Genomic DNA, 55903 nt, shown 5'->3' on the forward strand with positions numbered 1-55903 from the left:
ACGCAGACGACATCGTCCTCGTCGGCCCAGCAGGCCATGAGTTTGTCGATATCGCCATTTTGTAAGGCATCGTAAAAAGCGGCTTCGGTGTCGTCGGCGCTGCCACCCACGGTGGCCGCTTGGAGTTTGGCTTTGGGCATGGCGTGCAAGGCATTGAGGGTGCTTTGATTTTGCCCTGCTTTGGCGGGCACTCCAGGCATCTGTGCTAAGGTGAAACGCGTATGGGCCAGACGCCCGGACTTACCTAGGAACCCTTATGAAACGCTGGTTACCCGCTCTTTTGCTTGCATTGGCGCTCAGCGGCTGCGGCTACAACGACTTTCAACGGTTGGACGAGCAAAGCAAGGCCGCCTGGAGCGAGGTGCTGAACCAGTACCAGCGCCGCGCCGACCTGGTACCGAACATCGTGGCCACGGTGAAGGGCGAAGCCGCCTTCGAGCAAGACACCCTGACCAAGGTGGTCGAGGCTCGCGCCAAGGCCACGGCCATCCAGGTCACGCCCGAAACCCTGAACAACCCCGAGGCCTTCGCCAAGTTCCAGGCCGCCCAGGGCGAGCTGGGCAGCGCCCTGAGCCGGCTGATGGTGACGGTGGAGAAGTATCCCGACCTGAAGGCCAACAAGGGCTTCAGCGACCTGCGCGTGCAGCTTGAGGGCACAGAGAACCGCATCACCGTGGCGCGCAACCGCTTCATCGGCACCGTGCAGGAGTACAACGTGCTGGCGCGCAGCTTCCCCAGCAACCTGACGGCCAAGGTATTTGGCTACCAGCCCAAGCCCAGCTTCACGGTGCAGAACGAAGCCACCATCAGTGCCCCGCCGGTAGTGGACTTCAAGAAGTAAAACTCCATGCTGCTGCGCCTGTGTGTTGCGTGTTGGCTGACCCTGTTAACCCTGGTCAGCCACGGCCAAAGCGTGCTGCCCGTACCGGCGCTGACAGGCCACGTGATCGACACCACGGCGACCCTCAGCGCAGCGCAGCAACAGTCGCTGGAAGCCAAGCTGGCTGCATTCGAGGCCAGCGCCGGTGCGCAGGTGGTTGTGCTGCTGGTGCCGACCACCCAGCCCGAGGACATCGCCAGCTACGCCAACCGGGTCGGCAACGCCTGGAAGATTGGCCGCAAGGACGTGGGCGATGGGCTGATCCTGCTGGTCGCCAAGAACGACCGCAAGCTGCGCATCGAAGTCGCCAAGACGCTGGAAGGCGCGGTCCCCGACCTGGCGGCCAAGAACATCATGGACGAAGCCATCACGCCGCGCTTCAAGCAAGGCGACTTTGCCGGCGGCCTGGATGCGGGTGTGGAGCAGATCATGGCGCGCATCAAGGGCGAGGCGCTGCCCGCGCCCAGCGCCCCACCCACGGGCGGCAGCGGCAGCGACAACTTTGATTGGACCGAGCTGCTGGTGTTTGCGGTGTTTGCCCTGCCCATAGGTGCGGCGATGGCGCGCAGCGTGTTCGGCCCCAAGTTCGGCTCGCTGGTGGCCGGCGCGGCGGTTGCTGGCCTGGCCTGGTTCGTCACCACCAGCCTGTTGATCGCCGGCGTGGCCGGGGTCGCAGCCTTGCTGTTTACCCTGGTATCGCGCTTCACCCCGAGCTCCCTGGGGCGCGGCTCCAGCTGGGGTGGATCGGGTGGCGGCTTTGGCTCTAGTGGACGGAGCGGCGGTGGCGGCGGCTTCAGCTCGGGTGGTGGCGGTAATTTTGGCGGCGGTGGCGCCTCGGGGAACTGGTAATGGCGCTCTGGCACACCGTGTTACGGATTCTGCGACACAGCAGCCTGGGCGCTGCCGATGTGCGCCGCGCCGTTCCGCCGGACCTGCTGGAGCGTCTGGGCCACAGGGTTAGCGCCAGCGAGCAAAGGCATACCGGTGAAATCCGCATCTACATCGAAGCCGGCCTACCGCTCAGCTACCTGTGGCGCAAGGCCGCTGTACGCGAGCGCGCCGTCATGCTGTTTGGCAAACTAGGGGTCTGGGACACCGAGCACAACAACGGCGTGCTGATCTACCTGCTGTTGGCCGAACGGTCCATCGAACTGGTAGCCGACCGCGGCCTGAACCAACGCATCTCCACGCAGGAATGGCAGGCCATGGTCGAGCACCTGGGCACCGCCTTGCATGCGGGGCGTTACGAGGAAGGCCTGACCCAGGCACTGGAAGAAGTATCGGCGGCGCTGGTACAGCATTTCCCGTTGCAGGCTGGCCTGCTGCGACGCAATGAGCTGCCGGACCTGCCGCTGCTGGACTCCGCCGGCTAAGGTCCGGTTATTTGCCCCAAAGAAAAAGCCGCTCAAAAGCGGCTTTTTCGTGTGCGCGGACAGCGATCAGCGGTTGCGGCGGAATTTGCGCAGGGCCGAAATCTGGGCGGCCATGATGGCCAGCTCGGATTGGGCTTTGGCAATATCCAGTTCGCCTTTGGCATTGCGCAGAGCTTCTTCGGCAGCCGCCTTGGCAGCATTGGCCTTTTCTTCGTCCAGGTCCTTGCCGCGGATCGCCGTGTCAGACAACACGGTCACGCAGTTCGGCTGGATTTCCAGCACGCCACCAGCGACGAAGATGAACTCTTCGGTGCCGTCGGCCTTTTCGATGCGCACCGAACCCGGCTTGATACGGGTGATCAAGGGGGTATGGCGCGGATAAATGCCCAGTTCGCCAGATTCACCGGGCAAAGCCACGAAGCGGGCTTCGCCGGAGAAAATGGATTCTTCGGCACTGACAACATTCACGTGAATGGTCGACATACGTTTCCTTTGGGGTCCAGCGTGGTGAAAAAAGCTAAGGCGCAGGCAGGGCCTGCGCTGTCAGGTGGTTAAACCTTCTTAGCCTTTTCGATGGCTTCGTCGATGGAGCCGACCATGTAGAACGCTTGTTCTGGCATGTGGTCGCATTCGCCGTTGACGATCATCTTGAAACCACGGATGGTTTCCGACAATGGCACGTACTTGCCGGGCGAACCGGTAAACACTTCGGCCACGTGGAAGGGCTGGCTCAGGAAACGCTGGATCTTGCGCGCACGGGCCACGGCCAGCTTGTCTTCAGGAGCCAAGTCGTCCATACCCATGATGGCGATGATGTCGCGCAGTTCGCGGTAGCGCTGCAGCGTGCCTTGCACGGCACGGGCCGTGTTGTAGTGGTCTTCGCCGACCACCAGCGGGTCCAGCTGGCGGCTGGTGGAGTCCAGTGGATCGACCGCAGGGTAGATACCCAGCGAAGCGATGTCACGGCTCAACACCACGGTGGAGTCCAAGTGGGCGAAGGTCGTTGCAGGCGATGGATCGGTCAAGTCATCCGCTGGCACGTACACGGCCTGGATGGAAGTGATCGAGCCCACCTTGGTCGAGGTAATACGCTCTTGCAGACGGCCCATTTCCTCGGCCAGGGTAGGCTGGTAGCCCACGGCGGAAGGCATACGGCCCAGCAGTGCGGACACTTCGGTACCGGCCAGGGTGTAGCGGTAGATGTTGTCCACGAAGAACAGCACGTCGCGGCCTTCGTCACGGAAGGATTCCGCAATGGTCAGACCGGTCAAAGCCACGCGCAGACGGTTGCCTGGGGGTTCGTTCATCTGACCGTAGACCATGGCCACTTTGGACTCAGGCAGGTTCTCGAGGTTCACCACGCCGGAATCGGCCATCTCGTGGTAGAAGTCGTTCCCTTCACGGGTACGCTCACCCACACCGGCGAACACGGACAAACCGCTGTGCGCCTTGGCGATGTTGTTGATCAACTCCATCATGTTCACGGTCTTGCCCACACCGGCACCACCGAACAGACCGACCTTACCGCCCTTGGCGAACGGGCAGATCAAGTCAATCACCTTGATGCCGGTTTCCAGCAATTCTTGCGAAGGGCTGAGTTCGTCGTAAGCCGGAGCCTTGCGGTGGATGGTGGCAGTCAGTTCCTGGCTCACCGGACCACGTTCGTCGATGGGCGCGCCCAACACGTCCATGATGCGGCCCAGGGTAGCCTTGCCCACAGGCACGGTGATACCGGCGCCGGTGTTATAGACCACCAAACCGCGACGCAGGCCGTCGGAAGAACCCAGCGCGATCGTACGGACAATGCCGTCACCCAGCTGCTGTTGCACTTCCAAGGTCAGCGCGGAGCCTTCCATTTTCAGTGCATCGTAAATGCGGGGCATATGGTTGCGCGGGAACTCCACGTCCACCACGGCGCCAATACACTGAACAATTTTCCCCTCGACGCGGGAGGTCACTTCTGCATTTTCTTGAGCCATGTTTGCTCCAATAGATTGAATCTTTAAATCGAACGATGACAGACTGGAACGGGAAACGGCTTAAACAGCCGCAGCACCCGCCACAATTTCCGACAGCTCTTTGGTAATTGCAGCTTGGCGGGTCTTGTTGTAGACCAACTTCAACTCGGCAATCACGCTACCTGCGTTATCCGTTGCAGCCTTCATGGCCACCATGCGTGCTGCATGTTCCGAAGCCATGTTTTCAGCGACAGCCTGGTAGGCCAGCGCTTCGACATAACGCACCAAGAGGTCGTCAATCACCGACTGCGCATCCGGTTCGTAGATGTAGTCCCAAGCATGCGCACCCGCAGCCTTGGTTTCCGCCTGCATCTTGGCGGCCGACAAAGGCAGCAACTGCTCAATCACCGGCTCTTGGCGCATGGTGCTGACAAACTTGTTGTAGACCAGATGTACGGCACTGATTTCGCCTTTTTCGTAGGCGTCCAGCAATACCTTCAACGGTCCGATCAGCTTGTCCAGATGCGGCTTGTCGCCCAAATGGGTGACATGCGACACCACCTTGGCACCGATACGCGTCAGGAAGCCCAGGCCCTTGCCACCGATGGCCACAGCTTGAGCGTCATTGCCTGCAGCCTGCGACTCGCGCAGCTTGATGGTCAGGGCGCGAAATAGATTGGTGTTCAAACCACCGCACAAACCTTTATCGGTCGTGATGACCACAAAACCTTCGGCTTTGGCGCCGTTGGTTTGCATAAAGGCGTGCACGTACTCCGGATTCGCCTGACCCAGGTTTGCAGCGATGTCACGAATCTTCTCGCTGTACGGACGCGCTGCGCGCATCCGCTCCTGCGCTTTACGCATCTTGGAAACAGAGATCATCTCCATCGCCTTGGTGATCTTCTTGGTGTTTTCCACCGATTTGATCTTGCTGCGTAGTTCCTTGCCTGATGCCATGGGTGGCTCCTAGTTTGGAATTAAGCGAACGTCTTTTTGAACGCAGCCACAGCGGCGAGCAATTCAGCCTCGGCTTCCTTGTCCAGCGCCTTGGAGGCTTCGATCTTTGACAGCAAAGCAGCGTGCTTGTCCTTGAGGTAGGCGTGCAAGCCATGCTCAAACGACAATACCTTCTTGACCGCGATATCGTCCATGAAGCCCTTGTTCACTGCGAACAGCGTGGCGCCCATCAAGGAGATGGACAGCGGGCTGTACTGGGCTTGCTTGAGCAACTCGGTCACGCGGGCACCGCGGTCCAATTGCTTGCGGGTGGATTCGTCCAGATCAGAAGCAAACTGGGCGAAGGCCGCCAATTCACGGTACTGCGCCAAGTCGGTACGGATACCGCCGGACTGGCCCTTGATGATCTTGGTTTGCGCTGCGCTACCCACGCGAGACACCGAGATACCGGCGTTGATCGCAGGACGGATGCCGGCGTTGAACAACGAGGTTTCCAGGAAGATCTGGCCGTCGGTAATCGAGATCACGTTGGTCGGCACGAAGGCAGACACGTCACCGGCTTGCGTTTCAATGATGGGCAGAGCCGTCAAAGAACCGGTCTTGCCCTTGACTTCACCCTTGGTGAAGGCTTCAACGTAATCGGCGTTCACGCGGGCGGCACGTTCCAGCAAGCGGCTGTGCAGATAGAACACGTCGCCAGGGTAAGCTTCGCGGCCTGGTGGACGGCGCAGCAGCAAGGACACTTGGCGGTAAGCAACGGCTTGCTTGGACAAGTCGTCGTACACGATCAGGGCGTCTTGGCCGCGGTCGCGGAAGTATTCGCCCATGGTGCAGCCAGAGTAGGCGCTGACGTACTGCATGGCAGCCGATTCAGAAGCCGAAGCCGCCACCACGATGGTGTATTCCATTGCGCCAGCTTGTTCCAAAGCGCGCACTACGTTCTTGATCGACGAGGCCTTTTGGCCAATCGCGACGTAAACGCAGGACATGTTCTGTCCCTTTTGGTTGATGATGGCGTCGATCGCCACAGCGGTCTTACCCGTCTGGCGGTCGCCAATGATCAGCTCGCGCTGGCCACGGCCCACAGGCACCATGGAGTCAATCGACTTCAGGCCGGTTTGCATGGGCTGGTCCACCGATTTACGAGCGATCACGCCCGGTGCGACCTTTTCGATCACGTCGGTCAACTTGGCGTTGATCGGACCCTTGCCGTCGATAGGCTGGCCCAGGGCGTTCACCACGCGGCCGAGCAGCTCGGGGCCGACCGGCACTTCCAGAATACGACCCGTGCACTTCACGATGTCGCCTTCGGAGATGTGTTCGTATTCACCCAAGATCACGGAACCGACGGAGTCGCGTTCCAGATTCAGGGCCAGGCCGTAGGTGGGTTGCCCGTCGCTGCCGGCGGGGAATTCCAGCATTTCGCCCTGCATCACATCGGAGAGGCCGTGGATGCGGCAGATGCCGTCGGTCACGGACACTACGGTGCCTTGGTTGCGAATATCAACGCTGGCTGTCAAGCCTTCGATGCGGCTCTTGATCAGTTCAGAAATTTCTGCGGGATTGAGTTGCATGACTCTTTCCTTCTCTTTCTTTGGTTAGCAAACAACCGGAGCCACGGGCTCTGGCCGAAAACGCTGGCTGCGACCTTAGGCGGTCAGAGCCAATTTCATATGTTCCAGGCGGGCTTTGATCGAGGTATCCAAAACCTCGTCACCCACCACGACGCGAATTCCGCCAATCAACTCAGGCTGCAAAGCCACCGTGAGATTGAGCTTGCGTCCAAAACGCTTTTCCAGGGCTGACAGTACATTTGCCAGCGCAGCGGCGTCCATCTCGAAAGCACTGAAAACAGTGGCATCCGAAGAGCCGCTCCGCGCGTTTTTCAACGTGCGGAACTGTGTGGCGATCTCGGGCAGGGCGTTCAAACGTCCATTTTCAATAGCCATGCGCAAAAAGTTTTTTGCGGCATCGGGCAAGGCCGACTTGGCCACACCCGCGATCACGTCAAACACCTGGCCGACCTCTACCTTGGGGTTGTCGGCAAACTGCAGCAACTGGGGGTTGGCAGCAATTGCAGCCAATTCATCCAGCCATACGGCAGTGCCATCCAAGTCAGAGGAAGTCGCCTTGAACAGCGCCTCGGCGTAGGGACGGGCAATGGTTGCTATTTCAGCCATGGTCGTTCTACTGCTCAGAGTTCAGTTTGGAGTCGGTTCAACAAGTCCGCATGGACACCGGCATTGACTTCCTTGCGGAGAATCTGCTCGGCACCCTTCACAGCCAATGCTGCCACTTGCTCACGCAGGGCTTCACGGGCTTTCACGGTTTGCTGCTCGGCTTCGGCACGGGCTGCTGCCACGATCTTGTTGGCTTCTTCCACCGCGCGGGCTTTCGCCTCTTCGACGATGGCCTGGGCACGGCGATCGGCATCAGCCAAGCGCGACGCGGTCTCGGTGCGCGACTTGGCCAGTTCGTCTTCCACACGCTTGTTGGCGTTGGTCAACTCAGACTTGGCTTTATCGGCGGCAGCAAGGCCGTCAGAGATTTTCTGCGCCCGCTCGTCCAATGCTTTGGTGATCGGAGGCCACACGAATTTCATCGTGAACCACACCAGGATCGCAAAGACAACGGCCTGCAGAAACAGGGTTGAATTAATGTTCACGGCTTAATTCCTTTCGGTCGTGAAAGGGATGCCAACAATTAAATTGCGAAAGGCTTGGCGAAAGCGAACAGCAGGGCGATAGCCACACCGATCAGGAAAGCCGCGTCGATCAGACCGGCCAAGATGAACATCTTGGTTTGCAGTTCGTTCATCAGTTCAGGCTGGCGTGCCGACGATTCGAGGAACTTGCCGCCCATCAAAGCGATACCGATGGAGGCACCCAGGGCGCCCAAGCCAACGATCAAACCACAAGCCAGAGCGACGAGACCGAGAATGTTTTCCATGATTGTTCCTAAAAAGTACAGGTAAAAGAAAAAAGAAAAGCGAAAACGAACCTTAACGCGGTGTTAATGCGCTTCGTGAGACTGGCCCACGTAAATCAGCGTCAACATCATGAAGATGAAGGCCTGCAAGGTGATCACCAGGATGTGGAAGATGCTCCACGCCGCACCGGCAATCACATGCCCAACACCTAGCCAGAACATGCCCTCAGCGGGGTTGAACTGCCAGGCCCACGTGCCGCCCATCAAGGCGATCAACATGAAAACCAATTCACCAGCAAACATATTGCCGAACAAACGCATGCCGTGAGAAACCGTCTTTGCCAGGTACTCAATCAGCTGCATCAGGAAGTTGATCGGATACAAAAACCAGTGGTCGCCAAAAGGTGCAGCAACCAACTCATGCGCCCAGCCGCCCAAGCCCTTGATCTTGATGTTGTACACCAGGCAGACAAACAGCACGCTGACCGACAAACCCAGGGTGGTCGACAGATCGGCGGTAGGGACCACACGCATGTAGGCATGGTGCGGGTCACCGCCGGTGGATGCATAGAAATGCTCCCACACCTTAGGCAAGATATCGACCGGCAGCATGTCCATGCCGTTCATCAAGAAGATCCAGACAAACACGGTCAAAGCCAGCGGAGCGACTAGCTTGCGGCTCTTGGCATTGTGGATCACGCCCTTGGCCTGGCTATCGACCATTTCGGTCAAAATTTCGACTGCTGCCTGGAAGCGGCCAGGAACACCTGACGTGGCTTTGCGCGCAGCACGCCACAGAAAGAAGCAGCCCACAATGCCCAAAATCACCGAGTACAAAACGGAATCGAGATTAAAGAGGCTGAAATCCACAATGCTGGTTTGCTTGACGCTCTCGAACGAGAAGTCTTTTTGCAAATGTTGCAAATGGTGGACGATGTAATCGCCCGCCTTCGGACCCGTTGTAGCAGCGTGTTCAGCAGCGTTTTCAGTCGACATATTTGAAATCCATCAATCCTGTTAAGCCGTACGTTGGCGCTTGGGGCGAAATAACAGCGCCACCCAAACCACCTTCATTGTCACTACGAAGCCAGCCAACAAGGCTAGCCAATTCAAACCAGAAACCAACCGTGGCGCCGCAAACAACATGGCGACCGTGACGGCGATCTTGACCAACTCCCACACAAAGAACCCCACCATCGCCGCGCCTGGCACGGTCCGTGCAAGTCTTCCTGTGACCCCTTGCGCAAACAAGGCTGCAGGCACCACGACCGACAGCACACCGTATGCAGCAGACCAACCGTTGGCCGCTTTACCGGTCAGCAGCCAGGCCGCCAATGCAACCACGCTACCCACCAAGGCCTGCCCCAGCAGTACCCACCACAAAGACAAGGGAGGATTCCGCTGTCGCCACAACTGCGCTTCTGCAGCAGTCAAGGGCTTGAAATCTGCGTCCTCTACCTTATCTTCATCACGGACATCAAAGTCTGGGACCATTTTCAACTTGTTTTATGACACCCGGGCGCGACTCTGAGCTATTTAGCAAAGCCTACTATTATACGTAGAAACCCCTTAAATTAGCCACCAAAATCTGCATGCGTTCCGTTGGATCGGGCTGCCAGCCTGGTTTTGCGGTGCGCGCCGCGTGCCGTAATGTAAAGCACGACGGCAGACTCTACCCCCAGTCGCTGCATGCGCACCCCAAAAATCGCCGCCCTATTCCGTATGCACACCGGCTGGAACGCGCTAGGACTGGCCCTCAGCCTCGCCGGTTGCCAAGCACCGACCTTGCCTTCCTCCCCCATGCAGCACCACACGCCAACCGGCTTCAAAAACAACTACACCGACGCCATTCCAGGCACTCTGTCCGACCTGCTGCGCTGGAAATCGAACGCCTGGCGCCACAACCTGCCGCCGCCACCACAGACGCCCACGCCCGTGGTCACCCCCGACCTGGCCGCCATCCACGCCAATGCGCGCGCCGGTGCGGCCATGCAGCCGGCCATCACCTGGATCGGCCACGCCAGCATGCTGGTGCAGGCCAGCGGGCTGAACGTGCTGACCGATCCGGTGTTCAGCGAACGCGCCTCGCCGGTGCAATTCATGGGGCCGCAACAGGCCCAGCCGCCGGGCGTGGCCATGGTCGATCTACCACCTATTGATGTGGTGGTGGTCTCGCACAACCACTATGACCATTTGGATACGAATGCAGTGCTGGCGCTGAACCAGCGTGCGCAAGGCGCTACGCTTTTTATAGTTCCCTTGGGTTTGAAAGCCTGGTTTGCCGACCAGGGCATCACCAACGTGGTGGAGCTCGACTGGTGGCAGCAGCACACGGTGCAGGGCGTGGAATTCCACCTCACGCCCGTGCAGCACTGGTCGGCCCGCGGCCTGGGCGACCGCTTCCAGACGCTGTGGGGCGGCTGGGCCGTTTTCGGTGCCGACTTCCACTGGTACTTCAGCGGAGACACTGGCTACAGCCAGGATTTCAAGGACACCCGCGCACATTTCAAAGACCGCAGCCCCGAGGGTTTTGACCTGGCTTTGATCGCCGTCGGCGCCTACGAGCCGCGTTGGTTCATGCAAAATCAGCATATCAATCCGGCCGAGGCGGTGCAGATCCACCGCGACCTGCATGCCCAGCGCAGCGTGGGCGTGCATTGGGGCACGTTCAACCTCACCGACGAGCCGCTCGACCAGTCGCCCAAAGACCTGGCCGCCGCCCGCCTGGACCAGGGCGTGGCGGAAGACGCGTTCTTTCTGCTCAAAATTGGCGAAACCCGGCGCCTGCCAGCCCGCGCCAGCAGTTCAAAATAAGGCCTCTACTCCCCGCCCCCCACCATGCACACCTTGCCCGACTTCCCCTGCTACCTCAACGGCGCCTACACCCCTTTGTGCGACGCCAAAATCAGCGTCATGGACCGCGGCTTCATCTTCGGCGACGGCGTGTACGAAGTGGTGCCGGTCTACGCCGGCCGCCTGTTCCGCTTCGAGCAGCACATGGCGCGGCTCGACCGCAGCCTGCGCGAACTGCGCATCCCGAACCCCCTCACACAAACCGAGTGGCGCGAGATTGCTACTAAATTGGTAGCTAGCCACGCAGCCAGTACCGGCACCAGCGGCCCGCACGGCATACAAGGCAACCACCTGGTCTACATCCAGATCAGCCGCGGCGTGGCAATGCGCGACCACGCCATGCCGCAGGACATCACGCCCACCGTGTTCGCCATGGCCAACAAGATGAACCTGCCCTCGGCCGCCCAGCGCAGCCAGGGCGTGGCCTGCGTCACGGCCGACGACTTCCGCTGGGAGAAGGCCCACATCAAGGCCACCAGCCTGCTGGGCGCGGTGTTTGCGCGGCAGATCGGCGTCGATGCGGGTGCGGTCGAGACCGTGATGTTCCGCCACGGCTTCCTCAGCGAGGCCGCCTCCAGCAACGTCTGGCTGGTAAAGAACGGCACCCTGGTCGGCGTACCCAAAGACAACCTGGTGCTCGAAGGCATACGCTTCGGCCTGATGGAAGAAATCTGCCGCGCCCAGGGCATTCCGTTCGAGCTGCGCCGCATCAGCCGCGAAGAGGTGCTCAACGCAGATGAATTGCTGCTGTCCAGCGCCACCAAGGAAGTGCTGGCCATCACCACGCTGGACGGCCAACCGGTTGCAAACGGCCAACCCGGCCCGATCTACGCCAAACTGTATGCGGGCTATACCGCTGCCACCCAAGCCGCCTAACCAGCACATTCGCACCATGACCACACCTACCACCGAAGCCACCGATCCCGTCGACCCGCGCAAAGATTCGCTCATCGAATACCCCTCGCAGTTCCCCATCAAGGTGATGGGCGCGCAGGCCGACGGTTTTGTGCACGCCATCACCAGCATCGCCAAGCAGTTCGACCCCGGCTATGACGCGGCCACGGTCGAGCTGCGCGAAAGCAAGGGCGGCAAATACCTGGGCATCACCATCACCGTCACCGCCACCAGCCGCGAACAGCTCGACGAGCTGTACCGCACGCTGAGCACCCACCCGATGGTGAAGATGGTCTTGTGACGGCGCCGCTGTCCGCCCAGCTGCTGGGCCGCGTGGACTACCTGCCCACCGTAGCCGCCATGCAGGATTTCACCGCCCAGCGTACACCGGATGCACCGGACCAGCTATGGATTTGCGAGCACCCACCGGTCTTCACCCAGGGCCTGGCGGGCAAGCCCGAGCATCTGCTGCTGCCCGGCGAGATCCCGGTGGTGCAGACCAATCGCGGTGGCCAGGTCACTTACCACGGCCCCGGCCAGGTGGTGGCGTACCCGCTGCTGGACCTGAAGCGCGCCGGTTATTTCGTCAAGGAATACGTCTACCGGCTGGAAGAAGCCGCCATCCAGACCCTGGTGCATTTCGGCGTTACCGGCCTGCGCGTACCCGGCGCGCCGGGGATTTATGTGCGCCTGCAAGACCCGTTCAGCCACGCGCGGCTGGAGGCCGGTTTTACCTCCAAGGAGCTGGAAACCAGCCCCACCTACCTGGGCAAAATTGCCGCGCTGGGCATCAAGGTCAGCCGGCATTGCAGCTACCACGGCGTGGCGCTGAATGTGGCCATGGACCTCGAACCGTTTGGCCGCATCAACCCCTGCGGCTATGCCGGCCTGCAGACCGTCGACCTGGCGCATCTGGGCGTAAACGTGGCCTGGACCGAAGCCGCGCAGGTGTTTGCCCACAAGCTGGAAAAGTACCTGGCCTAGCCTGTGCCGGGCCCCATCCGCACCAAAGCGGGCAAAAAATACACTTCGGCGTCGCAATCCAGCTAGTGCCTGTTTGCCATCGGTCCAAGATGGTGCACCTTCGTGCCCATTCTGGCGCAGAGGTCTGCGTCCAATGACAAACAAGGAGACAAACCCAATGTCAAGCAACCGAGGTGTCGTGTACCTGGGGCAAAGCCAGGTCGAAGTGCAAGCTATCCCCTTCCCCAAACTCGTCAACCCGCTGGGCCAGTCGGCCGAGCACGGGGTGATCCTGAAAGTGCTGTCCACCAATATCTGCGGCTCCGACCAGCACATGGTGCGCGGCCGCACCACCGCGCTGGCGGGCCTGGTGCTGGGCCACGAGATCACCGGCGAAGTGCTGGAAGTCGGCCGCGATGTCGAAACCCTCAAAAAAGGCGACCTGGTGTCCGTGCCTTTCAACGTGGCCTGCGGCCGCTGCCGCACCTGCAAGGAACAGCACACCGGCGTCTGCCTGAGCGTGAACCCCTCGCGCGCCGGCGGCGCCTACGGCTATGTGGACATGGGCGGCTGGATCGGCGGCCAGGCCGAGTACGTGATGGTGCCGTATGCCGACTTCAACCTGCTGAAGTTCCCCGACCGCGACCGCGCGATGGAAAAGATCCGCGACCTCACCTGTTTGTCCGACATCCTGCCCACCGGCTACCACGGCGCGGTGACAGCCGGCGTAGGCCCGGGCAGCACGGTCTACGTAGCCGGTGCCGGCCCGGTCGGCCTGGCGGCCGCCGCCTCGGCGCGCCTGCTGGGTGCGGCGGTGGTGATTGTGGGTGACGTGAACCCGGCCCGCCTGGTGCATGCGCGCAAGGTCGGTTTTGAGACGGTCGACCTGTCGCTGGACGTGAGCCTGGCCGACCAGATCGCCGCCATCCTCGGCACACCGGAAGTCGACAGCGCCATCGACGCCGTCGGCTTCGAAGCCCGCGGCCACGGCCATGCGGGATCGCAGGGCGAGGCACCCGCCACCGTGCTGAATTCGCTGATGGAAATCACCCGCGCCGCCGGCAAAATCGGCATCCCCGGCCTGTACGTGACGGACGATCCGGGTGGTGTCGACAAGGCCGCCAAGAGCGGCGCCCTGAGCCTGCGCTTCGGCCTGGGCTGGGCCAAGTCGCACAGCTTCCACACCGGCCAGACCCCGGTGATGAAGTACAACCGGGCGCTAATGCAGGCGATTCTGTGGGACCGCATCCACATCGCCGACATCGTCGGTGTGCAGGTGATCTCGCTGGACGAAGCCCCCAGCGGCTACGCCGAGTTCGACGCCGGCGTGCCGAAGAAGTTTGTCATCGACCCGCACCGCCAGCTGGCCAAAGCGGCGTAGGACAAGAGCCGCCGCTATGCATTAAATAGCTGCTAGCGCTTATGGAATAAGCGCTAGCAGCCTAAAAAGCATAAAACCACCGCACAGACTCCCCTTCCAAAAACACCGCAGAACTGGCTTTGCCAGGCTGCTGGTGTTGCCCCCTGCAAGGGGGTTGGCGAAAACACGAAGTGTGCAGCCTGGGGGTGTTCCTTAATCTCCAAACTCGTCGCCCAACTCGCGGGCGCGGTGTTTGGCGGCGTGCAGGGCGCGCATAAAGGTGTTCTTCAGCCCGTCCTGGTCCATCGAGGTGATGGCCGCATAGGTGGTGCCGCCCTTGGACGTGACGCGCTGGCGCAGGATCTCCGGTGGCTCGTTGGAGGCGCGGGCCAGAGCCGATGCGCCGACAAAAGTGCCCACCGCCAGCCTATGCGCCTGGTCGCGCGACAAGCCCATGTCGGCGCCCGCCTGGGTCATGGCCTCGATCAGGTAGAACACATAGGCCGGGCCCGAGCCCGACAGGGCGGTCACCGCATCCAGCTGCTCTTCCACCCCCACCCACAGGCTTTCGCCGGTGGCGGCCAGCACCTTTTCGATGACCCTGCGGTCGGCATCCGACACGGCGGGCCGGGCGAACAGCGCGGTCATGCCCTTGCCGATCAGCGCCGGGGTGTTGGGCATGGCGCGCACCACGCGTTCGGTGTCCAGCCACTTGGCAATGCTGTCGCTGCGGATGCCCGCGGCCACGCTCAGATGCAGGGCGGTCTTGGTGTGGAAGCGGGTTTGCAGCGCCGCATCCTTGAACATCTGCGGCTTGACCGCCCAGACCACGGTACGCGCCTGGGCCAGCACCGGGCCGGGCATTTCATGGGCCTGGATGGCGAAATCGGCCAGCAGCTTGGCGCGCGCCTCGGCCCAGGGCTCGATCACCAGGATGTGGCTGGCCGGCACGCCCTTCTTGACCAGTCCACCGATGATGGCGCTGGCCATATTGCCGCCACCGATAAAGGCAATCTGGTCGTGTGCAGCGGTGTTGCCGCGGCTGCCGGCATTGGGTTGCCCGCCCGATTGGGACGAGGGGCCGAATTGCGAAGAACTGATGGGTGCAGGCCGGGAGGGTGCCATGGGAATTCCAGAAATACGAGGGGTCGCGGACGTGGAGACCGGGTGCTTACTTGCCGTTGATGCCGAGCAATTCGACTTCGAACTGCAGCGTGGCATTGGCCGGGATCACGCCGCCGGCACCGCGCTCGCCATAGGCAATCGCCGGTGGGCAGGTGAGCTTGGCCTTGCCACCGACCTTCATTTTCTGCACGCCTTCGGTCCAGCATTTGATGACGCCGCTCAGCGGGAACTCGATGGGTTCATTGCGCTTGTACGAGCTGTCGAATTCCTTGCCGTCCAGGAAGGTCCCACGGTAATGCACCTTGACCTTGTCGCTCGCGGTGGGGCTGGCGCCGGTGCCGTCTTTCAGCGAACGGTAGACCAGGCCGCTGGGGGTGACGAGGGCACCGGCCTCTTTGGCGGCCGCGGCGGCGTCAGTGGTTTGGGCCCAGCTGGCAGTGGTCAGGCTGGCGGCCAGCAGGCAGAAAGCGGCGGAGGTCAGAGCAAATTTCACGGAAAACCTTGGGTGTTGGAACAGATACCATCCATTATTGCGGTTTCTCGGCAGCGCTTCCCCCCAGCTTCATTAGAAATGGGGATGGCGCAGTAAATGCATGCACCGCGAGCTACATTTTTAATAGCACATTAGGGGGCTTGATGTCCACCCAAACCATAAGGAACCCGCATGCCCGCATTCCAGTTCGATCTCTTGGTGGTGGGTGGCGGCAGCGGCGGCGTACGGGCTGCGCGCATGGCCGCGCAGCGCGGCGTGCGTGTGGCGCTGGCCGAGGTGGGCGCACTGGGTGGCACCTGCGTCAACGTGGGCTGCATCCCCAAGAAGCTCTACAGCTACGCCGCGCATTACGCCGAAGCCTTTGAAGAAGCCGCCGGCTATGGCTGGCAGGTGGGCCACCCCCGCCTCGACTGGAACCTGCTGAAGAAAAACCGCGCCACCGAGATCACCCGCCTCAACGGCATCTACCAGCAACTGCTGGTGGGCGCAGGCGTGCAGCTCATCCCCGGCTGGGCCACGCTGCTGGACGCGCATACGGTGCAGGTGGGTGAGCAGCGCTACAGCGCCGAGCACATCCTGGTGGCCACCGGCGGCACGCCCAGCCTGCCGTCTATCCCTGGCGCCGAGCATGCGGTGGTGTCGGATGCGATGTTCGACCTGGAGCCGTTCCCGCAGCGGCTGCTGGTGGTGGGCGGCGGCTATATCGCCTGCGAATTTGCCTCCATCTTCAACGGCCTGGGCGCCCAGGTGAGCCAGGTGTACCGCGGCCAGCAGCTGCTGCGCGGCTTTGACGACGATGTGCGCAACTTCCTGGCGCAAGAGGTGCGCAAGACCGGTGTGGACCTGCGGCTGGAAACCGACGTGGCCAGCATCCTGCGCACCGCCGCCGGCCTGGAGGTGCGGCTGGCGAATGGCGACACCTTGACCGTCGACCAGGTGCTGTACGCCATCGGCCGGGTGCCGAATGTGCAGGGCATGGGCCTGGAGACGCTGGGCATCGCCCAGGGCAAGGACGGCGCGATCGAGGTGGACAGCCACTACCAGACCTCGGTGCCCTCGGTCTACGCGCTTGGCGACGTGACCGCGCGGCTGCAGCTCACGCCGGTGGCGCTGGGCGAAGCCATGGCCCTGGTCGACCATTTGTTTGCCCCCAAGGCCGGCAAGGCGGCGCGCAGCATGGACTACGCACTCATCCCCACGGCCGTATTCACCCATCCCAACATCGGCACCGTCGGCCTGACGGAAGCCGCGGCGCGCCAGCAGTTTGGCCCGGTCAGCATCTACCGCAGCGAGTTCAAATCGCTGAAGCACACGCTCAGCGGCAGCAGCGAACGCACCTTGATGAAGCTGGTGGTCGACGACGCGAGCGACCGCGTGGTCGGCCTGCACATGGTGGGCGCCGACGCCGGCGAAATAGTGCAAGGCTTTGCCGTCGCCATGAAGGCCGGCGCCACCAAGGCGGTGTTCGACAGCACCATCGGCATCCACCCGACCATGGCCGAAGAATTCGTCACCATGCGCGACCCCGTCCCCCTATCTCGCTGAGCTTGTTGCGTTGCACAATAGACCCATGCCCTATCTGCCTGCCTTTATCGCCCCCGCCCGCTTCACCGACCCGGTTGCCGCCCTGGCGCAGGTCCAGCTGATTTACGACCAGCAGATCGACCACCTGCGCTCCGCCATGCAGCGCTTTGTGGCGGGTGAAACCCTGCCCGGCCATGTGCGCGCCTGCTATCCGTTCGTGCGACTGCACACGGAAACCGTGGCCCGCGCCGCCAGCGCCCTGGTCGAAAGCGCGCACCTCAGCTATGGCTTCGTGGCCGGCCCCGGCCGCTTCGAGACCACGCTGACCCGGCCGGATCTGTACCACAGCTACTACCTCGAACAGTTCCGCCTGCTGCTGCAAAACCACCAAGTCGAACTGGAAATCGGCACCAGCACACTGCCAATACCCGTGCATTTCTCGTTCGCCGAGCACGACCACGTCGAAGGCCATATGGACGCCAGCCGCCGCATGCTGATGCGCGACGTGTTCGACTTGCCCGACCTGGCCGCCATGGACGACGGCATCGCCAACGGCACCTACGAACCGAACCCCGGCGACCCGCTGCCGCTGTCGCTGTTCACCGCGCCCCGGGTCGACTATTCGCTGCACCGCATGCGCCACTACACCGGCACCGGGCCCGAGCATTTCCAGAACTTCGTGCTGTTCACCAACTACCAGTTCTACATCGATGAATTCGTGCGCATGGGCCATGCGGCCATGGCCGACCCGAACAGCGAGTACTGCGCGTTTGTCGAACCCGGCAACGTCATCACCCGCCGGGTCGGCCTGCCCGCCGAAGCGGTGGACGCGCTGGGCGCCGTGCCGCCGCGCCTGCCGCAAATGCCCGGCTACCACCTGGTGCGCTCCGACAACGCCGGCATCACCATGGTGAACATCGGCGTCGGTCCGGCGAATGCCAAGAACATCACCGACCACATCGCTGTGCTGCGCCCGCATGCCTGGATCATGGTCGGCCATTGCGCGGGCCTGCGCAACAGCCAGCAGCTGGGCGACTACGTGCTGGCCCACGGCTATGTGCGCGAAGACCATGTGCTGGACGAAGAACTGCCGCTGTGGGTGCCGATCCCGGCGCTGGCCGAAATCCAGCAGGCGCTGGAACAGGCCGTGGCCGACGTCACCCAGGTGCAAGGCGTGGCGCTGAAGAACATCATGCGCACCGGCACCGTGGCCAGCACCGACAACCGCAACTGGGAGCTGCTGCCGAACAACCAGCCGCAGCGCCGCTTCAGCCAGAGCCGCGCGGTGGCACTGGACATGGAGTCCGCCACCATCGCCGCCAATGGCTTCCGCTTCCGCGTGCCCTACGGCACCTTGCTCTGCGTCAGCGACAAGCCTTTGCACGGCGAGATCAAGCTGCCCGGCATGGCCAACCATTTCTACCGCGAACGGGTGGACCAGCATCTGCGCATCGGCATCCGCGCCATCGAGCTGCTGCGCGCCCAGGGCCTGACGCAGCTGCACAGCCGCAAGCTGCGCAGCTTTGCCGAAGTCGCCTTCCAGTAACCGCACACCTGTTCTCCGATGCAGCTCGATATTCCCACCCTGCTGGTGATCGCCACCGCGAACCTGTTCATAGTGTCGATCGCCTTGCTGACCATGGTCGGCAGCCAAGCCAGTGCCGCCACCCGTTGCGCCCAGCTGGGGGTGGTGGCCCTGGTGCTGGGCGGCGTGGCCAGCATCGCCGCGGGCTATGCCTGGGCGCCGGTGCTGGCGCCGCTGGCCGTGGCGCTGTTCGGCCTGTGCCAATGGCTGCTGCACCGGGCGCTGGGCAGCTGGCTCGGCCACCGCAGCCGGCCGGACAAATACCGCAAGCGGCCGATCCGCCGCAGCCCGCAGGACTGGCTGGACTACCGCTGGTGCGCACGCTGCCTGCTGGTACTGCTGGTGGCCGCGCCGCTGGGCTATGTGCTGGGCTTTGCCAGCCCAGACTTCCAGCTCGGCTGGTCGCATCTGTGCCTGGCGGCCATGCTGCTGCTGGTAGCACGGGCCACGCTGTTCCCGCTGCGCCACGTGGGCCGGGCCTGGCGCTGGTGGCTGTGCGCCTGCCTGGTCGGCACCGCGGGTCTGATGCTGGTGCGGGCGGTGGTCGGTATCTGGGGCTCGGAAGCCGCGCAGCAAAGCATCAACCTGACCATGGCGGTGACGCTGAACCTGGGCACCATCGTCTCGGTAGTCGCCTTGCTGGCCGCGTGGCGCGACGAGGCCAAGGCCAGGCTGCACAACCTGGCCATGACCGACGGCCTGACCGGCCTGCTGAACCGGCGCGGCTGGATGGAGCGGGCCGAGGGCATGTTTGCCAACGCCCAGCGCTACCAGCAGCCACTGACGCTGATGATGCTGGACCTGGACCACTTCAAGCGCATCAACGACACCCACGGCCATGAGGTCGGCGACAAGGCGCTCAAGCTGTTTGCCCGCCTGCTGCGCGAAAGCCGCCGCACCGGCGACCTGGTGGGCCGCCTGGGCGGCGAAGAGTTCTGCATCGTGCTGGCCAATACCCACCGCTCGGCCAGCATAGGCTTCGACCAGCGGCTGCGCGCCATGCTGCAGGAAGTGGGCGAGAAAGAACTGGGTTTCCACATGAACTTCAGCGCCGGCGTGGCGGTGCTGCGCGACGGCGACGGCACCCTGGCCGGCCTGCTGGCGCGCGCCGATACCGCGCTGTACTCGGCCAAGCACGAAGGCCGTGGCCGCATGGTGCAGTCCGACGGCGGGCTCGGGCAAACTGTTATCTAGAGCACCCCCAGGCTCCACACTGCGTGTTTCCGCCAACCCCCTTGCAGGGGGCGATACCTGCGGCCCGGCGGAGCCGGTTCCGCGGTATCTCTGGAATGGGAAGCCGCCCGTTTTCAGCGGCTGTCGGTGCTGCTTACTCCGTTTTCATCAAACCATGCAGCTGCGCATACTGCAGCAGCATGATGGTCTTGCCGTCGCAGATACGGCCATCGGCCACCATCTCCAATGCGGTGGCCAGGGGTAGCTCCAGCACTTCGATGTCCTCGCCCTCGTGGTGCTCGCCGCCACCATCCGACACCTTGTCGGCCGCGCTGTATTCGCCGACGAAGAAGAACACCCGCTCGGTCACCGAGCCCGGGCTCATATAGGCCTCGAACACCTTGCGCACATCGCGCAGGCGAAAGCCGGTTTCCTCCTCGGTCTCACGGCGGATGCAGGTGGCGGGGTCGTCCTGGTCCAGCAGGCCGGCGCAGGTTTCGATCAGCATACCGTCGGGGTTGCCGTTCACAAAAGTAGGGAAGCGGAATTGCCGGGTCAGCACCACCGTGCCCTGGCCCGGGTGGTAAAGCAGGATGGTCGCGCCATTGCCGCGGTCGTAGGTTTCGCGGCTCTGGCGCTGCCAGCTGCCGTCGCGGCGGCGCAGCTCGAAGGTGTTTTTCTTCAGCAGGTACCAGTCGTCCGACAGGACTTTTTGTTCGACGATGCGGATGTCATTGGCGTGCATGCGGGCTCCCGGGGTAATGGCAGGCAGTCTAGCGCAAACATGCATATTCGTGCAACTTCAATGATAATCATGCAAATCTAAACGGAAACCGCCATGCTGACCCAGCAACGCAAACAACTGATACTCGACACCCTGCGCCGCGACGGCCGCATCGTCGCCGCCGATCTGAGCAGCAGCCTGGGCCTGTCGGAAGACACCATACGCCGCGACCTGCGGGCGCTGGCCGCACGCGGTCTGCTGCAGCGGGTGCACGGCGGCGCCCTGCCCGCCTCGCCGGCGGTGGCCAACTTTGCCGCCCGCAGCCAGCTGCAGATGGCCGGCAAGCAGGCGATTGCCGCCGCCGCCGCCGCCATGGTGCAGCCTGGCCAGGTGCTGTTCATCGACGGTGGCACCACCTGCCAGCAGCTGGCGCTGCGCCTGCCGCACAGCCTGCAGGCCACGGTGGTGACGCACAGCCCGACCATCGCGCTGGCCCTGGTGGAGCATCCACTGGTCGAGGTGCAATTGATCGGCGGGCGGCTGTTCAAGCACTCGGTGGTGGCGGTGGGCGCGGCAGCCATCGAGGCGATCCGCCAGGTACGCGCCGACCTGTATTTCATGGGCGTCACCGGCATCAGCGCCACGGCCGGACTCAGCACCGGCGACATGGAAGAAGCCCATGTGAAGCGTGCACTGATGGCCCAGGCGGCAGAGACCTGGGTGCTGGCCTCGGCCGAGAAGCTGCACGCCGCCTCGCCCTATGTGATCGCCGCCTGCAATGCCGCCACCGGCCTGGTGGTCGAGCCCGGCACCAGCGACCAGCAGGTGGCGGCGCTGACGGCGCTGGGCCTGGCGCTGGTGCGAGCCTAGTACCCGCTCTTCTTGGCCGGCGCTTCCTGGCCCAGCAGCGCAGCTTTCAGTGCGTAATCCGCCGGGCTGTCGCCGACCCAGATGTTCAGCACCATGCCAAAGAACTCAGCGTCGCCCACCGGCGTGCCCTGGGGCTGGCCGGCGATGAAGAACAAGGTGCCCTGGCCGGGGATGAACTGCATCGCAAAGCTGTCGCCCGCGGCCAGCTTGCTGCGGCCGGAGAAGATTTCGATCAGCCGGTTCGCCGAGGTGGTGTGCTTGAGCACCAGCTCTTTCGGCGAATTGGCCGACAAACCTTTGATGAAGGCCAGGCCCAGATCGGTGCCAGAGACTTCGCGCAGCGCAGTAAAGCTCAGCAGCTTGGGCCCGGGCAGGGCCCGCAGCTCCTCGGGGCTGGACACCTTGCGCGGCGTGTACAAGGCCATGTCGTAGACCTTGAACACCGCACGGTAGCGGGTGCCGGCGCCGTTCAGCTGCAGCGGCGTGCCCAAGACCTGGGCATCGGCGGCAAACGGGGTGCTGGACGCATTGGCCGCGGCGGCCCACACAGGCTGGCACAGCAGCGGGGCGGCCAGCATGGCGGCACGGATCAGGCGGTTCATCGGTCGGTCTCCTGCAAAGCTTTTATGCACAGCACTTTACCGCGTTTGCTTTACATACCGGCTACATTGGTTTGAAGCTTTTCAGGGCTCTGGCGCATATGCAATATGCAGGAACAGCTACCAAATAAATAGCAAAATCCGATTCACGGCGCAACGCCTGGCAAAGCCGGCCGCGCATCCAGTTCGGCGCGCATGCGCGGCAGGTGCTGCGGGTAGTGGCGCTGCATGAAATCCACCAGGCCTTCGCGCACATCGCAGCGCAGCCGCCACAGCAGGTCGGCGTTGGCCGAGGTCACCTCCAGCCGGATCTGCACGCCGTGGGCGGCGGTGTCGGTCACGTCCAGCTTGCAGTGGCGGCCGTCCCAGGCCGGCGAACCCTGGCAGATGCGCAGGGCTTCGGCGCGCAGCGGGTCCATGGCCATGGCGTAGTCCACCCACAGGAACACCGTGCCTATCATTTCGGGGTTGCGCCGGGTCCAGTTCTGGAACGGGTTTTCGATGAACCACTGCAGCGGAATGATCAGCCGCCGCTGGTCCCAGACGCGCAGCACCACATAGGTGCCGGTGATCTCCTCGACCCGGCCCCACTCGCCCTGCACGATCAGCACGTCGTCGATACGCAGCGGCTGGCCCAGCGCGATCTGCAGGCCGGCCAGCAGATTGCCCAGCACCGGCCGCGCGGCGATACCCACGACCAGGCCGACCACGCCGGCCGAGGCCAGCAGGCTGGCACCGAACTGCCGGGCCTCGGGAAAAGTCATCAGCACCGCCGCCAGCCCGGTCACCAGAATGCCGAACACCAGGGTGTTGGCCAGCACCTTGGCCTGGGTGTGGACGCGGCGGGCGTTCAGGTTGTCTTCGACCTGCAGCGGGTGCAGGGCGATCAGGCCTTGGGTGGCGCCATGCACCACGCGCAGGCCCAGCCAGGTCAGGCTGGTCAGCAGCAACAGCACATTCACATGGCGCACGCCGGCGACCAGCGGAAAGTCGTGCGGCGCAATCTGCCATACGGCCTGCAGCGCGATCAGCGGCAGCACCACCCGGGTTGGCGCATGGCAGGCCTGGGCGATGGCCGAAGCCAGCGGCATGCTGCGCGTGACCCTCCGCACCAGCAGCGCCCCCACCGCATGCGCCACCAGGGCCAGCACGATGGCCAGGCCGGCGGCCAGCAAAATACGTAACGCCGAGTCGTCGGCCCAAGCGATGAGCTGGTTCACGGAACGCGCTTAGACGGCGCGCGGCTTGACCAGCGCGGCCGCCTGCTTGGCGTGGCTGCGGGCGACTTCCACGTCGGCGTCAAAGGCCAGGGCCACGCCCATGCGGCGCTTGACGAAGCTCTCGGGCTTGCCGAACAGGCGGATGTCGGTGTTCGGCACGCGCAGCGCCTCGGCCACGCCGTCGAAGACGATGCCCTGGGCATCGACGCCGCCGTAGATCACCGCGCTGGCGCCCGGGCTCTTGAGCGCAGTGTTCACCGGCAGGCCCAGGATGGCGCGCGCATGCAGCTCGAACTCGTTCTGCCACTGGGTGCACAGCGTGACCATGCCGGTGTCGTGCGGGCGCGGGCTGACCTCGCTGAACCACACTTCATTGCCCTTGACGAACAGCTCGACGCCGAATAGGCCCTGGCCACCCAGGTTGTCGGTCACGGCCTTGGCGATTTCGCGCGAGCGCTGGATGGCCGGCAGCGGCATGGGGTGCGGCTGCCAGCTTTCCACGTAGTCGCCGCTGACCTGGATGTGGCCAATCGGGTCGCAGAAATGGGTTTCCACCTTGCCGTCGGCGCCCAGGGCGCGCACGGTGAGCTGGGTGATCTCGTAGTCGAAGTCGATGAAGCCTTCGACAATGACGCGGCCGTGGCTGACCCGGCCGCCGGCCATCGCGTAGTCCCAGGCGGTTTGCACATCGGCCGGGCCACTGATCTTGCTCTGGCCCTTGCCCGAGCTGCTCATCACCGGCTTGACGATGCAGGGGTAGCCGATCTGGCTGTCGATGGCGGCCTGCAGCTCGGCCAGCGAGTCGCAGAACACATAGGGGCTGGTGGGCAGGCCCAGGACTTCGGCGGCCAGGCGGCGTATGCCTTCGCGGTCCATGGTCAGGCGGGCGGCGCGGGCGGTGGGGATCACGCGCACCGTGCCGGCGGCTTCCAGCTCTTCGAGCATGGGGGTGGCGATGGCTTCGATCTCGGGCACCACCAGGTCGGGGCGCTCGGCCTCGATCAAGGCCTTGAGCTGCAGCGGGTCGCTCATGGTGATGGTGCGCGCATGGTGGGCCACCTGCTGGCCCGGGGCATTCGCATAACGGTCGACGGCAATGGTTTCCACGCCCAGGCGCTGCAGCGCGATCAGCACTTCCTTGCCCAGCTCGCCGGAGCCGAGCAGCATGACCTTGGTTGCGTGGGGGGAGAGGGGGGTGCCTAGAGTAGTCATGGAAGCGTGTGCATTACGGACGGGTTGACCCATACGGGCCGGAACCCGGGAATTTACCGCATGTAGCCCCGTCGCAGGGGCCGTACTGGCCTAGGTAAAAACATCCTGTTACCCTGAGCCGCCCCGTGGCCCAATCGATCCTCATTTTCGAACTCCGCCCATGCCATACCGCTACGCCGCCGTCCTGACCGCCCTGCTCTGCGCCCTGGGCCTGCCCGCCACCGCCCAAATCCTGGTGGGCCAGACCGCGGGCTTCACCGGCTCGGTGGCGGTCGGCGTCAAGGAAACCACCGACGGCGCCAAGCTGTACTTCGACATGGTCAACGCCAAGGGCGGCGTGGCCGGGCAGAAGATCGAGCTGCTGTCGCTGGACGACAAGTTCGACCCGGCGCTGTCGGCAGAGAACACGCGCATCCTGATCACCGAGAAAAACGTGGTCGCCATGTTCCTGACCCGCGGCACGCCGAATACCGAAGCCGTCATTCCGCTGCTGGACAAATACGGCGTGCCCCTGGTCGGCCCGTCCACCGGCGCCATGGTGCTGCACCAGCCGGTGCGCAAGCATGTGTTCAACGTGCGCGCCACCTACCAGCGCGAGGCCGAGAAAGCCATGGCCCACCTGGCCAGCACGGGCATCAGCAAGATCGCCGTGGTCTACACCGACGACAGCTTTGGCGCGGACGGGCTGGCCGGCGCCCAGAAGGGTTTGCAGCATGCCAAGCTGACCCCGGTGGTGCTGGAAAAATTTGACCGCGCCAAGCCCGATTTCTCGCATATTGCGCCGGCGGTCGTGCAGTCCGGGGCGCAGGCCGTGCTGCTGGTGGCGTCCAGCGCCGCCGCGGTCGAAGGCATCAAGGCGCTCAAGGCCGCTGGCAGCAACGCCCAGTTCCTCACGCTGTCCAACAACGCGTCCGCCGGCTTTATTGCGGGGCTGGGCAGCCATGCCAGCGGCGTGGTGGTGACCCAGGTGTTCCCGCGCTCGTTCAACTATGCGTTCATCCGGGAATTTGCCGACCTGGCGCGGGCCAAGGGCCTGGACGATTCCAGCCCGTCCATGGTCGAAGGCTTTGCCGCCGCCAAGGTGCTGGTGGCGGCCCTGCAGCGCGCCGGCCCCAAACCCACGCGCGAACGCATCCAGGCGGCGCTGGAAAACCAGGGCAAGCTCGACATCGGCGGGCTGGAAGTCAGCTACAGCCCCAGCGACCACAGCGGCCTGGACTTTGCCGACCTGGCCATCATCAGCGCCGAAGGCAAGTTCCGGCGCTGACAGCTAAAAATACAGAAATCGCTATTTAATCAATAGCGTCTTGCGCTGATGAAACCTGCGCCAGCGGCCTTTTTTGAATGTAAAAATCACCGCAATAAGCATAGCAGTCAGCGCTTGCGCACCCGGCGCTGCGAGCTGCGCGCATGCGGCAGCCAGCCATGCCAGTGCCAGCGCGCCATCATCAGCAGGCCGCGCACCCATTCGTCGGCCGCGTAGGCGATGAAGATGCCCGGCAGGCCCAGGCTGCGGCCCAGCACATAAGACCCCAAGCCCAGCACCAGCACGAACGAGCCTATGCTGGCAGCCACCGGGTAGATCACGTCGCCCGTAGCGCGCAGCGCGCCGGTGACGATCAGGTTGAAGACCCGCCCGGTCTCCAGCGCCACCGCGATCCACAGCAGGGTTTGCGCGGCCTGGATCACATGCGGGTCCTTGGTGAACACGCGCATCAGCCAGGGTGCGGCCAGCGCCGCCGCCAGCGCCAGCCCTCCCGATGCCATCAGCCCGTTGCGCACGCCCTTGCGCACCAGCGCCCGGGCCTGGCTGAACTGGCCGCCGCCGACCAGCCGGCCCACCATGATCTCGCAGGCCCAGCCGATCGCCAGGCTCACCAGCAACACATAGCGCAGCAACTGCAAGGTGTAGGCATGGGTGGCCAGCGCCACCACGCCCAGCCGCGCCGCGCCAGCCAGCGACACCATGAAGGCCGCGCGGTAGCCGAGCTCGGCGCTGGCGCCCGGCACGCCTATGCGCAGCACCGGCGCCAGCACCCGCGGCTGCAGCACCCACCAGTGGCGGGCCGTGGGCACCAGGTCCATGCGCTTGCGCCACAACACCAGGTGCAAGGCCAGGCCCAGCGCCCGGCTGACCAGCAGCGCCACCGCAAAGCCGTACAGGCCCAGCCCGTCCCACGGGCCCACGCCCAGCATCAGCGGCACGGCCAGCGCCAGGTGGGTGCTGTGCATCACCACCATCACCTTCAGCGAGTCGCGCGCATGCAGATGGGCACGCAGAATCGCCGCCATGGTCAGGTTGTAGCCGTCGAGCAGCGCGGCCGGCGCCAGCAGCTGCAGATAGGGGCTGGCCAGCGGCAGGATTTCGTCGGGTGCGTTCAGCACGTCCAGGATCAGGTCGTTGCCCAGCACCAGGATGGACACCACGAACAGCCCGGCCCAGGTGCAAGCCCCCAGGCCCGACAGCGCGGTGCGCCGCACCAGCTCGACCTGCTGGCCACCCAGCAGCTGGGTGATCACCACCCCCATGCCGATGGCCAGCACCCGGAACACCACGTACAGCGACTCCAGCACCTGGTTGGCCAGGCCCAGGCTGCCGGCCGCGCCGTCCGAGGTATGCGATGCCAGCCACAGGCCGGCGATGACGACGGTGTAACCCAGTAAGAACTCCCCAAAGATGGGGCCGGCGACGGCGTTCAGCCGGGGGCGTTCAGGCAGGTGCATGGGATGTGGCGGGCGTTGCGGCAGCGGGATGGCAGCGGAGAATAGGCAATTGCGGTAACGCTACCATTCTTCCAAAGAAATCAGCCGCGTGCCGCATCCTCGCGCAACATATCTGTGGCTTTTTCCGCCAACATGGTGACGGCGGCCGTCGTATTGCCGCTGACGATGCGCGGCATGATGGACGCGTCGACCACCCGCAGGCCGGCCACGCCATGCACCCGCAGCCGCGCGTCCACCACATCCAGCGGCCCCGGCCCCATGCGGCAGCTGCCCACCGGGTGGTAGACGGTATCGGCATGCTCGCGGAGGTAGAACTCCAGCGCCAGATCGCCCTGGGCTGCGGCCGAAGCGGCCAGCTCGCGCCCGCCCAGCGCCGCCAGGGCCGGCTGGGCGCAGATGCGGCGCACCAGCTGGAAGCCGCGCAGCAGCCGCTCCATGTCGGCGCGCTCGCCCAGGAAGTTCGGGTCGATCAGCGGCGCGGCCAGCGGGTCCTTGCTGTCCAGGGTGACGCTGCCGCGGCTTTCCGGGCGCAGCACGCAGACGTGGACCGAATAGCCGTGGCCCCAGGGGGTCTTGCGGCCGTGGTCGACCAGCTTGGCCGGCACAAAGTGCAGCTGCAGGTCGGGCAGCGGCTCGCCGGGCTGGCTTTTGATGAAGCCGCCGGCCTCGGCCAGGTTGCTGGTCAGCATTCCGCGGCGGTGTTTACGCCAATCGACCACGCCCTGGGCGATATGCGCGAGCCCGGTGGGCGACAGCCCCCAGAGTTCCTTGGCGCGCGGCACGTGTACCGCATGCACCACGTCCACATGGTCGTGCAGGTGCAGGCCCACGCCCGGCAGGTGGTGCACGGTGGCGATGCCATTGGCCAGCAGCTGCGCGTGGTCGCCGATGCCGGACAGCATCAGCAGCTGCGGCGACTGCAGCGCGCCCGCGCTCAGCAGCACCTCGCCCTGGCAGCGCAGCTGCTTGAGCAGGCCGTCCTGTATGAATTCCACGCCCACAGCACGCCGGCCCTGGGTCAGGATGCGGCTGGTCTGGGCGCCGGTAAAGACCTGCAGGTTCGGCCGGTCCAAGTGCGGCGTGAGGTAGGCCTTGGCGGCGCTGCAGCGTTCGCCGTCCTTTTGCATCACCTGGTACAGGCCTACGCCCTCCTGCGTGGCGCCGTTGAAATCGCTATTCGCTGGAAAGCCGGCCTGCAGCGCCGCCTGCACAAAGGCCGGGCTGTAGCGGTTGGGGCTTTGCAGATCAGTGACCTGCAGCGGGCCGTCCGCGCCATGCCAGGCGTCGGCCCCGCGCGTGTTGTGCTCGGCCCGGCGGAAGTACGGCAACACATCGGCAAAAGCCCAGCCGGGGTTGCCCTCGGCGGCCCAGTGGTCGTAGTCGGCGGGCTGGCCGCGGGTGTAGATCATGGCGTTGACCGAGGTCGACCCGCCCAGCACCTTGCCGCGTGGCTGGAAGCCGCTGCGCCCGTTCAGCCCCGGCTGCGGCACGGTGCCGAAGCGCCAGTGCGTGCGGCCGTACTTGGCCAGCAGCGCAATGCCGGCTGGGCATTGCACCAGCGGGCTGTGGTCGCTGCCGCCGGCTTCCAGCAGGGCCACGTGGACCGCCGGGTCCTCGCTGAGCCGCCCGGCCAGTACGCAGCCGGCGGCCCCGGCGCCGATGATGATGTAGTCAAACATGGTGTGAATCTGGTCGGCGGATAAGCCGCTTTATGATGAATGTTGCATTGCAATCCATTTTTTACCCGGAGTCCGCTATGAGCATTTTGACAATCAACACCGTCGGCATTGTCGGCGCTGGCATCATGGGCAACGGCATCGCGCAAACCTGTGCGGCGGCCGGCCTGCATGTGGTGATGGTGGACATCTCGGACGAGGCCGTGGCCAAGGGCCTGGCGACCATCGCCGGCAGCCTGGACCGGATGATCAAGAAGGACAAGATCACCGCCGCCGACAAGTCCGCCATCCTGGCACGCATCCGCGGCTCTACCCAGTACGAGGACTTCAAGGCCGTGCAGCTGGTGATCGAAGCCGCCACCGAGAACTATGCGCTGAAGGTGAAGATCGTGCAGCAGCTCGACGCCCTGCTGGCGCCCGAGGTGCTGATCGCCTCCAACACCTCGTCGATCTCCATCACCAAGCTGGCCGCCGTGACCCAGCGCCCGGACCGCTGTATCGGCATGCATTTCTTCAACCCGGTGCCGCTGATGGCGCTGGTGGAAATCATCCGCGGCCTGCAGACCAGCGACGCCACCCACGAGGCAGTGCACGCCATGGCCATTGCCCTGGGCAAGACGCCGATCACGGTGAAGAACGGCCCGGGCTTTGTGGTCAACCGCATCCTAATGCCCATGGTCAACGAGGCGCTGTTCGTGCTGGCCGAGGGCGTGGCCACGCCCGAAGACATCGACGCCGGCATGACCCTGGGCTGCAACCAGCCGCTGGGTCCGCTGGCGCTGGCCGACATGATCGGCCTGGACGTCTGCCTGGCGGTGATGGAGGTGTTTTTGAACGAGTTTGGCGACAGCAAGTACCGCCCCTGCCCGCTGCTGAAAGAGCTGGTGGCCGCCGGCCGGCTCGGCCGCAAGACCGGCCAGGGCGTTTACACATACTAGTCTGGGGTAACGCATTTCGGTACGTTTCTATTTAACTTGCACACAATTTAATTGCGCGATATAATTCATCCCATGGCCAAGTCCACCCTCACCCCAGAACAAGCCCAGCTGCTCGACAACCAGCTGTGCTTTGCGCTGTATTCCACCTCGCTGGCCATGACCAAGCTGTACAAGCCGCTGCTGGAAGAGCTGGGCCTGACCTACCCGCAGTACCTGGTGATGCTGGTGCTGTGGGAGCACGACGGCCTGATGGTGTCGGCGCTGGGCGAACGCCTGTTCCTGGATTCCGGCACCTTGACACCGCTGCTCAAGCGCATGGAAGCCGCAGGCTGGCTGAGCCGCCAGCGCGATGCCCAGGACGAGCGCCGCGTCACCATCCGCCTGACATCTGCCGGGCGTAAGCTGCAGGCCCAGGCCACCCAGATTCCGGGCTGCATCCTCGATGCATCCCAATGCGCCCTGCCCGAATTGATTTCACTCACGCAGCAAGTACAGGCCCTGCGCGAGCGACTGACGAGTCCCCGAGCCTGACACCCTTTTTTGTAAACCCCAAGGAACCACCATGCCTACCAAACTCGACAAAGTGCTCTACACCGCCCACGCCCACACCACCGGCGGCCGCGAAGGCCAATCCGCCAGCGACGACGGCAAGCTCAGCGTCACCCTGGCACCTCCCAAGGAACTGGGCGGCAACGGCAACGGCACCAACCCCGAGCAATTGTTCGCTGCTGGTTATTCCGCCTGCTTCATGGGCGCCATGAAACACGTGGCCGGCCTGAAGAAGATCACCGTGCCCGCCGATGCATCCATCGACGCCAGCGTAGACATCGGCCCGATCCCCGCCGGTTTCGGTATCGCCGCCCAGCTGAAGATCAGCCTGCCCGGCCTGGACCGCGCTGTGGCCCAGGATCTGGTGGACGCCGCCCACGGCGTGTGCCCCTACTCCAACGCCACCCGCGGCAACATCGAAGTCACGCTGACCCTGGTCTGACCTGGGCTCACCCCCAGGCTTGCCCACTGCGTGTGGCAGCGCCAACCCCCTTGCAGGGGGCGAACCCGACGGCCCGGCAAAGCCGGTTCCGTGGGTTCCTGCGAAGGGACTGGCTGCGCTCGCCTAAAACCAGTGCTGTTACCGTTTGAAAGGCCCGCGCCATAACCATGGCGCGGGCCTTGTGCTTTGGAGCGGTGACAATCAAAGCATGTCCACCCCTACTGTTTCCTCCAACGCTGCCCATCCCTACGAGACGCTCACACCCGACGTGGTGATGGACGCACTGGCCAGCGTCGACCTGTTTGGCGACGGCCGGCTGATGGCGCTGAGCTCGTACGAGAACCGGGTCTACCAGGTGCACCTGGAAGACGGCAGCGCCGTGGTGGCCAAGTTCTACCGGCCCGGCCGCTGGAGCGAGGCGCAGATTCTGGAAGAGCACAGCTTTGCCGCCGAGCTGATGGCCGCCGAGATCCCCGCCGTCGGCCCGCTGGTGCTGGACGGCCGCACCCTGCACCCGTTTGCCGGCTTCCAGTTCAGCGTCAGCCCGCGCCGCGGCGGCCGCCCGCCCGAGCTGGACGACTTCGAGGTGCTCGAATGGATAGGCCGCTTCCTGGCGCGCATCCACACCGTGGGCGCCAAAAAGGCCTTTGTGCACCGCCCGGCGCTGGACCTGGAAAGCTTCGGCATCCATTCGCGTGACTGGCTGCTGAAGCACGAAATGGTGCCGCTGGACGTGCAGGGCGCCTGGACCAAGGCCTGCGGCGATGCTCTTGATTTAATAGCTGCCAGCGCACTTCCCAGCAGCGCTGCAAGCCTAAAAGACTCTCAAACCAAAACCCTCAGGCTGCACGGCGACTGCCACCCCGGCAACATCCTCTGGACGCCCACCGACGGCCCGAACGGCGGCCCGCACTTCGTCGACCTGGACGATGCCCGCACCGGCCCGGCGGTGCAAGACCTGTGGATGCTGCTCAGCGGCGACCGGGCCCAGCGCACCGGCCAGCTCAGCGGCCTGGTCGACGGCTACGAGCAGTTCCGCAGCTTCGACCGCCGCGAGCTGGCGCTGATCGAGCCGCTGCGCACCCTGCGCCTGGTCCACTACAGCGCCTGGCTCGCCCGGCGCTGGAGCGACCCGACCTTCCCCATCAACTTCCCCTGGTTCGGCAGCAGCGACTACTGGGTCGGCCAGGTGAACATGCTCACCGAGCAGATCGAAGCCATGCAGGAAGAGCCGCTCTACGTATGAATGCAGTGCCGACCCGCACCGGCATCGCCTGGCCGCCGACCTGGAGCGAGGCCTTGCTGCTGGGCGAATACCTGTCCTACCGCGTCGGCGCCTACCTGCTGCTCAACGTCGTGGAAGACCCGGCCTGGCTGGCCTGGGCGTTCTGCTGAAGCCCTATTCACATCCTCTGATGAGGGGATGCGCGGGCCGGGAAGTATGTGTACAACCGGGCCTTCCTGAAACACCCACCGCAAGGAGTCCGCATGCCCTACCAACGTTCTTCGGCCCCAGACTGGCTGGCGCTAGAGCAGCACCGGGTGGCGGCACGGCGCAGCGCACTGGGCAGCGGGCTGACGAAAACCGTGGACGGCCAGGCGCAGCCGCTGCTCACCGGCCTGGCGCTGTCGGGCGGTGGCATACGCAGCGCCACACTGTCGCTGGGTACGCTGCAAGCGCTGGCCCGCGGCCATGCGCTGGACCAGTTCGACTACCTCTCCACCGTATCCGGCGGCGGTTATACCGGCAGCTTTCTGTGCAGCCTGTTCATCCCGGAAAAAGTCCGCCAGGGCAACGCCGCCGCGCCGTCTGACGCCGAGCTGCAGCAGGCCGCGCGCACGGCCCAGGAGAAGCTGCAGGCCACCGAGCAGCGCAGCAACGCCCACGCCTCGCCGGCCAGCAAGCCGATCAGCTGGCTGCGCAACAGCGGCCGCTACCTGGCGCCCAACGGCGGCGGTGATGTGTGGTTTGGTTTCACCACCTGGCTGCGCAATCTGCTGGCAGTGCACTATGTGCTGGGCGTCACCCTGGTCTGCGCGCTGGCCTTGCTGGGGCTGCTGAACCAGGGCATGAAGGCTTATCTGCCATTCGCGGTACCGGCCTCCTTGTCTGCGGGTGCGCTCTATGGTCTGCTGGCGCAAGGGATTGCGGCGGTTGCGGTGTTGCCGCTCGGGGTGGCCTACTGGCTCACCGAGATGCCCAAGGGCAAACAAGGCGGGTGGCTGTCCGGTGTGTGCACCTTCACCGCCTTGCTTGGCTTGCTGCTAGGGCCGGTGCTCTGGCTGGCCGCAAACTGTCTGGGCCGGCTGGCCACAGCCGACTGGCAGATTTCGGCGATGCGCGTACTGGCCGGGGTGCTGCTGCTCGCCAGCGCCTGGTATCTGGCGACCTGGAGCTGGACCTGGTCGGAAGACCGCCAAGGCCGGCCCGCCGCCTGGATGCAGGTCACACGCACCCGCCTGACCCGCTATCTGTCGCGGGCTCTCGGCGCCACCGCAGCGCTGTTGGTCTTGAGCCTGGTGCTGGCAGCGTGCGAATGGCTGTTGCAAAAGCTGAGCAGCGTGCATGGCGTGGTGGGCGGCAGCGTGCTCACTGCACTGCTCGGCCTGTGGAAACTGCTGCCCAGCAGCAAAAGCCTGCCGCTGAACAAACCGCTGGCCCTGCAATGGCTGCCCCTGCTGGGCGCCGTACTGCTGGGTACGCTGCTGGTGCTGGGCTGGGGCACGGTTGCAGCCTGGTTGATCGGTACCAGCACGCCACTGCCGGCGCTGCTGGTCTTGCTGCTACTGGCCTGGATCACCGGCGAATGCTTCCAGTTCCTGAACCTCTCGACCATCCAGAACCTGTACACCGCGCGCATCGTGCGGGCCTACCTGGGTGCCACCAATATCGCCCGCGACAAGGCCGAGCACCAAGACATGACCGAGCCGCACGCCACCGACGACATGGCGCTGGACCAGTACCACGGCCGCTGCGACAGCGCAGGGTCGGTCCAGCTGCATTCGCTGGCGCCGCTGCACCTGATCAACGTCACCATCAACGAAACCGTGGCCTCGCAGGGCTCGCTGGTGAACCAAGACCGCAAAGGCCTGTCGCTGGCGGTGACGCCCGATGGCTTCATGGTGGACGGCGCGTTCTCCGCACGCCCGCGCGACCCGCAGCAAAAGCACCCGTTTTTTGAAAAACTCTCGATCGGCCGCTGGATCGGCATCTCGGGCGCCGCCTTCACCCCCGGCCTGGGCCGCGGCACCCGGCCCGAGCTGGCCATGCTGATGGTGCTGGCCAATGTGCGGCTGGGCTACTGGTGGCAGGTGAAACTGACGCCCAAAAGCAAGCGCACCCGGGCCCGCACCGGCCACACCGCCCGGCGCTGGCCGTTTGCGACCCAGCTGCATTTGCTGCGCGAGATGCGCGGCAACTTCTTCGGCACGAATGACAGCCACTGGTATCTGTCCGACGGTGGCCATTTCGAGAACACCGGGGTCTACGAACTGCTGCGCCGGCGCCTGGATTTCATCCTGGCGCTGGACAACGGGGCCGACGCCAGCTACCAGTTCGAAGACGTGGCCAATCTGATGCGCCTGGCCGCGGTGGACATGGGCGCGCAATTCACCCCGATTCCGCCAGAGACCGTGGCACAGCGACTGCAAGGTACGCCCCAGGCCGATCTGGCCAGCTTGCTCGGCAACCCCACCGGCTTTCCCCGCGACGAGGGCAAGGGCCAGCATTTCCTGTTGGCCTACCAGGTCAGCCTGCCGGCCACGGACGCATTCGCGGCCCACACCACCGTGCTGCTGTGGGTCAAGCCGCGGGTCACTGAAAAGGCCAGTCTGGACCTACGCCAATACCAGGCTACCCACACGCCGTTTCCCCAGGAGCCGACGGCCGACCAGTTCTTTGACGACCAGCAGTGGGAAAGCTACCGCCAGCTCGGCCAGCATGCGGGCCAGACCCTGCTAGAAGGCGGCGTGGGCCTGCCCGGGCTGGTGCAGGCCTTGGGCAAGAGCGCCACACCACCGCTATTTATTTAATAGCTGCTGGTGCACACAGTATCTGCGCCGGAAGCCTAAAACCCTATACACATTCGAAACGGGAGGGGTGCGGAAACATCTGCTGCAGCGCCTCGCGGACCCGGGCCAGGCGCGGGTCGTGCGGGTGGGCGTCGTCGGTGGTGTCGTTGATGCAAAAGCAATCCACCTGGCCGCGCGCCGCCACCAGGCGGTCCAGCTGGGCCATGCCGTCGGCCTCGCCGGTGGACACATACAGGTGCGAATAGTCGCGCAGCTGGGCCAGGCCGTGCGCCAGCGCCCAGCGCAGCACGAAGTCGGACACGATGGCCGGCTTGTCCCAGCAGCGGAACACGGTGGAGCGCACCCGGGCGAACATCTCCGGCGCCCGCGCCTCCAGCGCCAGCAGCAGCGACTTGCGCAGCGGCCGGGGCGCATGCGCAAAAGTGCGGAAGGTCGGCTGGTAGCCGGCCGGCAGCGCGGGCTGGCCGCGCAGCCACTGCTGCGACAAACGGCAGGCGTTCTCCAGCGCGGTGGCGTCGGGCCGCAGCGGCTCGTCGCTAACCAGCGGGTCGTCGGACCAGGCGACGAACACGCCGTCGCGGCTGAACCAGTGGGCCAGGTCCACCGGCGCGCCAAAGAACACATCGTCGTTCAAATAGAAATAGCGCTCCGACAGGCCCGGAATCCGGTGGATGTAGGACTCGATATGGCCGGAGTCGAAGACCGGCAGCGCCGCGCCGGGGATCAGCGCGCGGTGGTCCACCACCGTCAGCCCGGCCACCTGGCCCAGCCAGGCCGGGGTCTGGCCGTCGGTCACCAGGTAGATGTGGCCGTGGCCGGGGAAGAACTGCTCCAGTGCGCGCAGGCTGTAGCGCAGCTCGTCGTTGTCGCGGAAGCGCCCCTCCACATTGCCGTAGGCGGCCATGGCGTGGCGGTGCGCGGGGCTCAGCTGCTCCACCGCCCGCTGCCGCTTGGCCCGCCAGGCGGGGTCGTTGCCGTTGACCCACAGGTACACGATATCGATGGCGGAGGCGTTGCAGTCTTCGGATTCCATGTACGCAGTCAAACAAGAGGAGTGGCTAAACGGGGCCGGTGATATTAGCGGGCTTTGCCCGGCCCCGCGCAGCAGGGGATACACCGTCTACCAGCGGCCAAATGTGGGTGCATACTGCGCGGGGAGACGACTTTTTACCGCGCCCTTTTCTGATATTTACCCCATGGCTGATGTTCCACCGCTCTCTCCACAAGCTACTCCGGCGCCCCGTCCCGCAACAGCCCCCAGCCCCGCCAACTGGGGCCGCTTCAGCCTGCAACGCATACTCGGCCAGGGCGAACACTCGGTCACCTGGCTGGCGCTAGACCCGCGCCTGGGCCCGGCGCCGGGGCGCGAAGTGGCGCTCAAGCTGCCCGTGATCCACAAAGCCGCCGACGCCGCCGTCATCACCCGCTGGGTGCAGCACGCGCGCCGCGTCAGCCACCTGGTCCATGCCCATGTGGTGCCGGTGCTGGAAGCCGATGTGCTGGAGCAGCAGCCCTACCTGGTCTACGGCTACCTGCCCGGGCAGACCCTGGCCAGCGTGCTGGCCCAGCGCGGCGCCCTCCCCGCAGCCGAGGCCGTGGCCCTGGCGCTGGATGTGCTGGACGCGCTGGCCGCCGCCCATGCGGCCGGCATGCTGCACCGCAACCTCAAGGCCTCGAACGTGCTGGTCGACGCCACCGGCCGGGCCCAGCTGCTGGACTTCGGCACCGCCACCCTGGTCGATGGCGCGCCCGCCTGGCTGTCGCCCGAGGCTGCGCAGGGCGACATCACCACGCCGCAAAGCGATGTGTTCGCCGTCGGCCTGCTGCTGGCCGAGATGCTGGCCGGCAAGCCGCTGCTGGACGCCGGCGACCCGGACCGCGCCAAATACCGGCTGGCCCACGAGCAGCTGGCCCCGGCGGCCGACCTGGGCCCGGACGTGAATACCAGCCTGCGCGCCATCGTCGCCCGGGCCCTGGCCTACGACCCCGGCCAGCGCCCGCCCGGTGCCACCGCGCTGCGCGACGCGCTGCTCGCCTGGTCCGAGGCCACGGCCCGCGGCGACAGCGGCGAAACGTCCGACGATGTGCCGGGCAAGAAGACGCTGGACGCACTGCTGGCCCGCATGCGGCACAAGAGCGACTTCCCCGCCATGTCGGATTCGGTGGCCCGCATCCAGGGCATGGCCAATTCCGAAACCGAGAGCATCAGCAGCGTCACCAACGAAATTTTGAAAGACGTGGCGCTGACCAACAAGCTGCTGCGCCTGGTCAACAGCGCGCACTTTGCAGCCCGCGGCGGCAGCATCAATACCGTGTCGCGGGCGGTCAGCCTGGTCGGCTTCAACGGCATCCGCAACATGGCGCTGAGCCTGGTGCTGCTGGAGCACATGGGCGACAAGGCCCATGCGAATGTGCTGAAGGACGAGTTCCTGCGCTCGCTGATGGCCGGCTCGATCGCGGTCGAGCTGTGCGCCGTGCAGCGCGAAAGCGAAGAAGCCTTCATCGGCGCGATGTTCCAGAACCTGGGCCGGCTGCTGGCCGAGTTCTACTTCCCCAACGAGGCGCGCACGGTGCGCGGCCTGATGGCCTCCACCCATAAACCGATAGCCGAGGCGGCGGCCGCGGCCAGCGTGCTGGGCGTGGGCTACGAGGCGCTGGGTGTGGAGATCGCCAAGAGCTGGGGCCTGCCCGAGGGCATACAGCGCAGCATGCGCAAGCCCCGGGGCGAGCCGCCGCTGCACCCGCCGGTGGTGGTCGAGGAGCGCACCCGCTGGATCGCCATGGCCGCCAACGAGATCGCCGACATCCTGCTGCGCAGCCCCACGGCCGAGGCGCCGCTGCGGCTGGCCCAGGTGGCCGGCCACTATTCGCGCAGCCTGGGTGTCAGCCCGGCAGAGGTACGCATCGCCACCGTGGCGGCGCGCAAGAAGCTGATCGAGATGGCCGCCGCCATGGAGATCCGGGTGGTGGCCGGCTCGGGGGCGGCCCAGCTGCTGCAAGCCCCCGAAGAAGCCCCGGACCCGGTGGCCGAGCTGCCCGATGCGCTGGCGCCGCTGGCCCTGCAGGCCACGCCGCCGGCCGACGGCAGCGCGCCGGCCACGCCGGTGCACAGCGTGGCCGACATCCTGACCGAGGGCATACAAGACATCACCCATGCGATGGTGGAAGACTTCAAGCTCGGCGACGTGCTGCGCATGATCCTGGAAACCATGTTCCGCGCCATGCACTGCCAGCGCATCATCTTCTGCATGCGCGACCCCAAGACCGAGACCCTGACCGGCCGCTTCGGCCTGGGCGAAGGCGTGGAGGGGGTGGTCAAGCCGTTCCAGGTGGCGCTCAAGCCCAGCGGCGCGCCCGATTTGTTCAGCGCGGTCTGCCTGAAGGGCGCCGACACCATGATCGCCGACGCCACCGAGGCCCGCATCACCGAGCGCCTGCCGGCCTGGTACCGGCAGCAGATCCACGCCCCCACCTTTTTGCTGCTGCCGCTGGTGATCCAGAACAAGCCGGTTGGCCTGATCTACGCCGACACCGCCACCAAGGGCGGCCTGGGGCTGGACGAGAAAGAGCTAGCCCTGCTGCGCACCCTGCGCAACCAGGCGGTGATGGCGTTCAAACAAAATAGCTGAGCGCTTGCCGGCGCGAAGTGCTATTTATTTAATAGCTTTTCGCGCAATACCTGCCTGCGCCAGAGCCTGTTTTTCCCATGCATCTATCTGGGCAACCACCCAGGCGCCAGCGTCCAGCGGCAGGTCGTGCCCTGCCGTGGGGTGCACCTGCAGCGCGCACTGCCAGTGCCGGGCCAGGGCGCGCGAACAGGCGACCGACACCAGCCGGTCCTGCGCGCTGGCCAGCAGCAAGGTGGGTACGGACGGCGGATGCGCCGGCGCTTGGTAGCGGGCCGCAGCCAGCAGCTGGCGCACGGCATTCGCGCGGCCCACCGGGTGCTGGGCGCGCAGCGCCAGCCACTGCGGCAGCACGGAGTCGTGCGTACCGTTGCTGGTGATGCGCAGAATGCTGCGCTCCCACAATTCGGGTGAGCCGCCCCACAGCGCCAGCCGTAATAGCAGCGCGTAGTTCTGCGGCCGCAGCCGCTGGTAGAACGGGCTGAAGGGCCGCAAGCTGGTGTTCAGCAGCACCTGGGCCACCACCTCCTGCGGATACGCCGCCGCCCAGGCCACGGCCACCATCGCCCCCAGCGACATGGCGAGGATGTGGACCGGCCCGACGATCTGCCGGCGCGCCAGCTCGGCCCGGCAGTGCACGACCATCGCGTCCACATCGGCCGGGCTGCGCTGCCGGTGCAGACTGCCGTTGCCCGGCAGGTCCAGCGCGACCACCTGGCGGCCTGGCTGTGCCGCCTGGAACTGCGCCACAAAGCCGCCCCAGTGGCCGCTCTCGCGGGTCAGGCCGCGCAGCAAGATCCAGGTACTCATTTGGGGCCGTACCAGTCGTGCCGGGCCTGGGCGTGGTGGTAGGTGCGCATCTCTTCGGGCGGCAGCCACAGCCTATGCCCGTGCGCGGCGCGGGCCAGGAAGTCCAGCAGCGACTGGTGCTGGCGCAGCACGCGCTGCTGCCGGTGCGCGATCAGCGGGTTGAAGATGCCGTGGCGCGAGAACAGCTGGCGCGGGTTCTTCTTGACCCACAGCCAGGAGCCCATCTCCAGGGTCAGCGGCAGGAAGATGCGTCCAGGTGGCGCTTGCTGGTACAGGTGGTCCCACAGGTCGCCATGCGCCAGGTACTGCAGGCTTTGTGGCTCGAAGATGTAGCGGTACTGGCTGTGCGACTCCATGAAGATGCGCTTCAGCGCATGCATCTCGGCCAAATGGGCAATCGGCGTACGGGTATGGGCGTAGGGGAACCACAGCCGGTCGCTGACGCCAAAGCCCGAATGGCAGTCGACCGACAGGCTGAAGCTGCGCGACAGCAGCTCGGCCTGCACCACCGCGCAGACGGCCTGGTTTTCGGCCTCCATCGCCGCAGCAAAGCGGCCGCGGTACCAGGGCAGGCGCGCACTCAGGCGCTGGCCGCCGACCAGGAAGGGCACGGCGTCGCGCGCCTCCACCGGCGCATTGCGCATCAGGTCCACACCCTGCGGATTGGCCCGCGTGCCCAGCGCCATGCCGCCGGGATTGATGATGGGCATGAACACCAGGCGCACCGATTCCAGCTGGCGGTGCAAGGCGCTGTCCCAGGCCAGCCTTGTTACCAGGCTGTGCAGGTAGGCGATCACCACGCCGGCGCCAATCCGCTCCAGGCCGTGCACGCCGCCAAAGTAGCCGACGGCCGGCACGTCCAGCGAGGGGTTGCCCAAGGTGATGGCATGCACCGGGTAGCTGCCGCCGCCGGGCAGCTCTACCGTGCAGACGGTGCGCGCCTGCAGGTGCTGCGCGCCGAGGGCGATGGTGCGCTCCAGCGCCGCCAGTTCAGGCAGTTCGGGTGGGGATGCAGGGGCTTGGGGCACAGGCTCGCAGCATAGCCACGCCGGCCGCAGCGCGGGGCCGAATTTTGCAAACTGTGCGGCCATGGCACAGCGACACGCGCCTGTCATATTTCGGCTCTAAGGTGGGCCGCTCACCACTGAGAGGGAGACCCCGATGCTGCTCCGCAAAGCCACCCTGATACGCTTGATGGCCGTGCCCGCCTGCCTGGTCTGGGGCGTGGCCGAGCTCTGGGCCTTGCAACGCGCGCGCTGGCAGCTGCGCCGCTTCGGGCATTGAGCCTGGATACCCAATATGTATGAAGCTTTGGCGCGCCGCCGGCACGGCATGGCGCCCTGAAGACCGTGGGGCTTTGCCCGCAAGATTTGCTTCAAATTAAATAGCAGCTTGCGCAATCGCTATAAGCGCCAGAGGCATATTTCACCTGTATTTTTAGCCTGACGCTGACCGTTCTTCAACACTTGCCTGGCGGGTCATTTGGCTCGGATGTGGCCCATTGGCCCGCGTTGACACGCCCGGGGGTGCTGGTTAAGGTGGGCCGCGCACACCGGTAGGCCAAGCCCGCCGGTTTGGCGATCCAACACAACAAGGAGAATTGCATGGCGTACCCAATCTGGCTTCGGGCCTTGGTTTTGACGTTCTGGACGGGCCTGGCCGCAGGGGCGCACGCCGATGATTGGGAATGCCGAGAGCGCCCCGCACCGCAGGTGACCTTCATCCAGTTCCAGTCGCCGAATCTCGCCGCACCCCAGACCCCGCTGACCATCAAGGGCAAACTCAGCATTCCGGCCCGGGCGAACGCGCGCCGCAACTGTTTCGACTTCGACAACTTTCCGTCCAAAAAGCGCGGCCACGGCGACAACCCCAAGTTACCGGCGGTGTTGATACTGCACGGCTCCAGCGGGGTCGATGCGCGTGGCGACTTCTATGAAGCGGCGCTGAATGCGGCCGGCATCGCCACCCTGCAGATCGACATGTGGGAGGCCCGTGGCGTGGTCGGCGTGGCGAACCGGCCCCAGCTGCCGATCCTGACGGTTCCCGACACCTTCTCGGCGCTGGCCTTTCTCAGCGCCCAAGGCAATATCGACCCGGACCGCATCGGCGTGCTGGGTTTCTCCTGGGGCGGCGTAATGAGCCTGGCCAGTGCCGAGCGCACGTATGCGGGCCAGTTCGGCGGTGGCCGCAAGTTCGCGGCCCACGTGGCCCATTACCCGGTGTGCTACGCCGCCAACAACGCGGCCATCCTGCGCGCTTTCGGCGTGTCGCCGGCGCAGGCCGGCACGCTGTTCCAAAACCTCACGGGCGCCCCGGTACTGATACAGATCGGCAGCAAGGACAGCTATGACAACAGTGCCGCCCCTTGCCGGGCGTTGGCGGCTTCGGTCAACCCGGGCAATGGCGACATCGTGGACGTGGTCGAATACCCGGGCGCCTTCCACGGCTGGGACCGGCTGATGGTGCCGGTCACGGGCGCCGACCCGTTTGCCAACCAGGGCAGCTACTTGCTGGGCACCTCGGCCGTCCCCAGCATCAGCATCGTTCCGGATGTGGCACAGGCCCGCGCATCGCGTGAGCGCGTGGTGCGCTTCTTCCGCGGGAATCTCTGAACGCTGTTCACGGATTCACAGGTGGGCGAAGAACGCTGGGGCGCTGTCCCAGCGGTCGTGCAAGCCGTCGACATAGGTGATGGGCACCTGGGCCAGCTCTTCGTCGGAAACGTCGTCCAGGCACGTCAGGTTCACCCCGACCATCTTTCCTACCGGTGTCTCGTTGCCGACGCCAAAGGCGCGCACACCGCAGTGCTTGCAAAAGAAGTGCTGGTTCTTGCGGGTGTTGAACAGGTACTCCACCAGATCGCCCTCGCCGGCCAGCAGGCGAAAGCCTTCGGACTGGACCACGGCGGCCCAGAAGCGCGTGCGCCGGCAGATCGAACAGTTGCAGCGGTAGCTGCTCTGCGCCAGGTCGATATCGGCCTCGAAGCGGACGGCCCCGCAGTGGCAGCTGCCATGGTAGGTTTTCAGCATCGCTAGTCCTCTTTCAACGCACGACGGAATTCATGGCTAGCGGCGCACCCGCGGTTGATCCGGGTCGTAAACCGTCGTACTGGTACCCACACCGACACCGACCTGCGCACCGCCGACATTGGTGCTGGTGCCCACTCCCACGCCGGTACTCACCTGGCCGCGCTGGTTCACCCCCACGCCAACCCCCACCGGCCCGGCCCCGGCACCCACGCCCAGATGCATACCGCCCGAGCCACCACCGACCCCGATGCTGACACCGGGAAACAGCGGCACGCTAACGCCTACGCCGACCGAGCTGCAGGCAGCCAGCAGCAGAGGAAACGCGAGGCTGAAGATGCGGAGGAATGGCAAAGATCTGCACATATCAGCCCCCACCAGGCAGGCTGTACGCGAACTCGTAGTAGTGCTTGCCATCCACAATGTTGATCTTGAACTCGCCTGTGAGACCTGTCAGCTCACCCGTGCCCGAATCCGGCACGACAAGCACTGACAGCGACGCCTTACCCCTCTCCATGCGCCCGGTGTGCTGCAACACAAAGCTGCCGCTTTTGCCGTGCAAGCTACCCGACACTTTTTCTATGGCAACGTAGCCGGCAGACCCTGGCGTACCCGTCATGGCACTCAGCATTTGCCCCTGGGTACTGGCGCTGAGGTCGCCCGAAATCTGTTTGTCTATAGCCATCCGTCCGAGGGTGGATTCCGCTTCGGCGCCTTCAAAAGTGAGTGGCGACAACTTGACGATAAATGTGCCTTTGGCAACTTGCTCCATGGGGTTCCTTATGCCGACGTAGGCATGGTTGAAGTGGTAGGGATGCACCGGTCCATCGTTACGCCCCGTCCGGGATTTCCGGCTCGACCAGATGGGACAGGGCCGACAAGGATTCCTGCCACCCAAGGTAGCACATCTCTACCGGAATCACCGACGGAATCCCTTCCTGCACGATGCTCAGCTCGGTGCCGCAAAGCACCTGGCGCAAGGCTACCGTAACCTGCATCTCGCCCGGTAGGTTCGGGTCGTCAAACGTATCGGTATAGCGGATCTGCGTGTGCGGCGTGAGCTCGGTGTAGGTGCCGCCGAAGGAATGGCTGCCGCCAGTGCCGAAGTTGGTGAACGACATGCGGAAACTGCCGCCCACCCGCACCTCCGAATGGTGGATCTTGGCCGTGAACCCGCGCGGTGGCATCCACTTGACCCAGGCATCGGGGTCGAGGAAGGCCCGATAGACCCGCTCGGGTGGGGCGCGCAATACGCGGTGCAGGCGGACGGTGTTAGCTTGGTCGGACATGGGTAGGTCTCCTTTGCGAACGAAATAGCGGGCCACCGACGCGTGGTCACGGCTGGTGTTGCCTCAGACCAACGCACTCTGGTCGGCCGCCTGAGTGGGGGCAAATCATCTCTGATTTCTACCACTCGCAAGGATACATTTGGTAAGCCCCAAGACGAACGCTATCCGCCGAGACCTGGATTCCCTATAGAAAAAGCCCCGCCAGTCTCACAACTGCGGGGCTTTTTACATTGCGCCTCTGCTATTTATTCAATAGCTACCAGCGCACCATCCATCTGCGCCAGAGGCACATTTCTTTCAAACCAAATTACACCAGCAACGCATTCACCCGCTTCACGTAAGCCGCAGGATCGGCCGGCAAACCACCCTCCGCCAGCAGCGCCTGGTCGAACAGGATGTGCGCCAGGTCGTTGAAGTGCACCGAGCCTTCGAGCTTCTTCACCAGGGCGTGTTCGGCGTTCACTTCCAGCACCGGCTTGGTCTCGGGGGCGGACTGGCCGGCTTGCTTGAGCATGCGGGCGAGCTGGGTGCTCATGCCGTCGTCTTGCACCACCAGGCAGGCAGGGCTGTCGACCAGGCGGGTGGTGACGCGCACGTCTTCGGCCTTGTCTTTCAGCGCTTCCTTCAGCTTGGCCAGCAGGGGCTTGAAGGTCTCGGCGGCTTCTTCGGCGGCTTTCTTTTCGTCTTCGTCAAGCAGCTTGCCCAGGTCGACCGCGCCCTTGGCAACGGACTGCATTGGTGTGCCGTCGAAGTCGTGCAGGTAGTTCAGCGCCCACTCGTCAACACGGTCGGTCATCAGCAGCACTTCGATGCCCTTCTTCTTGAAGACTTCGAGCTGCGGGCTGTTCTTGGCGGCGGCGGCGTTGTCGGCGGTGATGTAGTAGATGGCTTCCTGGCCTTCTTTCATCCGCGCCTTGTAGTCGGCCAGCGACACGGTGGTGCTGTCGGTGGTGCTGCTGGCAAAGCGCAGCAGCTTGGCCAGGCGGTCACGGTTGGCGAAGTCTTCGCCCAGGCCTTCCTTCAGCACGGCGCCGAATTCGGCGTAGAACTGGGTGTACTTGCCGACCAGGGCCTTGTCTTCATCGCTGACCACGTCGGTCACGCCATCCGCCGAGGTTTCTGGCAAGGCGTTGTGCTTGGCCAGGTCTTCCAGCATGCCCAAGACGCGCTTGGTGCAGCCTTCGCGGATGGCTTTGACGTCGCGGCTTTCCTGCAGCAACTCGCGGCTGACGTTCAGCGGCAGGTCGGCGGAATCGACCACGCCCTTCACAAAGCGCAGGTAGCTGGGCAGCAGGGCTTCGGCGTCGTCCATGATGAAGACGCGCTTCACGTACAGCTTCAGGCCGCCCTTTTTGTCGCGGTTCCACAGGTCTTGCGGGGCCTTGCCGGGCACGTAGAGCAGCTGGGTGTATTCGGTGCTGCCTTCGACGCGGTTGTGGGTGTGGGCCAGCGGGGCTTCGAAGTCGTGGCTGATCTGCTTGTAGAAGTCGTCGTATTGCTCTTGGCTGATGTCCTTCTTGGCGCGGGCCCAGATGGCGCTGGCCTTGTTGACGGCTTCCCATTCGCCGGTGTTGACCATGCCGCCGGGCTGGCGGCCGCCGGCTTCGTCATTCGGGTTGATCAGCTCGCCGTCTTTCCACTCTTCCTTTTCCATCAGGATGGGCAGGCTGATGTGGTCGGAGTACTTGCTGATGATGCTCTTCAGCTTCCAGGTGCTGGCGTATTCCAGCGCGTCGTCGCGCAGGTGCAGGATCACACTGGTGCCGCGCTGTTCGCGGGTGATGTTCTCGACTTCAAACGCATCGCCGCCGCTGGCGCCGCCGTCGCTGGTCCAGCGCACGCCCTCGTTCGCAGGCACGCCGGCGCGGCGCGATTCCACGGTGATGCGGTCGGCCACGATGAAGCCGGAGTAGAAGCCCACGCCGAACTGGCCGATGAGCTGCGAGTCGGCCTTCTGGTCGCCGCTGAGCTTGGACACAAAGTCCTTGGTGCCGCTCTTGGCGATGGTGCCCAGGTTCTCGATAGCTTCCTGCTGGGTCAGGCCGATGCCGTTGTCGGTGATGGTCAGGGTCTTGGCATCCTTGTCGAAGGACACGCGCACTTCGAGGTTCGGCGCGTCTTCGTACAGGCCGCTGTTGCTGATGGCTTCAAACCGCAGCTTGTCGCAGGCGTCCGATGCATTGGACACCAGCTCGCGCATGAAAATTTCTTTGTTCGAATACAGCGCATGCGTGACGAGGTGCAGCAGTTGCGCGACTTCGGCCTGGAATGGCAGGGTTTTCTTGGTCATGTTGGGATGAATGCCTTGGAAATGTCAAAAAACGGAACACCGGCAGCAGCGTGCCGGGCAACCCGTAATTATGGCCGCAGCCGCAAACTTCAAGTCCTGCGGCGAAACCGGCCGGTTTTCATACAGATTGCGGACAAATTTGTCGATGGATTGTTAAAACCATTGCCCTTGTCACCGGCGCTTGCGACCATGGCCGGCTGCAAAAACGCGCGCCGGCCAGCGTCGGCCCACGCACCAACAAACCATCGAGGGATACATACATGGATAGCAATCTGAAAAAGTGGTCGGCCGAGTTCATCGGTACCTTCTGGCTCACCCTGGGCGGCTGCGGCAGCGCAGTGCTGGCGGCCGCCTTTCCCGGCGTCGGCATCGGCCTGCTGGGCGTGTCGCTGGCCTTTGGCCTGACGGTGGTGACCGGCGCCTACGCGCTGGGCCCGATCTCGGGCGGGCATTTCAACCCCGCGGTGTCGATCGGCCTGGCCGTGGGCAAGCGCTTTCCAGCGTCGGGCCTGCTGGGCTACATCGTCGCCCAGGTGCTGGGCGCCTGCGCGGCGGCCGGCGTACTGTACCTGATCGTTTCCGGCAAGGCCGACTTCGACGCCGCCAAGGCCTTCAGCGGCGCCGGCGCCTTTGCCACCAACGGCTATGGCGCGCGCTCGCCGGGCGGCTTCAGCCTGCTATCGGTGCTGGTGTGTGAGGTGGTGATGACGGCCATCTTCCTGGTCGTCATCCTGGGCAGCACCGCCAAGCGCGCGGCCGGTGCCTTTGGCGGACTCAGCATCGGCCTGTGCCTGACCTTGGTCCATCTGATCTCGATCCCGGTGTCCAACACCTCGGTGAACCCGGCGCGCAGCACCGGCCCCGCGCTGTTCGTGCCCGCCGCCATGGGCGATCTGTGGCTGTTCTGGGCCGCGCCCATCGTCGGTGCCATCCTCGGCGCGGTGATTTACAACGCCCTGCTCAGCGACGACTAAACCGGCTCGGACCTGACCCGCGCCTCCATCGGCCCGTGTCTATGGAGCCGCCTTGGCTTTGAGCAGGCGCGGAATATTGCCTTCGATCCAGTCGGTCAGCAGGCGCACCTTCTCGGCGGCCTCGCGCCCCAGCGGGGTGAGGCTGTATTCCACGTGCGGCGGCACGACCTCCAAAGCGATGCGATGCACCAGGCCATCGCCCTCCAGGCACTGGAGCGTCTGGACCAGCATGCGCTCGCTCACGCCATTAACCTTGCGCCGCAGCTCGCCAAAACGCAGCGTGCCCGACTCCAGCGCGATCAGCACCAACACGCCCCAGCGGCTGGTGATGTGCTGCAGCACCTCCCGCGAGGGGCAGGCGGCAACCAGCACGTCGCCCCGCTGGAACTTGGCGGCAATTCCCATGTTTAGCTCCTTGAGAACACAGCCTGGATTGTAGATACGCGCTCTGCGCTAGCACTTACTATTTTGTGTGTACTTGCAGAAAGTAAGTGATATGCCTACATTCAATGCCCACCCGGGAGGCTCGACCGCCCGGTCCCAGAAACCTGAAAGGACTTGAATGAAGACATCCCTACTGGCTGGCATGCTGGCCGCCGCCTGCACGCTACCGGCCCTGGCCCAGGAGGCCGTGCGCAGCGCAGCCAACGCCGACGCACTGTTTACCAGCCCCGACCCCAAGCTGCATGCCAACAAGCAGGTGGCCTACCACATCGTCAAGGACTTGCTGGAAGCCAACCACTGGGAACTGGCCGAGCGCTACATCGACAAGGACTACATCCAGCACAACCCCAACGCCCGCAATGGACGGGATGCCGTGGTGTATTTCTTCACCCAGATACTCAAGGTCCAGCCCACGCCGATTCCAGACAAACTGGGCCTGCCGGTCGCCGAGGTCATGGCCGAGGGCGATCTGGTGACGGTGGTCTACCCCCGCCGGGTGATCGACCCCAAACACCCCAACGGCAGCTACAGCACAGCCTGGTTCGACACATGGCGCATCAAGGATGGCAAGGCTGTCGAGCACTGGGACCCGGCGCTCATGAACGAAGCGCCCAAGCTGTCCAACTGAAGACGCGCCACCGCACAAAAAAAGCCGCGAAACATCGCGGCTTTTTTGTGTTTAAAACTTCTCGTGCGGCGCCAGGTAGCGCCACTGGCCCAGCGGCAGATTGCCCAGCATCACATTGCCGATGCGCACCCGCTTCAGGCCCACCACCTTCAAGCCGACCAGTTCGCACATGCGGCGGATCTGGCGCTTCTTGCCTTCGGTCAGCACAAAGCGCAGCTGTTCGGGGTTTTGCCAGCTCACCTTGGCCGGCTTCAGGGCCTGGCCGTCCAGGCTCAGGCCGTGGCGCAGCTTGGCCAGCATGGCGGGCGGGAACACGGCTTGCACGTTCGACGTGACCGGGTCGTCGTCGTCCATGCGCACCAGCTGGCCGGTGGGCGCGGGCTGGCCCAGGCCGTGGTAGGCCACGCGCACCAGGTATTCCTTCTCCATCACCGAGTCTTCACCGATCAGCTGGCGGGCGATGCGGCCGTCTTGCGTCATCACCAGCAGGCCGATGGAGTCGATGTCGAGCCGGCCGCAGGGCGCCAGGCCGCGCAGCTGATTCGGGTGGAAGAAGAAGCGTGCGTTGTCGTCGACCCAGCGGTTCTGCGGGGTGAACAGGGTCACCGCCGGCTCGTGGCCGTCTTCGGCCTGGGCGCTCACATAGCCCATGGGCTTGTTGATCAGGATGGTGACCTGGGTCGCCTGGTGGCCGCTGGCGGCCTTGTCGATCTGGATGCGGTCGCTGGGCGTGACCTTGACGCCCATCTCGGCCACCGCGCCATTCACCTTGACCCAGCCCTTGGCGATCCACTCGTCGGCCTCGCGGCGCGAGCACATGTTCAGCTCGGCCATGCGCTTGTTCAGCCGCGTGGGTTCGCTGCTGCTGGCGGGGCCGGCGGGCGGGGCAGCGCGGCGGAAAGCCACGGCGGTGGGATTGGGAGGCTTGATGGGGGTGTTCATGTGCGCTATTCAATTCATAGCTGCCTGCGCTGGATTCATCAGCGCCAGAGGCAGATTTTGCCTATATTTTAAGCGAGCAGCCGGTAGCCGACCGCGGTTTCGGTCAGCAGGTGGGCGGGCTGGGTCGGGTCGGCCTCCAGCTTTTGCCGCAGATGGCCCATGTAGATGCGCAGGTAATGGCTTTGCTGGGTGTGCGCCGGTCCCCAGACTTCGCGCAGCAGCTGGCGGTGCGTGAGCACCCGGCCGGCATTGCTGATCAGCACCGCCAGCAGCCGGTACTCGATGGGCGTCAGGTGCACTTCGGCGCCGTCGCGGCGCACCAGCCGGGCCGCGCGGTCGACCTCCACCGCGCCGAAGCGGAACACCGGGTCGGCCTCGACCACGCCATCGGCCGCCGCCGCGCGCGGTCGGCGCAGGTTGGCGCGCACCCGGGCCAGCAGTTCGCCCACGCCGAAGGGCTTGGTCAGGTAGTCGTCGGCGCCGGCGTCGAGTGCGGCGATCTTGTCGGCCTCGTCGCTGCGCGCCGACAGCACGATGATGGGCACGGCCGACCAGCCGCGCACGTCACGTATCACGTCCAGCCCATCGCCATCGGGCAGGCCCAGGTCCAGCACCAGCATGTCGGGCTTGCGCGTGCCGGCCTCGGTCAGGCCCTGCTTGGCGGTGGCCGATTCGAACACCTGCCAGCCCTCGGCCTCCAGCGCGCTGCGCACAAAGCGGCGGATATGGGGTTCGTCTTCGATGAGTACGGCAACAGGGGTCAAGGTATGTCCGGTGCGGGGCGGCGTGGCAGGGTGATGCTGAATTCTGCACCACCGCCCTCGGCCTGCGCGGCAACAATCTGGCCGCGGTGCGCATCGACGATGGCTTTGCAGATCGCCAGGCCCAGGCCGACGCCCGGGGTGGCCGATTCGGCGCTGCCGCGGGTGAATTTGTCGAACAGTTCGGCTTCGCGCCCCAGCATGGCCTTGGGCAGGCCCGGGCCGTGGTCGCGCACGCTGAGCACCAGGCTGGTGGGCGTGGCGTGGGCTTGCAGCACGAGCGGCGGCGCGCCATATTTGGCCGCGTTCTCCAGCAGGTTGACCAGCACGCGCTCCATCAGCACCGCGTCGAATTCAACCAGCGGCAGGTCGGCCGGCACCTCGGTCTGCACCGGCGCTCCGCGCAGCGCCGGGCCGGCGGCGCGGATGGCCGCGCCCACCAGTTCCTCGACCGACTGCCAGTCGCTGCGCAGCGCCACGCCGCCGTTCTGCAGCCGCGCCATGTCCAGCAGATTGGTGACCAGGGCCGACAGCTCGCGCGCCTGCACCACCATGGCCCCGGCCGCATCGGCCTGGGCCGGCGCCAGCGGCGGCTGTGCGGCCTGCAGCGATTCGGCCAGGCCCATCAGCGCAGTCAGCGGGGTGCGCACATCGTGCGAGATGGCGGCCAGCAAGGTGTTGCGCAGGCGCTCGGACTCCATGTGCACCACGGCCTCCTGCGCCACCTCCACGTAGTGCACGCGCTCCAGCGCGATGGCGATCTGCCGGGCCAGGGTTTGCAGCAGCTGCTGCTGTTCGGGGATCAGCAGCCAGCGCGGCTGGCTGGGCTTGAGCGCCAGCACGCCGCGCACCCGCATCGGCGCCTGCAGCGGCACGCAATGCCAGGGATGGGCCGGCAGGGTGGTGGTGGCCAGGCCGGCGCTGTGGCCGCTGCGCAGCACCCATTCGGCAATGCCGGCGTCGAAGTCGTGCGGCAGCATACCGGGCAAGTGCAGGTGGCCTGCGCCGTCCTCCTTGTGGTCGGCCACCAGCACCAGCACCTTGCCGCCTTTGACCGGGTCCCAGGCCTGGCCCTCGACCTGGGTGAACAGGCGCTGCACCGCGGCCTGGCCGATCTCCACCACCTGGCTGCTCAGCAAGGCGCCAGAGAGTTCCCGCGTCAGGTCGAACAAGGCCTGGGTGCGGCGCTCGCGGCTGTCGGCAATCCGCGCGGCAAAGCGCAGGCCGGCGGTCAGCTGGCCGGTCAGCAGGCCGATCGCCAGCATCACCCCAAAGGTCACCAGGTACTGGATGTCGCCCACCGCGAACGAGAAGCGCGGCGATACGAAGAAGAAGTCGAACGCCGCCACGTTCAGTAGCGCCGCCAGCGCCGCCGGGCCACGGCCCCAGCGCAGCGCCACCAGCACCACGGCCAGCAGGAACAACATCACGATATTCGCTTGGTCCAGCCTGTGGGCCAGCGGCGTGGTCAGCAGAGTTACCAGCACCGAGCCCCCCAGCGCGGCCGCATAGGGCAGCCAGCTGCCAGGCTGCAGCACGGCCTCGGCGTCGGGGCGCAGCAGCACCCGCGGCAGCCGGCGGGCGCTGGCGCTGCTGCCCACTTCGACCAGCTCCAGCGTCGGGTCCAGCGTGGCCAACTGGCGCGCCACCGTGGGCTGCAGCGCATGCCAGAACTGCCAGCGCGGCCGCAGGCTGGGCCGTCCCACCACCAGGGTCGCGCAGTTCAGGATCTGGGCCTGGTGCGCCAGTGCCGCGGCAATGTTGCTGCCGGTCAGCACCGCGGTATCGGCGCCCAGGGTTTCGGCCAGCTGCAGCACCGACAGGATGCGGTCCCGCTCGGCGGCGGCCAGGCGCTGCAGCAGCGGGGTTTCCACATAGGCCGCATGCCAGCGTACATTGAGCCGCCCGGCCAGCCGGGCCGCGGTGCGCACCGCATGCTCGGCGCCCTCCTGCGGGCCTATGCAGGCCAGGATGGCACCCGAGGTATTCCACACCGGCGGCATCGCCGTGGTCGAGCCCGACTGCTCGACCCGGTAGCTGCGCACGTCGTCCTCCACATGCTCGGCGGTGCGGCGCAGGGCGATTTCGCGCAGCGCGATCAAATTACCCTTGCGGAAGAAGTTCTGCGTGGCCCGCGCCGCCTGCTGCGGCAGGTAGACCTTGCCGGCCTGCAGCCGGGCCGTGAGCTCGTCGGGCGTGACGTCGACCAGGATGATTTCGTCGGCGCTGTCGAGCACGGTGTCGGGCACGGTCTCGTGCACGCGGATGCCGGTGATCGCGCCCACCGTGCCGTTCAGGCTCTCCAGGTGCTGCACGTTCAGCGCCGACCAGACCTCGATGCCGGCGGCTAGCAGCTCCTGCACGTCCTGCCAGCGCTTGGGGTGGCGCGAACCTTCGACATTGGTATGGGCTAGCTCGTCGACCAGCAGCACGGCCGGCTTGCGGGCCAGGGCCGCGTCCAGGTCGAACTCGGGCAGGCTGCGGCCGCGGTAAGGCAGCTGGCGCGGCGGCAGCTGCTCCAGGCCCTCCAGCAGCGCCGCAGTCTCGGCCCGGCCATGGGTTTCGACCACGCCGACCAGCACTTCGCGGCCGGCCGCATGCGCCTGCTGGGCCGCGCTGAGCATGGCGTAGGTCTTGCCCACACCGGCGCTGGCGCCGAAGTAGATGCGCAGCCGGCCCAGGGCGCGCGCCGCGTCCTGCTCCTGCAGGCGCTGCAGCAAGGTGTCGGGATCGGGGCGGGTCTCCATGCGCGGAGGTTACTGCAAGCCAGCGTCCAAGGCCAAATTGAGCTGCAGCACGTTGACGCGCGGCTCGCCCAGGAAGCCCAACAGCGGTGCTTCCACCTGCTGGTCCACCAGGGCCTGCAGCTTGGCCGCCTCCAGCCCACGGGCCTTGGCCACGCGGGCCACCTGGAAGCGGGCCGCAGCCGGGCTGATGTGCGGGTCCAGCCCGCTGGCGGATGCCGTCACCAGATCTACCGGCACGGGCGCGGTGTTGCCCGGGTCGGCGTCGCGCAAGGCCTGGATGCGGGCCTTCACCGCGTCCACCAGCGCCGGGTTCAGCGGGCCCTGGTTCGAGCCGCCGCTGGCCGTGCCGTTGTAGGGCTGCGGGCCGGTGGCCGAGGGACGGCCCCAAAAGTGCTTGGGGTCGCTGAAGTTCTGGCCGATCAGTTCAGAGCCGACGGGCTTGCCGTCGCGCAGCACCAGGCTGCCCGCAGCTTCCTTGGGAAAAGCCGCCTGGCCAACGCCGGTGACAACCAGCGGATAGACCAAGCCGGTCAGCACGGTCAGTGCGGTGAACAACACCAGGGTGGGACGAAGAATCGCATTCATTTTTTGAACTCCTTAAACCAAATGGGCCGCGACCAGCAGCATGTCGATGGCCTTGATGCCGACGAAGGGCACGACCAGGCCGCCCAGGCCGTAGATCAGCAGGTTGCGACGCAGCAGCGCGGCCGCGCCGACGGGCCGGTAGCGCACGCCCTTCAGCGCCAGCGGCACCAGGAACATGATGATCAGCGCGTTGAAGATCACGGCAGACAAGATGGCCGAGGACGGGCTGCCCAGCCCCATCACGTTCAGCGCCTTCAGCTGCGGGTAGGTGCTGACGAAGATCGCCGGGATGATGGCGAAGTACTTGGCCACGTCGTTGGCAATCGAGAAGGTGGTCAGCGAGCCGCGCGTCATCAGCAGCGCCTTGCCGGTTTCCACGATCTCCAGCAGCTTGGTGGGGTTGGAATCCAGGTCCACCATATTGCCGGCCTCCTTGGCCGCCTGGGTGCCGCTGTTCATGGCCACGGCCACGTCGGCCTGGGCCAGCGCGGGGGCGTCGTTGGTGCCGTCGCCGGTCATGGCCACCAGGCGGCCTTCGCTCTGGTACTGGCGGATCAGGGCCAGCTTTTGCTCCGGCGTGGCCTCGGCCAGGAAGTCATCGACACCGGCTTCAGCGGCAATCGCCGCGGCGGTGAGCTTGTTGTCGCCGGTGATCATCACCGTCTTGATGCCCATGCGGCGCAGCTCGCCAAAGCGCTCCTTGATGCCGGCCTTGACGATGTCTTTCAGCTCGACCACGCCCAGCACTGTGGCGCCGTCGACCACCACCAGCGGCGTGCTGCCGCGGCGCGATACGTCGTCGGCCTGCTTGGCCACCTCGGTGGGCATGCGGCCGTTCTGGGCCTGCACGTACTTGCGGATTGCATCCACCGCGCCCTTGCGCAGCACACGGACCTTGCCATCGGCCGACTGCAGGTCAATACCGCTCATACGGGTCTGCGCGGTGAACGGCACTTCGGTGGTCGTGCCGACCAGCGGCTGCACCGCACCCAGGCGCTGGGCCAGGGCCACGATGCTGCGGCCCTCGGGGGTTTCATCGGCCAGCGAGGCCTGGGCGGCGCAGGCGGCCAGTTGCGCTTCGGTGAGGCCGGGCGCGGGGAAGAAAGCCGAGGCCTGGCGGTTGCCGTGGGTGATGGTGCCGGTCTTGTCCAGCAGCAGCACGTCCACGTCGCCTGCGGCTTCCACCGCGCGGCCCGAGGTGGCGATCACATTCGCCTGCATCATGCGGCTCATGCCGGCCACGCCGACCGCCGACAGCAGGCCGCCGATGGTGGTGGGGATCAGGCAGACCAGCAGCGCGATCAGCGCCGTCATGCTGACGACCGTGCCCGCGCCCGCCGCCTGCACGCTGAAGATGGAGTACGGCAGCAGGGTCACGGTGACCACCAGGAACACGATGGTCAGCGCCACCAGCAGAATCGTCAGCGCGATCTCGTTGGGCGTCTTCTGGCGCTTGGCACCTTCGACCATGCTGATCATGCGGTCCAGGAAGGACTCGCCGGGATTCACGCCTATGCGCACCACCAGCCAGTCGGACAGCACGCGGGTGCCGCCGGTGACGGAGGAAAAATCGCCGCCCGACTCGCGCACCACTGGCGCCGATTCGCCGGTGATGGCGCTTTCGTCCACCGAGGCCACGCCTTCCACGACCTCGCCGTCCAGTGGGATGAAGTCATGCGCTTCGACCAGCACCACGTCGCCCTTGCGCAGGTTCTCGGCCTCCTCGGGTAGCCAGGTCGTGCCGTACTTGGGTTCGCGCAGCTTCTTGGCCATGGTGCTTTTTTTCAGGCCCCGCAAAGACGAAGCCTGGGCTTGCGCACGCCCTTCGGCCAAGGCTTCGGCAAAGTTGGCGAACAAGACGGTGAACCACAGCCACACCGCCACCGACAGCGTGAAGCTGGCCGTGCCATCGCCGCTTTGCAGCGCCAGCCCGCCGAACAGCGTGGTCAGGATGCTGCCGATAAACACGACGAACATCACCGGGTTGCGCCACTGCACACGGGGACTGAGCTTGGTAAAGGCCGCGGCCAGCGCGGGCTTGAGCAAGGCGGGGTCGAGCAACACCAAAGACTTTTGGGTGTTCATACGGATGTCTTTCGAAAATGTAAGCAAAACAGGGCTCTGGCGCAGGTACTACCTGCGCGAGAAGCTATCAAGTCAATAGCAATCATGGGTGCACCCACAGCACCAGGTGCTCGATCACCGGGCCCAAGGCCAGCGCCGGCACGTAGTTCAGCAGGCCCACCAGCAGCACGGTGCCGATCAGCAGAGTGACGAACAGCGGGCCGTGCGTAGGCAAGGTTCCGCTGGTCACCGGCAGCCGCTGCTTGGCGGCCAGCGCGCCGGCAATCGCCAGCACTGGCACGATCACGCCAAAGCGGCCCAGCCACATGGCGATGCCCAGCAGCACGTTGTAGAACGGTGTGTTGGCCGACAGGCCGGCGAAGGCGCTGCCGTTGTTGTTGCCGGCCGAGCTCAGCGCGTACAAGATCTCCGAGAAGCCGTGCGCGCCGGGGTTGGCGATGCCGGCTGTGCCCGCGCCCGACATCACCGCCACCGCCGTGCCGGCCAGCACCACGATGGGTGTCACCAGGATGGCGATGGAGGTGAGCTTCATCTCGTGCACCTCGATCTTCTTGCCCAGGTATTCGGGGGTGCGGCCAATCATCAGCCCGGCGATGAACACCGCCAGGATGGCGAAGACCAGCATGCCGTAGAGCCCGGTGCCG

Annotated in this window: 57 protein-coding genes (2 of these 57 cut by a window edge); 24 read left to right on the plus strand and 33 right to left on the minus strand. The window is 65.2% G+C overall.

The annotated features are described in order from the left end of the window. Positions 1 to 140, minus strand: partial view of a YybH family protein gene (locus J2X19_RS22340; protein WP_116606722.1) — the 5' end (the start) only. Its footprint begins 310 nt before the window's first position; the window shows 140 of its 450 coding nt (coding positions 1-140); the start codon lies at positions 138 to 140; its stop codon lies beyond the left edge, outside the window. A gap of 116 nt (positions 141 to 256) precedes the next feature. Here J2X19_RS22340 and J2X19_RS22345 point away from each other — a divergent pair, with 116 nt between their 5' ends. Genes J2X19_RS22345 through J2X19_RS22355 form a run of 3 tightly spaced genes read left to right on the plus strand, consistent with a single transcriptional unit; the run spans position 257 to position 2253 of the window. Beyond that, positions 257 to 841 (plus strand): LemA family protein, encoded by a 585-nt coding sequence (locus J2X19_RS22345; RefSeq protein ID WP_092760256.1) that lies wholly within the window; start codon positions 257 to 259, stop codon positions 839 to 841. 6 nt (positions 842 to 847) lie between these two features. After that, complete coding sequence (locus J2X19_RS22350; protein ID WP_310376633.1) at positions 848 to 1729, plus strand: TPM domain-containing protein; 882 nt, start codon at positions 848 to 850, stop codon at positions 1727 to 1729. Then, on the plus strand, positions 1729 to 2253 hold the full coding sequence (locus tag J2X19_RS22355; RefSeq protein ID WP_310376634.1) for a TPM domain-containing protein: 525 nt from the start codon (positions 1729 to 1731) through the stop codon (positions 2251 to 2253). Before J2X19_RS22350 ends, J2X19_RS22355 begins: the two co-directional genes overlap by 1 nt. 66 nt (positions 2254 to 2319) lie before the next feature. On the opposite strand, the gene J2X19_RS22360 is transcribed toward J2X19_RS22355, so the two are convergent. The 9 genes from J2X19_RS22360 to J2X19_RS22400 form a co-directional block, all read right to left on the minus strand. Next, a complete protein-coding gene (locus J2X19_RS22360; RefSeq protein ID WP_092760250.1) occupies positions 2320 to 2736 on the minus strand; it encodes a F0F1 ATP synthase subunit epsilon in 417 nt (138 codons plus the stop codon). Positions 2737 to 2804: 68 nt separating this feature from the next. Then, positions 2805 to 4232 carry a F0F1 ATP synthase subunit beta gene (gene atpD, locus J2X19_RS22365; RefSeq protein WP_092760248.1) on the minus strand — a complete coding sequence of 476 codons (1428 nt, stop codon included), beginning with the start codon at positions 4230 to 4232 and terminating at the stop codon, positions 2805 to 2807. 60 nt (positions 4233 to 4292) lie between these two features. Further along, a complete protein-coding gene (atpG, locus tag J2X19_RS22370) occupies positions 4293 to 5168 on the minus strand; it encodes a F0F1 ATP synthase subunit gamma (RefSeq protein ID WP_310376635.1) in 876 nt (291 codons plus the stop codon). Positions 5169 to 5188: 20 nt separating this feature from the next. Next, entirely contained in the window at positions 5189 to 6742 is a 1554-nt protein-coding gene (atpA, locus tag J2X19_RS22375) for a F0F1 ATP synthase subunit alpha (protein WP_092760244.1), read from the minus strand. A gap of 75 nt (positions 6743 to 6817) precedes the next feature. Continuing rightward, a complete protein-coding gene (locus J2X19_RS22380) occupies positions 6818 to 7348 on the minus strand; it encodes a F0F1 ATP synthase subunit delta (protein WP_116606718.1) in 531 nt (176 codons plus the stop codon). A 14-nt stretch (positions 7349 to 7362) separates the two neighbouring features. Further along, a complete protein-coding gene (locus J2X19_RS22385) occupies positions 7363 to 7833 on the minus strand; it encodes a F0F1 ATP synthase subunit B (protein WP_116606717.1) in 471 nt (156 codons plus the stop codon). Between the two features lie 38 nt (positions 7834 to 7871). Continuing rightward, positions 7872 to 8117 (minus strand): F0F1 ATP synthase subunit C, encoded by a 246-nt coding sequence (gene atpE, locus J2X19_RS22390; protein WP_058721792.1) that lies wholly within the window; start codon positions 8115 to 8117, stop codon positions 7872 to 7874. 63 nt (positions 8118 to 8180) lie between these two features. Continuing rightward, positions 8181 to 9092, minus strand: coding sequence for a F0F1 ATP synthase subunit A (gene atpB / locus J2X19_RS22395; RefSeq protein WP_310376636.1), 912 nt, complete (start codon positions 9090 to 9092; stop codon positions 8181 to 8183). A 21-nt stretch (positions 9093 to 9113) separates the two neighbouring features. Continuing rightward, positions 9114 to 9590, minus strand: a complete 477-nt coding sequence (locus J2X19_RS22400) for an ATP synthase subunit I (RefSeq protein ID WP_310376886.1) — start codon at positions 9588 to 9590, stop codon at positions 9114 to 9116. Between the two features lie 291 nt (positions 9591 to 9881). On the opposite strand from J2X19_RS22400, the gene J2X19_RS22405 reads away from it, so the two are divergent. The 5 genes from J2X19_RS22405 (at position 9882) to fdhA (ending at position 14187) form a co-directional block, all read left to right on the plus strand. Continuing rightward, positions 9882 to 10910, plus strand: coding sequence for an MBL fold metallo-hydrolase (locus tag J2X19_RS22405; RefSeq protein WP_310376637.1), 1029 nt, complete (start codon positions 9882 to 9884; stop codon positions 10908 to 10910). Between the two features lie 24 nt (positions 10911 to 10934). Next, the gene (locus J2X19_RS22410) at positions 10935 to 11825 is read left to right on the plus strand and encodes a D-amino acid aminotransferase (RefSeq protein WP_310376638.1); all 891 of its coding nucleotides are present in this window, start codon (positions 10935 to 10937) and stop codon (positions 11823 to 11825) included. Positions 11826 to 11841: 16 nt separating this feature from the next. Next, on the plus strand, positions 11842 to 12144 hold the full coding sequence (locus J2X19_RS22415) for an HP0495 family protein (RefSeq protein WP_116606712.1): 303 nt from the start codon (positions 11842 to 11844) through the stop codon (positions 12142 to 12144). A 59-nt stretch (positions 12145 to 12203) separates the two neighbouring features. Then, a complete protein-coding gene (gene lipB / locus J2X19_RS22420) occupies positions 12204 to 12827 on the plus strand; it encodes a lipoyl(octanoyl) transferase LipB (RefSeq protein ID WP_310376887.1) in 624 nt (207 codons plus the stop codon). Positions 12828 to 12984: 157 nt separating this feature from the next. Then, entirely contained in the window at positions 12985 to 14187 is a 1203-nt protein-coding gene (gene fdhA / locus J2X19_RS22425; RefSeq protein WP_310376639.1) for a formaldehyde dehydrogenase, glutathione-independent, read from the plus strand. A 192-nt stretch (positions 14188 to 14379) separates the two neighbouring features. Here fdhA and proC read toward each other — a convergent pair whose 3' ends face one another. Both proC and J2X19_RS22435 read right to left on the minus strand, forming a co-directional pair. Further along, positions 14380 to 15291 (minus strand): pyrroline-5-carboxylate reductase, encoded by a 912-nt coding sequence (gene proC / locus J2X19_RS22430; RefSeq protein ID WP_405048724.1) that lies wholly within the window; start codon positions 15289 to 15291, stop codon positions 14380 to 14382. A gap of 46 nt (positions 15292 to 15337) precedes the next feature. Next, positions 15338 to 15748: an FKBP-type peptidyl-prolyl cis-trans isomerase gene (locus J2X19_RS22435; RefSeq protein ID WP_405048732.1), complete on the minus strand. Its 411-nt coding sequence runs from the start codon at positions 15746 to 15748 to the stop codon at positions 15338 to 15340. Positions 15749 to 15955: 207 nt separating this feature from the next. Here J2X19_RS22435 and gorA point away from each other — a divergent pair, with 207 nt between their 5' ends. The 3 genes from gorA to J2X19_RS22450 are packed head-to-tail and all read left to right on the plus strand — an operon-like array spanning position 15956 to position 20087. Further along, positions 15956 to 17329: a glutathione-disulfide reductase gene (gorA, locus tag J2X19_RS22440; protein ID WP_310376640.1), complete on the plus strand. Its 1374-nt coding sequence runs from the start codon at positions 15956 to 15958 to the stop codon at positions 17327 to 17329. 25 nt (positions 17330 to 17354) lie between these two features. Then, a complete protein-coding gene (locus tag J2X19_RS22445; RefSeq protein WP_310376641.1) occupies positions 17355 to 18854 on the plus strand; it encodes an AMP nucleosidase in 1500 nt (499 codons plus the stop codon). An 18-nt stretch (positions 18855 to 18872) separates the two neighbouring features. Next, on the plus strand, positions 18873 to 20087 hold the full coding sequence (locus J2X19_RS22450) for a GGDEF domain-containing protein (RefSeq protein WP_116606708.1): 1215 nt from the start codon (positions 18873 to 18875) through the stop codon (positions 20085 to 20087). Positions 20088 to 20220: 133 nt separating this feature from the next. Here J2X19_RS22450 and nudK read toward each other — a convergent pair whose 3' ends face one another. Continuing rightward, positions 20221 to 20811 carry a GDP-mannose pyrophosphatase NudK gene (nudK, locus tag J2X19_RS22455; protein ID WP_310376642.1) on the minus strand — a complete coding sequence of 197 codons (591 nt, stop codon included), beginning with the start codon at positions 20809 to 20811 and terminating at the stop codon, positions 20221 to 20223. Positions 20812 to 20904: 93 nt separating this feature from the next. Between nudK and J2X19_RS22460 the strand changes: the two genes are divergently transcribed. After that, on the plus strand, positions 20905 to 21660 hold the full coding sequence (locus tag J2X19_RS22460; RefSeq protein WP_310376643.1) for a DeoR/GlpR family DNA-binding transcription regulator: 756 nt from the start codon (positions 20905 to 20907) through the stop codon (positions 21658 to 21660). Here the strand turns inward: J2X19_RS22460 and J2X19_RS22465 are convergent. From J2X19_RS22465 to purT, 3 genes are all read right to left on the minus strand, one after another. Then, positions 21657 to 22262 (minus strand): chalcone isomerase family protein, encoded by a 606-nt coding sequence (locus J2X19_RS22465; protein WP_310376644.1) that lies wholly within the window; start codon positions 22260 to 22262, stop codon positions 21657 to 21659. The two genes, J2X19_RS22460 and J2X19_RS22465, sit on opposite strands and share 4 nt — an antisense overlap. Positions 22263 to 22405: 143 nt before the next feature. Beyond that, the gene (locus tag J2X19_RS22470; protein WP_310376645.1) at positions 22406 to 23479 is read right to left on the minus strand and encodes a mechanosensitive ion channel family protein; all 1074 of its coding nucleotides are present in this window, start codon (positions 23477 to 23479) and stop codon (positions 22406 to 22408) included. 9 nt (positions 23480 to 23488) lie between these two features. Further along, positions 23489 to 24691 (minus strand): formate-dependent phosphoribosylglycinamide formyltransferase, encoded by a 1203-nt coding sequence (gene purT, locus J2X19_RS22475; RefSeq protein ID WP_310376646.1) that lies wholly within the window; start codon positions 24689 to 24691, stop codon positions 23489 to 23491. Positions 24692 to 24851: 160 nt separating this feature from the next. Here purT and J2X19_RS22480 point away from each other — a divergent pair, with 160 nt between their 5' ends. After that, entirely contained in the window at positions 24852 to 25958 is a 1107-nt protein-coding gene (locus J2X19_RS22480; RefSeq protein WP_310376647.1) for an ABC transporter substrate-binding protein, read from the plus strand. A gap of 107 nt (positions 25959 to 26065) precedes the next feature. On the opposite strand, the gene J2X19_RS22485 is transcribed toward J2X19_RS22480, so the two are convergent. Further along, a complete protein-coding gene (locus J2X19_RS22485) occupies positions 26066 to 27415 on the minus strand; it encodes an MATE family efflux transporter (protein WP_116606701.1) in 1350 nt (449 codons plus the stop codon). Positions 27416 to 27495: 80 nt separating this feature from the next. After that, entirely contained in the window at positions 27496 to 29094 is a 1599-nt protein-coding gene (locus tag J2X19_RS22490) for a GMC family oxidoreductase (RefSeq protein WP_116606700.1), read from the minus strand. 86 nt (positions 29095 to 29180) lie between these two features. Between J2X19_RS22490 and J2X19_RS22495 the strand changes: the two genes are divergently transcribed. The 6 genes from J2X19_RS22495 to J2X19_RS22520 all read left to right on the plus strand — a co-directional run bounded on the left by J2X19_RS22495 (position 29181) and on the right by J2X19_RS22520 (position 35052). Beyond that, the gene (locus tag J2X19_RS22495) at positions 29181 to 30029 is read left to right on the plus strand and encodes a 3-hydroxybutyryl-CoA dehydrogenase (RefSeq protein WP_310376889.1); all 849 of its coding nucleotides are present in this window, start codon (positions 29181 to 29183) and stop codon (positions 30027 to 30029) included. 72 nt (positions 30030 to 30101) lie between these two features. Next, positions 30102 to 30560: a MarR family winged helix-turn-helix transcriptional regulator gene (locus tag J2X19_RS22500; RefSeq protein WP_116606699.1), complete on the plus strand. Its 459-nt coding sequence runs from the start codon at positions 30102 to 30104 to the stop codon at positions 30558 to 30560. 31 nt (positions 30561 to 30591) lie between these two features. Next, entirely contained in the window at positions 30592 to 31020 is a 429-nt protein-coding gene (locus J2X19_RS22505; RefSeq protein WP_092760206.1) for an organic hydroperoxide resistance protein, read from the plus strand. A 208-nt stretch (positions 31021 to 31228) separates the two neighbouring features. Next, a complete protein-coding gene (locus J2X19_RS22510) occupies positions 31229 to 32266 on the plus strand; it encodes a serine/threonine protein kinase (RefSeq protein WP_310376648.1) in 1038 nt (345 codons plus the stop codon). Continuing rightward, on the plus strand, positions 32263 to 32415 hold the full coding sequence (locus J2X19_RS22515; protein ID WP_310376649.1) for a hypothetical protein: 153 nt from the start codon (positions 32263 to 32265) through the stop codon (positions 32413 to 32415). The genes J2X19_RS22510 and J2X19_RS22515 overlap by 4 nt, the downstream gene beginning before the upstream one ends. Before the next feature lie 93 nt (positions 32416 to 32508). After that, positions 32509 to 35052 (plus strand): patatin-like phospholipase family protein, encoded by a 2544-nt coding sequence (locus J2X19_RS22520; protein ID WP_310376650.1) that lies wholly within the window; start codon positions 32509 to 32511, stop codon positions 35050 to 35052. 43 nt (positions 35053 to 35095) lie between these two features. On the opposite strand, the gene J2X19_RS22525 is transcribed toward J2X19_RS22520, so the two are convergent. Beyond that, positions 35096 to 36085 (minus strand): Stealth CR1 domain-containing protein, encoded by a 990-nt coding sequence (locus J2X19_RS22525; protein WP_116606696.1) that lies wholly within the window; start codon positions 36083 to 36085, stop codon positions 35096 to 35098. Between the two features lie 163 nt (positions 36086 to 36248). On the opposite strand from J2X19_RS22525, the gene J2X19_RS22530 reads away from it, so the two are divergent. Continuing rightward, the gene (locus tag J2X19_RS22530) at positions 36249 to 38681 is read left to right on the plus strand and encodes an HDOD domain-containing protein (RefSeq protein WP_310376652.1); all 2433 of its coding nucleotides are present in this window, start codon (positions 36249 to 36251) and stop codon (positions 38679 to 38681) included. A gap of 24 nt (positions 38682 to 38705) precedes the next feature. On the opposite strand, the gene J2X19_RS22535 is transcribed toward J2X19_RS22530, so the two are convergent. Beyond that, positions 38706 to 39488, minus strand: a complete 783-nt coding sequence (locus tag J2X19_RS22535) for an alpha/beta fold hydrolase (RefSeq protein WP_310376654.1) — start codon at positions 39486 to 39488, stop codon at positions 38706 to 38708. Then, positions 39485 to 40516, minus strand: a complete 1032-nt coding sequence (locus tag J2X19_RS22540) for a M14 family zinc carboxypeptidase (RefSeq protein ID WP_310376656.1) — start codon at positions 40514 to 40516, stop codon at positions 39485 to 39487. Before J2X19_RS22540 ends, J2X19_RS22535 begins: the two co-directional genes overlap by 4 nt. Positions 40517 to 40649: 133 nt before the next feature. On the opposite strand from J2X19_RS22540, the gene J2X19_RS22545 reads away from it, so the two are divergent. Both J2X19_RS22545 and J2X19_RS22550 read left to right on the plus strand, forming a co-directional pair. Then, the gene (locus J2X19_RS22545) at positions 40650 to 40772 is read left to right on the plus strand and encodes a hypothetical protein (protein ID WP_310376658.1); all 123 of its coding nucleotides are present in this window, start codon (positions 40650 to 40652) and stop codon (positions 40770 to 40772) included. Positions 40773 to 41092: 320 nt separating this feature from the next. Then, complete coding sequence (locus J2X19_RS22550) at positions 41093 to 42100, plus strand: dienelactone hydrolase family protein (protein ID WP_310376660.1); 1008 nt, start codon at positions 41093 to 41095, stop codon at positions 42098 to 42100. Between the two features lie 15 nt (positions 42101 to 42115). Here J2X19_RS22550 and J2X19_RS22555 read toward each other — a convergent pair whose 3' ends face one another. From J2X19_RS22555 to htpG, 5 genes are all read right to left on the minus strand, one after another. After that, positions 42116 to 42517, minus strand: coding sequence for a GFA family protein (locus tag J2X19_RS22555; RefSeq protein WP_310376662.1), 402 nt, complete (start codon positions 42515 to 42517; stop codon positions 42116 to 42118). Between the two features lie 36 nt (positions 42518 to 42553). After that, positions 42554 to 42880, minus strand: a complete 327-nt coding sequence (locus J2X19_RS22560; protein WP_405048725.1) for a hypothetical protein — start codon at positions 42878 to 42880, stop codon at positions 42554 to 42556. A 1-nt stretch (position 42881) separates the two neighbouring features. Continuing rightward, positions 42882 to 43286 (minus strand): DUF3224 domain-containing protein, encoded by a 405-nt coding sequence (locus J2X19_RS22565; protein ID WP_310376664.1) that lies wholly within the window; start codon positions 43284 to 43286, stop codon positions 42882 to 42884. A 58-nt stretch (positions 43287 to 43344) separates the two neighbouring features. Beyond that, a complete protein-coding gene (locus J2X19_RS22570) occupies positions 43345 to 43803 on the minus strand; it encodes an SRPBCC family protein (RefSeq protein WP_310376666.1) in 459 nt (152 codons plus the stop codon). A gap of 307 nt (positions 43804 to 44110) precedes the next feature. Then, positions 44111 to 46093, minus strand: coding sequence for a molecular chaperone HtpG (htpG, locus tag J2X19_RS22575; protein ID WP_310376668.1), 1983 nt, complete (start codon positions 46091 to 46093; stop codon positions 44111 to 44113). Between the two features lie 260 nt (positions 46094 to 46353). On the opposite strand from htpG, the gene aqpZ reads away from it, so the two are divergent. Continuing rightward, positions 46354 to 47067, plus strand: coding sequence for an aquaporin Z (aqpZ, locus tag J2X19_RS22580; protein ID WP_310376670.1), 714 nt, complete (start codon positions 46354 to 46356; stop codon positions 47065 to 47067). A gap of 39 nt (positions 47068 to 47106) precedes the next feature. Here aqpZ and J2X19_RS22585 read toward each other — a convergent pair whose 3' ends face one another. Continuing rightward, a complete protein-coding gene (locus J2X19_RS22585; RefSeq protein ID WP_116606678.1) occupies positions 47107 to 47472 on the minus strand; it encodes a winged helix-turn-helix transcriptional regulator in 366 nt (121 codons plus the stop codon). A gap of 157 nt (positions 47473 to 47629) precedes the next feature. On the opposite strand from J2X19_RS22585, the gene J2X19_RS22590 reads away from it, so the two are divergent. Beyond that, positions 47630 to 48139 carry a nuclear transport factor 2 family protein gene (locus J2X19_RS22590; RefSeq protein WP_310376675.1) on the plus strand — a complete coding sequence of 170 codons (510 nt, stop codon included), beginning with the start codon at positions 47630 to 47632 and terminating at the stop codon, positions 48137 to 48139. Positions 48140 to 48190: 51 nt separating this feature from the next. Here J2X19_RS22590 and J2X19_RS22595 read toward each other — a convergent pair whose 3' ends face one another. The 6 genes from J2X19_RS22595 to kdpA all read right to left on the minus strand — a co-directional run. After that, positions 48191 to 49081 (minus strand): pseudouridine synthase, encoded by an 891-nt coding sequence (locus tag J2X19_RS22595; protein ID WP_310376677.1) that lies wholly within the window; start codon positions 49079 to 49081, stop codon positions 48191 to 48193. Between the two features lie 68 nt (positions 49082 to 49149). Continuing rightward, positions 49150 to 49845: a two-component system response regulator KdpE gene (gene kdpE / locus J2X19_RS22600; protein ID WP_116606676.1), complete on the minus strand. Its 696-nt coding sequence runs from the start codon at positions 49843 to 49845 to the stop codon at positions 49150 to 49152. Further along, the gene (locus tag J2X19_RS22605) at positions 49842 to 52589 is read right to left on the minus strand and encodes a DUF4118 domain-containing protein (protein ID WP_310376679.1); all 2748 of its coding nucleotides are present in this window, start codon (positions 52587 to 52589) and stop codon (positions 49842 to 49844) included. The genes kdpE and J2X19_RS22605 overlap by 4 nt, the downstream gene beginning before the upstream one ends. Positions 52590 to 52598: 9 nt before the next feature. Then, positions 52599 to 53174, minus strand: coding sequence for a potassium-transporting ATPase subunit KdpC (kdpC, locus tag J2X19_RS22610; protein WP_310376681.1), 576 nt, complete (start codon positions 53172 to 53174; stop codon positions 52599 to 52601). A 12-nt stretch (positions 53175 to 53186) separates the two neighbouring features. Continuing rightward, entirely contained in the window at positions 53187 to 55259 is a 2073-nt protein-coding gene (kdpB, locus tag J2X19_RS22615) for a potassium-transporting ATPase subunit KdpB (protein WP_116606673.1), read from the minus strand. A gap of 82 nt (positions 55260 to 55341) precedes the next feature. Then, positions 55342 to 55903, minus strand: the 3' portion of a protein-coding gene (gene kdpA, locus J2X19_RS22620; RefSeq protein ID WP_310376685.1) for a potassium-transporting ATPase subunit KdpA. Its footprint extends 1238 nt past the window's final position; the window shows 562 of its 1800 coding nt (coding positions 1239-1800); the start codon falls outside the window, past its right edge — the gene reads right to left on this strand; the stop codon is at positions 55342 to 55344.

It is taken from the genome of Rhodoferax ferrireducens (assembly GCF_031458075.1).
Classification (GTDB): Bacteria; Pseudomonadota; Gammaproteobacteria; order Burkholderiales; family Burkholderiaceae_C; genus Rhodoferax_B; species Rhodoferax_B ferrireducens_A.

Coding starts and splice junctions, on each gene's coding strand:
- J2X19_RS22560 (WP_405048725.1), bottom strand. CDS start 42,880: ATGTGCAGATCTTTGCCATTCCTCCGCATCTTCAGCCTCGCGTTTCCT.
- J2X19_RS22355 (WP_310376634.1), top strand. CDS start 1,729: ATGGCGCTCTGGCACACCGTGTTACGGATTCTGCGACACAGCAGCCTG.
- J2X19_RS22360 (WP_092760250.1), bottom strand. CDS start 2,736: ATGTCGACCATTCACGTGAATGTTGTCAGTGCCGAAGAATCCATTTTC.
- J2X19_RS22460 (WP_310376643.1), top strand. CDS start 20,905: ATGCTGACCCAGCAACGCAAACAACTGATACTCGACACCCTGCGCCGC.
- J2X19_RS22555 (WP_310376662.1), bottom strand. CDS start 42,517: ATGCTGAAAACCTACCATGGCAGCTGCCACTGCGGGGCCGTCCGCTTC.
- J2X19_RS22550 (WP_310376660.1), top strand. CDS start 41,093: ATGGCGTACCCAATCTGGCTTCGGGCCTTGGTTTTGACGTTCTGGACG.
- J2X19_RS22545 (WP_310376658.1), top strand. CDS start 40,650: ATGCTGCTCCGCAAAGCCACCCTGATACGCTTGATGGCCGTGCCCGCC.
- purT (WP_310376646.1), bottom strand. CDS start 24,691: ATGACTACTCTAGGCACCCCCCTCTCCCCCCACGCAACCAAGGTCATG.
- J2X19_RS22530 (WP_310376652.1), top strand. CDS start 36,249: ATGGCTGATGTTCCACCGCTCTCTCCACAAGCTACTCCGGCGCCCCGT.
- J2X19_RS22510 (WP_310376648.1), top strand. CDS start 31,229: ATGTCCACCCCTACTGTTTCCTCCAACGCTGCCCATCCCTACGAGACG.
- atpB (WP_310376636.1), bottom strand. CDS start 9,092: ATGTCGACTGAAAACGCTGCTGAACACGCTGCTACAACGGGTCCGAAG.
- J2X19_RS22350 (WP_310376633.1), top strand. CDS start 848: ATGCTGCTGCGCCTGTGTGTTGCGTGTTGGCTGACCCTGTTAACCCTG.
- J2X19_RS22415 (WP_116606712.1), top strand. CDS start 11,842: ATGACCACACCTACCACCGAAGCCACCGATCCCGTCGACCCGCGCAAA.
- J2X19_RS22445 (WP_310376641.1), top strand. CDS start 17,355: ATGCCCTATCTGCCTGCCTTTATCGCCCCCGCCCGCTTCACCGACCCG.
- J2X19_RS22450 (WP_116606708.1), top strand. CDS start 18,873: ATGCAGCTCGATATTCCCACCCTGCTGGTGATCGCCACCGCGAACCTG.
- proC (WP_405048724.1), bottom strand. CDS start 15,291: ATGGCACCCTCCCGGCCTGCACCCATCAGTTCTTCGCAATTCGGCCCC.
- atpG (WP_310376635.1), bottom strand. CDS start 5,168: ATGGCATCAGGCAAGGAACTACGCAGCAAGATCAAATCGGTGGAAAAC.
- nudK (WP_310376642.1), bottom strand. CDS start 20,811: ATGCACGCCAATGACATCCGCATCGTCGAACAAAAAGTCCTGTCGGAC.
- J2X19_RS22345 (WP_092760256.1), top strand. CDS start 257: ATGAAACGCTGGTTACCCGCTCTTTTGCTTGCATTGGCGCTCAGCGGC.
- kdpC (WP_310376681.1), bottom strand. CDS start 53,174: ATGAATGCGATTCTTCGTCCCACCCTGGTGTTGTTCACCGCACTGACC.
- J2X19_RS22410 (WP_310376638.1), top strand. CDS start 10,935: ATGCACACCTTGCCCGACTTCCCCTGCTACCTCAACGGCGCCTACACC.
- J2X19_RS22570 (WP_310376666.1), bottom strand. CDS start 43,803: ATGTCCGACCAAGCTAACACCGTCCGCCTGCACCGCGTATTGCGCGCC.
- lipB (WP_310376887.1), top strand. CDS start 12,204: ATGCAGGATTTCACCGCCCAGCGTACACCGGATGCACCGGACCAGCTA.
- atpA (WP_092760244.1), bottom strand. CDS start 6,742: ATGCAACTCAATCCCGCAGAAATTTCTGAACTGATCAAGAGCCGCATC.
- fdhA (WP_310376639.1), top strand. CDS start 12,985: ATGTCAAGCAACCGAGGTGTCGTGTACCTGGGGCAAAGCCAGGTCGAA.
- J2X19_RS22400 (WP_310376886.1), bottom strand. CDS start 9,590: ATGGTCCCAGACTTTGATGTCCGTGATGAAGATAAGGTAGAGGACGCA.
- J2X19_RS22595 (WP_310376677.1), bottom strand. CDS start 49,081: ATGAACACCCCCATCAAGCCTCCCAATCCCACCGCCGTGGCTTTCCGC.
- J2X19_RS22590 (WP_310376675.1), top strand. CDS start 47,630: ATGAAGACATCCCTACTGGCTGGCATGCTGGCCGCCGCCTGCACGCTA.
- J2X19_RS22565 (WP_310376664.1), bottom strand. CDS start 43,286: ATGGAGCAAGTTGCCAAAGGCACATTTATCGTCAAGTTGTCGCCACTC.
- J2X19_RS22465 (WP_310376644.1), bottom strand. CDS start 22,262: ATGAACCGCCTGATCCGTGCCGCCATGCTGGCCGCCCCGCTGCTGTGC.
- J2X19_RS22480 (WP_310376647.1), top strand. CDS start 24,852: ATGCCATACCGCTACGCCGCCGTCCTGACCGCCCTGCTCTGCGCCCTG.
- J2X19_RS22525 (WP_116606696.1), bottom strand. CDS start 36,085: ATGGAATCCGAAGACTGCAACGCCTCCGCCATCGATATCGTGTACCTG.
- J2X19_RS22485 (WP_116606701.1), bottom strand. CDS start 27,415: ATGCACCTGCCTGAACGCCCCCGGCTGAACGCCGTCGCCGGCCCCATC.
- J2X19_RS22585 (WP_116606678.1), bottom strand. CDS start 47,472: ATGGGAATTGCCGCCAAGTTCCAGCGGGGCGACGTGCTGGTTGCCGCC.
- J2X19_RS22380 (WP_116606718.1), bottom strand. CDS start 7,348: ATGGCTGAAATAGCAACCATTGCCCGTCCCTACGCCGAGGCGCTGTTC.
- J2X19_RS22505 (WP_092760206.1), top strand. CDS start 30,592: ATGCCTACCAAACTCGACAAAGTGCTCTACACCGCCCACGCCCACACC.
- J2X19_RS22500 (WP_116606699.1), top strand. CDS start 30,102: ATGGCCAAGTCCACCCTCACCCCAGAACAAGCCCAGCTGCTCGACAAC.
- J2X19_RS22520 (WP_310376650.1), top strand. CDS start 32,509: ATGCCCTACCAACGTTCTTCGGCCCCAGACTGGCTGGCGCTAGAGCAG.
- J2X19_RS22535 (WP_310376654.1), bottom strand. CDS start 39,488: ATGAGTACCTGGATCTTGCTGCGCGGCCTGACCCGCGAGAGCGGCCAC.
- atpE (WP_058721792.1), bottom strand. CDS start 8,117: ATGGAAAACATTCTCGGTCTCGTCGCTCTGGCTTGTGGTTTGATCGTT.
- J2X19_RS22605 (WP_310376679.1), bottom strand. CDS start 52,589: ATGGAGACCCGCCCCGATCCCGACACCTTGCTGCAGCGCCTGCAGGAG.
- J2X19_RS22490 (WP_116606700.1), bottom strand. CDS start 29,094: ATGTTTGACTACATCATCATCGGCGCCGGGGCCGCCGGCTGCGTACTG.
- gorA (WP_310376640.1), top strand. CDS start 15,956: ATGCCCGCATTCCAGTTCGATCTCTTGGTGGTGGGTGGCGGCAGCGGC.
- aqpZ (WP_310376670.1), top strand. CDS start 46,354: ATGGATAGCAATCTGAAAAAGTGGTCGGCCGAGTTCATCGGTACCTTC.
- atpD (WP_092760248.1), bottom strand. CDS start 4,232: ATGGCTCAAGAAAATGCAGAAGTGACCTCCCGCGTCGAGGGGAAAATT.
- J2X19_RS22515 (WP_310376649.1), top strand. CDS start 32,263: ATGAATGCAGTGCCGACCCGCACCGGCATCGCCTGGCCGCCGACCTGG.
- htpG (WP_310376668.1), bottom strand. CDS start 46,093: ATGACCAAGAAAACCCTGCCATTCCAGGCCGAAGTCGCGCAACTGCTG.
- kdpB (WP_116606673.1), bottom strand. CDS start 55,259: ATGAACACCCAAAAGTCTTTGGTGTTGCTCGACCCCGCCTTGCTCAAG.